Raw genomic sequence first — 54,878 nt, forward strand, 5'->3', positions numbered from 1 at the left:
TCGCCCCGAAGTAAGCCCGGCGCCCGCCCGGTTTCCGAACCCCCGCAGCCGCAAGCCTGCGGGGGTTTGTTTTTGCCTGTTTTGCGTTGACAGGAGGCCGGCCGCGGCCATCGTAAACGCCTGTGCCGGGGAACCATGATGGCGGATGACGACAAGCCGGGCCTGCTCGGCCAGATCAAGGCGAAGCTGGTCGGTTCCAAGGAGAAATGGGCCCGCGAGGGCCGTCTCCTGACCGGCGTGGCCGCCGCGCGCAGCCAGCGCCTGCCGCCCGGGCAGCGCCTGGTCAAGGATTGGCCGGTGCTCGATCTCGGCGTGCAGCCCAGCGTCCCGGCCGATGTCTGGCGTCTCGTGGTCGATGGCGCCGTGCTCAATCCCCTGTCCTGGTCCTTTGCCGATTTTCTGGCCGAACCCCAGGTCGACGATGTCTCGGACATTCACTGCGTCACCGCCTGGTCGCGCTACGACAACCGCTGGACCGGGGTTTCGGCGCAGCATCTTCTCGCCCTCGTGCAGCCGAAGCCGGCGGTGCGCCATGTCATCCTGCATGGCTACGACGGCTATACCACCAATGTGACCCTGGAGAATTTCGCCGCGCCCGACGTCGTCATCGCCCATGCCTGGGAGGGCCGGCCGCTGACGCGGGAGCACGGCGGGCCGGTGCGCCTGATCGTGCCCCGGTATTACTTCTGGAAATCGGCCAAATGGCTGAAGCGGATCGAATTCCGCGCCGACGACAAGCCCGGCTTCTGGGAAGTGCGCGGCTACCACAACCAGGGCGACCCCTGGACCGAGGAACGCTATAGCTGACCGCGCTGCCTGTGCTGCGAAAATGCAGCGTCGCTGCGTTTTTGCCTGCCCGGACACCCTGTTTCGCTTCAATCAAATTCTGAAAAGGGCCGGAATCCGGCCTTGTCCCCAGTTGGCACGCTTTATGCTGTTCAATTTCTAAGCGGCAAGCGTGCAGCGCATAATATTTGTGCAAATGCAGCAAGGGGGCAGGCGTGGCAAGCGACGGCGACATCGGGCATCTGCGGGCATTGCTGACGGAGCGCGGCACGTCCACCGTGCACCTGGTCTTGCAGGACCTGGACGGCGGCCTGCGCGAGCGGCGCATCCGCCTGGCCGATCTCGAACGCACCATCGGCAAGGGCACCGGTTTCTGCGACGTCCTCTACCAATGGGATGTCGGCGACAGCGTCTTCACCCCCGGGCCTTTCGTGGGCGAGGCGATCGCGGCCGATCCCGCCAGTCTGCGCGGCTATCCGTTCGAACCCCATGCCGCCTGGGTGGTTGCCGATTTCACCGGACCCTCGGCCGCGGTCAGCCCGCGCCGCCTGTTGCAGGCGCAGGTCGAGCGGGCGGCGGCCCTCGGCCTGACCGTGACGGCCGGCTTCGAATTCGAATGGCTGCTCTACCGCGAGACGGCAGAGAGTCTCCGCGCCAAAGCCTGGGGCCCGATGGTCCCCTTCGCCCCCGACAACCGCTGCTGGGATGCGATCAGCGCCGCGATCAATGCCGACCTGATCGCGGAACATCATGCGATCCTCGACGGCGCCGACATTCCCCTGGTCGGCCTCGGCATGGAACTGGGCGCGGGCTGCCTGGAAGCCAGCCTGGGCGCGACCGGGCCGATGGCGGCGGCGGACAATGCCGCCTTCTTCAAGGCCGCGACCAAGGCCTTCTACCGCCGGAAGGGGCTGTCCGCCTGCTTCATGGCCCAGCCCGACCTGGGCGCGCCCGGCCTCTCCGGCCATATCCACCTGTCCCTGACCGACAGCGCGGGACGCGAATTGTTCCGCGGCCCCTCGGCAACCGAGCCGACCGGGCCGGCGCGGCATTTCATCGGCGGCACCCTGGCCCTGCTGCCGGAACTCGCCGCCCTGCCGCTGCATACGGTCAATGCCTGGCGCCGCCTGTCGCCCGGCAATTGGGCGCCGCGCACCGCGACCTGGAGCGTGCAGAATTATTCGACCGGCATCCGTGCCGTGCTGGGCGACCACCCGGGCGCGCGGCTGGAATTCCGCATCCCGGGCGCCGACGTCCACCCCCATCTGGGTCTTGCCATGTTCCTCGCGGCGGGGCTGACCGGCCTCGAACAGGGGATCGAGGCGCCGCCCCCGGTGACCGGCGACGGCCGGCTGGAACCGCCCCCGGGCACGCCGCCCCTGCCGCGCGACCTTCATGCGGCGGCGGAAGCCCTGGCGGCCAGCGCCACGGCGCGGCGCCTGTTCGGCGATGCCTTCGTCGATCGTTTCGCCGCCTCGCGGTTCCATGAATTCGACAGCCTGCGCCGCGCGGTTTCCGCCGCGGAACGCGCCCGTTACTTCGAAGCGGTCTGAGGGAGGACGTCCGATGAACCAGCACAGCCCCATCGACACGCCCAATACCGAACTGGCGAAATATGTCGCCGACGAGGCCCGCCGGGCTCTGGTCGCCCGGGTGGGGGAGAAGATCCGGAAACTGGGCATCGAGCATGTCTATTTCCAGTTCGTCTCGGTCACCGGCCGGGTGATGGGCAAATCGGTGCCGGCCGCCCATTGGGCCGCCATCGCCAACAAGGGCGTGCAGCTCTGGTACGGCGCGATCGCCGACGTCTGCGCCGACCGCCGGGGCAATTACATCGGTTACGGCTCGAACGCGGCCGAACTGGTCGCCCTGCCCGATCCCGAGACCTTCTGCCAACTGCCCTGGAACCCGCGCATCGGCCGGGTCTTCTGCACCGTCTTCCGCCACCGCGAGGAAGAGGTGAACCCCGGCGGCTTCCTGACCTCGGACGCCCGCGGCAACCTGCGCCGCATCCACGACAAGTTCAAGCGGGACCACGGCGGCCTGCACCTGCGGATCGGCTGCGAGCCCGAGATGATGTGGCTGAAGCGCGGCCCCGACGGCAAGTTCGCCGGCGGCACCACCAAGCCCTTCGCCTATCACATCGACCAGTTCGAGCAATTGTCCCATGTAATCCTCAAGGTCAACGACTATGCCCGGGCCATGGGCCTCGACATGATCCAGTCGGACCACGAGGATGCGCCGGGGCAGGTGGAGCTGAACATCACCTTCGACGATCCCTTGCGGAACGCCGACCGTCTCACCACCTATCGCCAGATCTGCGCCCAGGTGGCGCGCGAGAACAACCTGATCGCCACCTTCATGACCAAGCCCTTCATGGGCATGTCGGCGAACGGCTGCCATCATAATGTCTCGCTGTGGACCGGGGGCGAGGATATCCTCAACCCCCTCGGCCATGACGGCGAACTGCCGGGCATGGAGGAATTGTTCACCTACCGGAAGGGCGGAAAGAACGAATTCCTGCGCGACGACGGCCATTGGATGCCGCCGGAAACCGGGCTGCACGCGATCGGCGGCATGCTGCGCCACCTGCCCGCGCTCACCTGCATCGGGGCGTCCACGGTCAATTCCTATCGCCGGCTGGCCGATCTCGGCTTCTGGGCGCCGGTCTATGCCGACTGGGGCTTCCAGAACCGCACCGTGGCGGTGCGCGTCTCGGCGCCGGGACGCCTGGAGTATCGCGCGGTCGACAGCCTGGTGAACCCCTATCTGATGGCGGGCGCCCTGCTCGTCGCCTTCGACGACGGCCTCGTCGGCCGGATCGACCCGGGCACCCCCGAACAGCGCAACATCTATGAGGCGATGGAGGCGGGCAAGATCGTCCACCGCATCCCGTCCGACCTGCGCGAGGCGCTGGATGCGCTGGAAAAGGACCGGGTGATCGCGGACGGCGCCCTGCCGGACGAGATGATGCGCTGCTTCATGCACCTGAAGCGCGACGAATGGGAGCGCTTCATCGCCACCGTCACCGAATGGGATTTCGATCGTTACCTGGAATTCCTGCCGTAAGGGGAGGGGGATCATGCTGAAGTTCACGTCCGAACAGATCGCGCAATACCGCCGCGACGGCTTCCTGATCGTCGACCGCATCATTTCCGACGAGATGGTGGCGGCGATCAAGGCGCGCTTCGAACCCTTGTTCGTCGACGGCCGCTACGAGACCGGCATCCGGCCGGACGAGGTCAACCTGCCCGAGGGCGATCCCCCCTATACCAAGCAGATCTGCAACGGCTGGCGTGCCGACCTGACGGTGGCGAGGACGGCCTTCGACCCCGCGATCGGGGAAGCCTGCGCGACGCTCGCCGGCTGGCCCGGCGCCCGCCTCCAGATCGACAACCTGCTGTGGAAGCCGCCGGCCGGCCGGCCCATCGGCTTTCACCAGGACAGCGCCTATCTGCACTGGCTGGACAAGCCGGACATGACCACCTGCTGGATCGCCCTCGACGACACCACCGCCGAGGGCGGGCCGATCATGTATCTGCGCGGGTCGCAGAAATGGGGCATCTCGCAGCCGATCGCCCGTTTCCACGGCCCCGAGGACGACATGCTGGAAGCTCGCGAATGGGCCGAGAAGAACGGCTTCGAGATCGACCTCGTGCCGATCGTGGTGCCGGCCGGCGGCGGCGCCTTCCACGACGGCTGGACCTGGCACGGGTCGCGCGTCAACCGGATGCCGGTGCCCCGGCGCAGCATTTCGATCCATATGCTGAACGCCGAGGCGCGCTACAACCCCGACAAGCTGACCATCGGCACGGGGCCCGTCTACAGCCGCTTCATGAAGTTCGGCACCAACGAATTGGACGACAATTTCTTCCCCGTCACCTGGCACGAGAGCGGCTATCGCACCCCCGGCCTCGACGACTACGTCCGCCACGGCCGCAAGGTGGCGGCATGACCAAAGTCCCGCCCATACCCCCTTGGCGAAAGCCGCGCCGGCCTGACACACTGGTGCCGCAGGCCATGGTGACGGCAGGAGGGCAGCCCTTTTGATCAGACCGAAGGTCACCCCCGACGCGGATATGATCCTGGTCGACGTCATCGGCCCGGACGGGCGCTTTGCCTGGGTCAACCCGGCGCAATGCGCGGCGCTCGGCTATGCGCCGGAAGCCCTGGTCGGCATGCCGGCGGAGGCGGTCTATGACGACCGCTCGGCCGCGGTGCTGCGCGCCCTGATCAACGATCCGCCGGCGGACGGCATCGTCGATGCGGTCGAACTGGTCCTGGTGCGGCGGGCCGGGCGCCTGCTGCGCACCCTGGCCACCGGGCGGGTGCGGGCGGCCGGGCGCGGCGTCGAGGTGCAATTGTCGAAGATCGACCTCGGCCCCATCGGCCGGCGGCTGGAAAAGCTGGAAACCGACAACCGGGTGCTGCGCGCCATCGTCCATGACGCGACCGAAGCCCATTGGTGCATCGAATTCACCGAGCCGGTCGACGTCACCCAGCCGACCGAGACGGTGGTGGCCCAGGTGTTCGAGAACCAGTCCTATTGGCGCATGTGCAACCGGGCCATGGCGGCACTTTACGAACTGCCGGAAGACCTGGACTTCAACGAGCAGAATGTCCGCCTCTACTGGCCGCGCAGCCCGGCGAACGAATCCTTCGTCCGCCAGTTCGCCGAGGCGGGTTTCGACATCAAGGGCGCGATCTCGGTCGACCGCCGCCACGACGGTTTGAATTTCGTCATCGAGAACGACATGCGGGGCGAAATCCGCGACGGCTTCCTGCACCGGATCTGGGGCAACTGCCGCCACGTCAGCCGGGACGGCACGGCGGCGATCCCGGCGGAACGGCGCTTGCAGGCGCTGCGTCAGGTGTTCGATGCGGTGCCCGATGCGGTCGCCGTCATCGATGCGGACGGCCGCACCCTGTGGACCAATGCCGCCTTCGGCCGCGCCTTCGGCGACGATGCCGCCGCCAACGACAGCATCCAGGCGCTGGCCGCCGGCGGTGCGCCCTTCAACCAGTGGCACGCCGCCCTGGTGCGGCGCCGCGACGGCACGACCGCCTGTAACATCCATTGCGACAAGGTCGCGGGCGACGACGGACGGCCCTGTACGGTCGCCGTCATCCGCCTGGATGCGGGGGCCGAGCGTGCGCCGGTCGCCCGGCGGGGGCGGCGCTGATGGTGAAGCCGGCCCAGATCTCGCCTTTCCGGTTCGGCGTGCTCGAAACCGCGGCGGCATCCTGGGCCGAGTTGCAGGGCCTCCTGGGCAGCGAGGCATTCCAGGCTTTCGCCGACGTCCTGCCCGACGGCATCATCGTGATCGATGCCGAGGACCGGGTGCGCTGCCTGAACCGGGCGGCGGAACGGGCGACCGGGACCGAGCGGCGCGAGATCGAGGGCCGCAGCCTGGAACGGCTGCTGCGCCAGTCGAGCCTGGATTTCGAGGATTTCCTGGCCGCCTGCGACCGCGGCCAGGCCCAGGGCGTGCTGCGCGGGCGGACCGACGGCCGCAGCTATCTGGCCACCCGCCGCCTCGTCATCTGCCGGGACAGCGAGGAACGCCTGGCGGTCCTCCTGTTCCGCGATGCCGAGGCGCTGGAGCGGCCGCGCCGCGGCGGGGCGGAGGGGCGCCTGCCCGGCCAGGGCGGCGATCCCGGCACGGGCGAGGACCTGTTCCTCGGCGGTGCCATGGCCGAACTGGTCGCCCGCGGGGTCAAGGCCTATGGCCGGCGGGCGCGCATCCTGCTGCTGGGCGAATCCGGGGTCGGCAAGACCGCGATCGCGCGCCACCTGCATCTTTCGGCCGGCGGGCGCAGCCGGCCCTTCGTCCATGTCAACTGCGGCTCGATCCCCGAGACCCTGTTCGAATCCGAAATGTTCGGCTACGAGCGCGGCGCCTTCACCGGCGCGCTTCAGACCGGCAAGCGCGGCTATATCGAAAGTGCTGCCGGCGGCACCCTGTTCCTCGACGAGATCGGCGAGATCCCGCTGGTCGCCCAGGCGAAACTGCTGAAGTTCCTGGAAGACGGCACGATCCAGCCGGTCGGGGCCGCGGTCGGCAAAAGGGTGGAGACCCGGATCATCGCCGCCACCAACCGCGACCTCGAGGCCATGATGGCGGCGGGCAGCTTCCGCCGCGACCTGTTCTACCGGATCAGCACCTTCACCATCCGCATCCCCTCGCTCCGCGAACGGGCGGACCGGGAGGGGTTGCTGGACCTGCTGCTGGCCCGGGTCAATGCCGAGCCGGGCACGGCCCTGGTGCTTAGCCCCGAATGCCGGGCGGCCCTGCTTGCCCATGACTACCCGGGCAATGTGCGCGAATTGATGAACCTTCTCGAACATCTGGCCATCGTCGCCGAGGGGCCGGCGATGCCCGCCGACCTGCCGGCGGGCCTGTCCCGGCCGGTGCCGGTCGCCGCCGCCGGCGAGGCCAGCCTGAAGGCACAGGTCCGCGCCTTCGAGGAGGCGGTGATCCGCGATGCCGTCAACCGCTTCGGCAGCAAGCGGGAAGCGGCCCGTCACCTCGGTGTCGATATCGCCACCCTGGTGCGCAAGACCAAGAAGGACGAGGGAGGTCAGGGTTTCGTCGAGGATGCCGAATAGGCAGGGATACCGTTAAGAAGGGGAGCACTGAAATGAGCCGTCTCAACCGCCTTTGTACCCGTTCGCTCGGCGCGCTGATGATCGCCGCCACCGCCGCCTCGGCCAGCGCCTCGGCCGCGGAATTGTCCCTGCTGACCTGGGAAGGCTATGCCGACGCCAGTTTCATCAAGGATTTCGAGACTGAATCGAGCTGCAAGGTGAGCGCCACCTATGTCGGCTCGAACGACGATTTCGCCCCCAAGCTGGCGGCCGGCGGCGGCGTCTACGACATCATCGTGCCGTCGATCGATACCATCGGCCTGATGCGCCTGGCCGGCTTCGTCGATCCCGTCGATCCCGCCAAGGTGCCGGCGCTGAAGGAGACTTACGAGCGCTTCAACACCGCGACCGATGTCACCTTCGAGGGCACGCAATGGTCGGTGCCGCTGGTCTGGGGCTCGATCTCGCTGATGTACCGGACGGACAAGGTGAGCCCGGCGCCGGATTCGATCGCCGTGATGTTCGATCCGAAATACAAGGGCAAGATCGCCTTCTGGGACGACAAGTCGACCCTCTACTGGGCGGCCCGCTATCTCGGCATCACCAATATCTACGACATGACCGACGAGGAACTGGAAAAGGTCAAGGCCAAGCTGATCGAGCAGAAGCCGCTGGTCCGCAAGTACTGGGCCACCGCCGGCGAATTGACCGATCTCTACGCCAACCAGGAAGTCTGGGTCTCGAATACCTGGACCGGGCTTCAGTCCGGCATGATCCGGGCCCTGAACAAGGGCTTCGACGTCACCGAATTCCTGCCCAAGGAAAAGGGCGAGGGCTGGATGGACAGCATGATGCTGGTGAAGGGCAGCGCCAATACGGATTGCGCCTATAAGTTCATCAACTACATGCTGTCGCCCAAGGGCCAGTGCGGCATCATCGGCGTTACCGGCTATTTCCCGGTCAGCCCCAAGGCGGTCGAGGGCTGCCTGGACGAGGCGGCGAAGAAGGCGAACCATGTGAACGACCTCGGCTTCATCGACGGCCTCGTGATGTGGCAGATGCCGGCCCGGCTCGACAAATACCTGGAAACCTGGAATGCCGTGAAGGCGGCCCAGTAACCCCTTGCGATCCCGCCGCCACGGTCCCGCCGTGGCGGCCCGGCTCTTTTGTTGGCCCGGCCTTTTGTTGACTTGTGTGGGGACAGGATGAACGACATCGTCCGGCTCGAAGGCGTTTCCAAGGTCTATGGTTCGTTCACGGCCGTCGACAATATCGACCTCGCCATCCGCGAGGGCGAATTCGTCACCCTGCTCGGCCCGTCCGGCTGCGGCAAGACGACGACCTTGCGCATGATCGCGGGCTTCGAGACGGCGGACCGCGGCCGCATCTTCCTCGGCACCGACGACGTTACCGACCGGCCGCCCTACCGGCGCCCGGTGAACACGGTCTTCCAGGATTACGCCCTGTTCCCCCACATGACGGTGGCGCGGAATGTCGCCTATGGCCTCGACATCGCCCGCGGCCGCTCGCGGAAGGAAATCGAGACCATCGTCTTCGACTGCCTGAACCTGGTCGGTCTCGCCGACAAGGCGGGGGCACGGCCCGGGCAATTGTCCGGCGGCCAGCGCCAGCGCGTCGCCATGGCCCGGGCGCTGGCCTGCAAGCCCAAGGTCCTGCTGCTGGACGAGCCCCTGTCCGCCCTCGACGTCAAGCTGCGCGAGGCGATGCAGGTCGAATTGAAGCACCTGCATGAGAAACTGGGCATTACCTTCCTGATGGTCACCCACGACCAGCAGGAGGCGCTGGTCATGTCCGACCGGGTGGTGGTCATGCGCAATGGCCGGATCGAACAGTCGGGCACGCCCTTCGACCTCTACGACCGGCCGAATTCGCCCTATGTCGCCGATTTCATCGGCGCCTCCAACCTTCTGGCCGGCACGGTGACGGTGGTCGCCGGGCGCGAGGTCGCGGTCGATATCGGCGGCCAGGCGATCCGCGGCCGGCTGGCGGAAACCGCCCCCGTGCCCGCGCCCGGCCAGGCGGCGACCGTCGGTCTGCGGCCGGAGCGCCTGCGCATCGGTGCGGCTCCCGAGGGCGACGAGAGCGGCCTCGCGGTCGAGATCACCGGCCACCTGTTCCACGGCGGCGCCTTCCGGCTGGAGGCGCGGGTGGCCGGCGGCAAGGCGGCCCTGACCATCGACCTCCAGCGCCGCTCGCTGGCGACGGCGGAGGTGATCCCGGCGGTCGGCACCCTCGTGCAGGCCCATGTCCGGGCGGCGGATGCGGTGATCTTTCCGGAAGGGGCGCTGTGATGCGGGCGGGGCAGCGCCGGCTGGCCGCCTTCGGCCTCACCTTTTCCGGGCCCTTTCTCTGGACCCTGGTGTTTCTCATCGTGCCTTATGCGGTGCTGCTCGCGGTCAGTTTCTGGACGCGGAAATTCCCGGTCTTCGTGCCCGATTTCCAGTTCGGCAACTATGCCCAGATCTTCGCCGACCCGCAGTATTACACCGTCATCCTGCGCACCCTGAAGATCGCGGCCCTGGTCACCCTGGCGTCGATCGTGCTCGGCTATCCGCTCGCCTATTTCCTGGTCTTCACCGTGCGTTCGGCGAAGTGGCGGAACATCCTCTACATGGCGGTGATCGTGCCCTTATGGGTGTCCTACCTGCTGCGCGCCTATACCTGGAAGATCATCCTCGGCACCGACGGCGTGCTGAATTCCTTCCTGGTCTGGAGCGGCATCCTGAGCGAGCCGACCGACCTCTTCCTCTACAACCAGTTCTCCATGGTCCTGACCCTGACCTATATCTTCATTCCCTTCATGGTCATGCCGATCTTCACCGCCCTGGACAAGATCCCGCGGCGCCTGATCGAAGCCTCCGAGGACCTGGGCGTCGGCCCGTTCCGCACCTTCCTGCGCATCATCCTGCCGCTGTCGGTCGGGGGCGTGGTGGCGGGGGCGACCATGACCTTCTGCCTCGCCTTCGGCGATTTCGTGGCGCCGGCCCTGGTCGGCGGGCCGACCGGCACCATGCTGGCCAATATCCTGCAAACCCAGTTCGGGGCGGCGCTGAACTGGCCGCTCGGCTCCGCGCTCGCCATGATCGTGCTGATCATCGTGCTGGCCCTGATGGGCCTGTCGAACCGGATCGAGCGCGCCGGCCGGCTGGACATGGCGTGAGGGAGGCGGCGATGCGATTTCTCTGGTGGCAGAAGGGCTTGATCGGCGGCGCCGTCGCGACCCTGTTGTTCCTTTACCTGCCGATCGTCGTGCTGGCGCTGTTTTCCTTCAACGACAGCCCGGTGACGACCTTCCCGCTGTCGGGCTTCACCCTCGGATGGTACGAGAAATTCCTCGCCAACGACGCGATCCAGCGCGCGATCCTGAACAGCCTGATCGTGGCCACGTCGGCGACCGCGCTGACCGTGGTGCTGGGCGTGCCGGCGGCGCTGGCCCTCGACCGCTTCCATTTCCCGGGCAAGGGCCTGTTCCAGAACACGATCCTGTTGCCGCTCAGCCTGCCGGGCATCGTCACCGGCATCGCCATGCTGAATTTCTACAAGCAGATCGGCCTGCCGCAGAGCCTGACCGCCGTCATCATCGGCCATGCCACCGCCCTGATGGGCATCGTCGTGTCCCAGGTGATGGCGCGCCTGGCCAAGGTCAACCGCCGCCTGGAAGAAGCCTCGGCCGATCTCGGGGCGACGCCCTGGCAGACCTTCACCCGGGTCACCTTGCCGTCGATCCGAACCTCGATCATGGGCTCGGCCCTGCTGTCCTTCACCCTGTCGTTCGACGAGATCCCGGTCACCTATTTCCTGACCGGGCGGGAGAATACCCTGCCGATGTATATCTATTCGACGCTCCGGCGCGGCATCACGCCCGAGATCAATGCGGTCGGCACGGTGATCGTGGTGCTGTCGCTGGTCCTGATCGTCGCCTCCGTCTCCCTGCTGCGCGACGGGGGCCGGGAATGACCCGGCTGCTCTTCATCTCGCAACTGGGCGAGCCGGGCCGCTCCTACGATCCCGCCATCTGGTGCCGGGCGCCGGGCGGCGACGACGAGACCCGCTGGTTCGAAGCCTGCCTGGAGGCGACGGGCCTGCGCCACCGCATCGCCTATACCGGCCTGCATGCCTGCCGGGGCGAAGCCCTGCCCGAGGATGTGGCGGCGATCGACGCCGTCGTCATTGGCGGCAGTTTCGCTTCCGTCGCCGACCGCCATCCCTGGCAGCGGGCGATCGCGGCCTGGCTGCCGCGCTGGCGCGCCACCGGCCGGCCCCTGTTCGGCATCTGCGGCGGCCACCAGCTGGTTTCGGACACTTACGGCGGCGCGGTCGGGCGCATTGCGGCAGGGCCGGAGATCGGCACCCTGCCGCTGACCCTGACCGCGGCCGGGCGCGGCCACTACCTGATGCAGGGGTTCGAGGACGGCGACCGCTTCCACTTCGGCAATTTCGACCAGGTGGAGCGGGCCCCGGCCGGGGCGACCGTGCTGGCCGTGCGGCCGACCATGGCCCATGCCGCCCTCGATCACGGCGGCGGCTGGATCACCACCCAGTTCCACCCGGAATCGACCGCCGACATCATGGCCAGCGGCTGGCTGCAGACGAGGCCGGACTGGATGCCGCGCTATCACCCGCTCGCCCGCTGCCACCTGATGATCCGGAATTTCCTCACCGGCTCGGGCGCGGTCGCGGCTTGATCGCGTCTTCAGATCCCCTCGGCCAGGGCCCGGTCGGCGACGAAGGGATTGCTGCGCCGCTCCTCCCCGAAGGTGGAGACCGGGCCGTGGCCGGGGATGAAGGTGACGTCGGCGCCCAAGGGCCAGAGTTCCCGGGTGATCGAGCGGATCAGGGTCGCATGGTCGCCGCGAGGGAAATCGGTGCGCCCGATCGAGCCCTTGAACAGCACGTCGCCGACGATGGCGAGCTTGCTGCCGCCATGGAAGAAGACGACATGGCCCGGGGTATGGCCGGGGCAATGCTTCACCTCCAGCACTTCCTCGCCCACCGTCACCGTGTCGCCGCCCTGTAGCCAGCGGCTCGGCTTGAACGCGGGGTAGAGCGGGAAGCCATAGGCCTCGCCCTGCTGGCGGAGGCTATGGATCAGGAATTCGTCTTCCTCATGCGGGCCTTCGATGGGCACGCCCGCCTCGGCCGCCAATTCGCCGGCGGCCGAGGCATGGTCGAGATGGCCATGGGTCAGCAGCACTTTTTCCAGCGTGATGCCGACCTGCTCGATCGCGCCCCGGATGCGGTCGAGATCGCCGCCGGGATCGACCGCGGCGCCCTTCATGGTCCGGTCGCACCAGACGAGGGAACAGTTCTGGGCAAAGGGCGTTACCGGAACGATGCCGACTTTCAGCATGACGGATGATCCTGTTCCGTCCGACCGACGGCAGTTGGGAATTCGCCTTCCCTCTAGCATAATGATTGCCGATTGGCCAAGCCGGCCAGGATTGTAGCCGCTTTCGAAGCCGGGAATGCCGACGCGATGGAACGTATACGCCGCAATATCGTCACCGGGCTGCTGGCCAGCCTGCCGCTGCTGCTGACCGCCTGGATCGTCAAGATCGTGTTCGATTTCCTGGTCGCCGCCGGGCGGCCGGTGGTGCTCGGCTTTGCCGCCGGCCTGACCGACCGGGCGCCCGAGGTGGCCGACCTGCTGCGCCAGGACTGGTTCCAGAGCCTGCTGGCGGCGATCGTCACCCTCTTCGCCCTCTATCTGCTCGGCGCGCTGACCACGGCCATGGTCGGGCGGCGGCTGTGGCACCTGTTCGACCGGCTGATGGCGCGCATCCCCTTCGTCGAAGCGGTCTACGGCGCGGTGCGGAAGCTGATCACCTCGTTCCAGCAGGCGCCGGCCGGCCAGCAGCGGGTGGTGCTGATCGAGTTTCCCAGCCCCGACATGAAGACCATCGGCTTTGTCACCAAGGTCTTCACCACCTCGGACACCGGGCGCGAGGTGGCGGCGGTCTATGTCCCGACCGCGCCCAACCCGACCTCCGGCTATATGGAACTGGTGCCGGTCGAGAAACTGGTGTGGCTCGACTGGACCGCGAACGAGGCGATGCAGTTCATCCTGTCCGGCGGCACGGCGGCGCCCGACCGTCTCACCTTCGGCTCTTGACCTTCCCGGCGCCGCCCCCGATCCTGCTGCTCCAAAAAATAACAGCGAGGGGGAGGGGGCGATGGACGAAGTCCTGCGCATTGCAACCTATGACGACGTCCTGGCGATCGAGGCGGTGCCCCTGCGGGACCGGCTGCACGGCCTGACCGATACCTATGGTGTGATCGAGCGGGCGGCCCGGCTGTGGCCCGACGAATGGGCGCTGCGCTTCCTGCTGATCGGCGATCCGGAACTGCCGTCCCACGACGTCAGCTATCGCGATCTTCTCGCCCGGGTGACCGCTGCCGCCAACCTGTTCCAGCGGCTGGGCATCGGGCCGGGGCGGGCGGTCGGCCTGCTGCTGCCCAATGCGCCCGAGACCCATTATGCGCTTTGGGGCGCCCAAGCGGCGGGGATCGCCAGCCCGGTCAATCCCCTGCTGGAACCGGGCAAGATCGCCGATATCCTGCGCAATGCCGGCGCCACCGTGCTCGTCACCCTCGCCCCCTTCCCGCAGTCCGACCTCTGGGACAAGGCGGTGGAGGTGATCGATCAGGTGCCGGGCCTGACCACCGTGCTCCGGGTCGATCTCTCGCCCTATGTGCCCGAGGCCATGCGCCCCATGCTGGCGGCCCTGACCCCGCCCGACCGGTGGCCGGCACGGGCGGATGTCGATATTCTCGATTTCGGCGCCGCCCTGGCGGGCGAGGCCGGGGACCGGCTCGTCTCCGGCCGGGTGATCGGGGAAGGCGAGGTCGCCGCCTATTTCCATACCGGCGGCACCACGGGCACGCCCAAGCTGGCCCGCCAGACCCACGCCAACCAGGTGTTCGAGGCCTGTATCCTCGGCAGTCTCATGGGGGCGCGGGAAGACCGGGTGCTGCTCTGCGGCCTGCCGCTGTTCCATGTCAACGGCACCATGGTCACCGGCCTTGCCGCCTTCGCCAGCGGGCGCACCGTCGTGCTGCTCACGCCCCAGGGCTATCGCGGCCAGGGCGTGGTGGCCAATTTCTGGGCCCTGGTCGAACGCTTCCGGGGCAATTCCTTCTCGGGCGTGCCCACGCTTTATGCCGCGCTGCTCGACGTGCCGATCGCCGGGCGCGACGTCTCCTCGCTGCGCTCGGCGATCTGCGGCGCGGCGCCCATGCCGGCGGACCTGATCCGCCGCTTCGAACAGGCGACGGGGGTGAAGATCCTCGAAGGTTACGGCATGACCGAGGGCACCTGCGCCAGCGCCATGAACCCGCGCTGGGGCGAGCGGCGCACCGGCTCCGTCGGCTTCCGCCTGCCCTATGTCGAGTTGCAGCCCATGGTTCTGGACGAGCGGGGCCGGCCGTCGCACGCATGCGCCGTGGGCGAGGTCGGGGCGCTGTGCATGAAGGGGCCGCAGCTTTTCGCCGGCTATGCCGGCCAGCCGGCACCGGACGGCTGGTTCGACACCGGCGACCTTGCCCGTTACGACGGGGATCATTACCTGTGGCTGGTCGGGCGTTCCAAGGACCTGATCATTCGCGGCGGCCATAATATCGATCCCCAGATGATCGAGGATGTCCTCGCCGCCCATCCCGCCGTCGCCCTGGCCGCCGCCATCGGCCAGCCCGACGCCTATGCCGGCGAACTGCCCGCGGCCTATGTCGCGCTGCGCCCCGGCGCCGCCGCCTCGGCGGAGGACCTGATCACCTATGCCCGCGCCCATGTGCCGGAACGGGCGGCGGCCCCGGTCCATCTGGAAATCCTGCCGGAACTGCCGGTGACGGCGGTCGGCAAGATCCACAAGCCGCCGCTGCGCCAGCGCGCCGCCGCCCGGGTGCTGGGCGACGCGCTGCGTGCCGCCGGCGTCGCCGCCACGGTGGAGACGCGGGAGGATGCGACGCGCGGCCTGCTCGCCGTCATTACCCCGGTACCGGGGACGACGGCGGATGAGATCCGCGAGGTGGTGGGCGGCTTCGCCGTCGCCACGGAAATCGCCGAAAGCCGCGCTGCCGCAACGTAAATTGACTCGCCATATGGGATTTCGGCCGGTACCTTCCCCGCTGACAAAAATGTACAGGAGGGTCCGACCATGTCCGATCATGACACCGAAGCCCAAACCGCCGCTGTACAATATCAGGTCGTTGCTGTCGGCGGGGCCGCCCAGATCATCGCTTTTCCGATGAAACCCAAGGCTATCCCCCCGCAGGAACCCGAAACCGCAGCGGATGACGCCGCCGAGAACTGAGGCGGTCTCATCCGGACAGAACAAGGGACGCCCGTCGCGTCGCTGACGAACCCCGCCGAAGTTTCGGCGGGGTTTTGTTTTGGGGGAGCGGCCGTTTCCGGTTGCGCCCGGCGCGTTGCGTGTTAAAGCGTCCATATGTCGAGAAATATGGACGAATCAACCGCGATCGAAGCCCTGGGGGCGCTGGCCCAGCCCACCCGCATGGCAGCCTTCCGCTTCCTGGTCGCCGCCCTGCCCGAAGGGGTGCCGGCGGGCGATATCGCGGCGGCGCTTGTCGTGCCCCACAACACGCTGTCCTCGCATCTGGCGATCCTGGCCCGGGCCGGCCTCGTCCGGTCGGTCCGGGCGGGGCGGACCGTGTCCTATCGCGCCGATCTCGACGGCTTCCAGGCCCTGGTCGCCTTCATGACCGAGGATTGCTGCCAGGGCCGGCCGGACCGCTGCCGGCTGCCGGGCGGCGGCAACGAGGGGGGATGCCTTGCCTGACACGGATGTCGTCATCTATCACAACCCGGATTGCGGCACGTCGCGCAATACGCTCGCCCTGATCCGCCATGCCGGGATCGAACCCCATGTCGTCCCCTATCTGGCGCTGCCGCCCGCGGCGGCGCTGCTGACCCGCCTGGCGCGCCGTGCCGGGGTGCCCCTGCGCGCCCTGCTGCGGGAGAAGGGCACGCCTTACCGCGACCTCGGCCTCGACGATCCGTCGCTGCCGGATGCGGCGCTGCTGGCCGCGGTCGGGCACCACCCGATCCTGCTCAACCGGCCGCTGGTGGTGACGCCGCTGGGGGTCCGCCTGTGCCGCCCGTCGGAGGCGGTGCTCGACCTTCTGCCGCCGGGGCCCTACGGCTTCTTCGCCAAGGAGGATGGCGAGGTCGTCATCGATCATGCCGGCCGGCGGGTGGCGGGGGGCTGATCGTGCCGTTTTTCGAACGCTACCTGTCGCTTTTCGTATTGCTGTGCATCGGCGTCGGGATCGGCCTCGGCGAAAGCGTGCCGGGCCTGTTCCGGTCGCTGGCGGCGATGGAGGTGGCGACCATCAACCTGCCGGTCGCCGCGCTGGTCTGGGCCATGATCGTGCCCATGCTGCTGCGGGTGGATTTCCGCTCGGTCGGGGGGGTCTTCACCCATTGGCGCGGCATGGCGGTGACGCTTTTCGTCAATTGGGCGGTGAAGCCCTTTTCCATGGCGCTGTTCGGGGCCTTGTTCCTCGGCTGGCTGTTCCGGCCCCTGCTGCCGGCGGATCAGATCGATTCCTATCTCGCCGGGCTGATCCTGCTGGCGGCGGCCCCGTGCACGGCCATGGTCTTCGTCTGGTCCGGCCTCACCCGGGGCGAGCCGACCTTCACCCTGGTGCAGGTGGCGGTGAACGACCTCTTGATGATCCTGGCCTTCGGGCCCCTGGTCGGCCTGCTGCTGGGGGTGGCGGCGATCAGCGTGCCCTGGCAGACATTGTTCTATGCCGTCGGCCTTTATATCGTCGGGCCGCTGGTCCTGGCCCAGGGCCTGCGTGGGCTGGCGCTGCGCCTGGCGGGGCCGGCGGGGGTGGAACGCCTGCTGGGCGGCCTGCGGCCCCTGTCGCTGGGGGCGCTGATGGCCACGCTGGTGCTGCTGTTCGGCTATCAGGGCGGGCGCATCGTCGCCGAGCCGCTGATCATCCTGCTGCTGGCCGTGCCGATCCTGGTCCAGGTCTATGTCAATGCGGCGCTTGCCTATGGTCTCAACCGCTGGCTCGGGGAACGGCATTGCGTGGCCGGGCCGTCGGCCCTGATCGGCGCCAGCAATTTCTTCGAACTGGCGGTGGCGACGGCGATCAGCCTTTTCGGGCTCGAGTCCGGCGCCGCCCTGGCGACGGTGGTCGGGGTCCTGGTCGAGGTGCCGGTGATGCTGACGGTGGTCAGGCTGGTGAACCGCAGCCGCGGCTGGTACGAGCGGGGCCGGGGTTGACGCGATCCGTTTCCCTAGTCGTGGCCGGTCTCGGCGTCGGGCAGATCCTGGCCTGGGGCTCGTCCTTCTACCTGCCGGCGGTGCTGGCGGCGCCGGTGGCGGCGGACACCGGCTGGCCGCTGACGGCGGTGGTGGCGGGCCTTTCCGTCGCGCTGGTGGTGGGCGGGCTGGCCTCGCCCCGGCTGGGCCGGGCGATCCAGCGCCGGGGCGGGCGCCCGGTGCTGGCCGCGGGCAGCGCCGGCATCGCCGCGGGCCTCGTCATCCTGGCCGCGGCGCCCAACCTCCCCGTCTTTCTCGCCGGCTGGGTGGTGATCGGCCTCGGCATGGCGGCCGGGCTCTATGATGCCGCCTTCGCCTGTCTCGGCCGGCTTTACGGGGCACGGGCGCGGACCGCGATCACCGCGCTGACCCTGTTCGGCGGCTTTGCCAGCACCCTGTGCTGGCCGCTGGCCGCCTGGGCCGAGGCAAGGCTCGGCTGGCGCGGCACCTGCCTGGCCTTCGCCGCCGCCCAGGTCCTGATCGTCGTCCCGCTCTATCTTCTCGTCGTGCCCCCGGTGCCGGCGGAGGCCCCGGCCGGGGCGGGGGCCGCCGGCGCCGCGCCGGTGCCGGACCGGCGCCTGCTGCTGCTGACCGGCGGCGCGGTCACCCTGACCGGGGCGGTGACGGCGGTGGTGTCCGTTCATTTCATCGCCCTTCTCGGTCCGCGCGAGGGCGGGTTGGCGGCAGCGGTCGCGCTCGGCGCCCTGATCGGGCCGGCCCAGGTCGCGGCCCGGGTGGTCGAGCTTGGCCTTGGCCGGCACCGCCACCCGATCTGGACCATGGCCGCCGCCGCCGGCCTGATCCTGGCCGGCCTGGCGGGCCTGATGTCCGGCTTCGTGACGGCGGCGGCGGCCCTGATCCTTTACGGCGGCGGGGTGGGCATTTTCTCGATCGCGCGCGGCACCGTGCCGCTGGCCCTGTTCGGGCCCGGGTCCTATGCGTCGGTCATGGGCGGCCTGGCCCGGCCCATGATGCTGGCCGGCGCCCTGGCCCCGACCGTGGCGGCGGCGGGATTGGAGATCCTCGGGCCCCGGCCGATCCTGTGGGGATTGGCGGCCGCGGCCGCGGCGACTGTCATCTTCGTGGCGATTCTGGCCCGCGAGGTGGCCCGCGGGCGCACAGGCGGAGCCGTCCGGACTTGAGCGGACGGCCGCCCCCGTGATCCGGAATTCGCCCGGATGCCCTTGGGGCGGGCGGTTTTCGGCGGCAAACCGGCGTCCGCCCGGCGGGAGAGCCGATCTAGATGTCCTGCCTCATAGATCTGTGTCATTGAATTGTAACATATATGCAATATTAACGTCCCGCGGGCTGGCTAAGGTGCCGGTCGCAACGGTGCCTGCCCGCTGGGGTGCGGCGCCGGAGGCGGCTTTTCCGCCGTCACGCGACCATCTGATCGAAACAGACCGAGGACAAGACCATGGCCCTCAAGACCAGCTTCGCCGCCCTTGGCGTTGCCGCCGTTCTGGCGACCGCCGTTGCCGGCGCCGCCGAAGCCCGCGACCAGATCCGCATCGTCGGCTCGTCCACCGTGTTTCCCTTCACCACCGCGGCTGCCGAGGCGTTCGGCAAGCTCGGCGCCTTCAAGACCCCGATCGTCGAGTCGACCGGCACCGGCGGCGGTCTGAAGCTGTTCTGCGGCGGCGTCGGTGTCGACAGCCCGGACATCACCGGCGCCTCGCGCCGCATCAAGAAGTCGGAAGTCGAGACCTGCGCCGCCAACGGCATCACCGAGATCGTCGAAGTGACGATCGGCTTCGACGGCATCGTCTTCGCCAATGCGAAGCCGGGCCCGGCCTTCGACGTCGACAAGGCGATCCTGTGGAAGGCCCTGGCCGCCAAGGTGGTGGTCGACGGCAAGCTGGTCGACAATCCCTACAAGACCTGGAACGAGATCGACGCCAAGCTGCCGGCGAACAAGATCGAAGTGCTGGGCCCGCCCCCGACCTCGGGCACCCGTGACGCCTTCAACGAGCTGGTGATGGAAAAGGGCTGCGAGGAAGCGCATGCCGCCGACGCCATCATCGCCTCGGGCGTCGACAAGAAGGACGTCGGCAAGGCCTGCATGAAGATCCGTGAAGACGGCATCTATGTCGAAGCCGGCGAGAACGACAACCTGATCGTGCAGAAGCTGGTCGCCAACCCGAACGCCTTCGGCATCTTCGGCTACAGCTTCCTCGAAGAAAACGCCGACAAGATCAAGGGCGCCACGATCGAAGGCGTGAAGCCGGAATACGAGGACATCTCCTCGGGCAAGTACGGCGTGTCGCGCTCGCTCTTCATCTACGTGAAGAAGGCCCATGTCGGCACCGTGCCGGGCATCCAGGAATTCCTCACCGAATACACCTCCGAAAAGGCGATGGGCGAGAACGGCTACCTTGCCGACAAGGGCCTGATCGCCCTGCCGGCCCCGGAAGCCGCCAAGGTCCGCGACATCGTCGCCAAGCTGACGCCGCTCGACACCGCCTCGGTGAAGTAAGGCGCCACGACGCGTAACGGGGGCGGTCCGTCCGGGCCGCCCCTTTCCCGTCCGGCCTCGCGTCCTCAAATCTGGGGCTTACGAAAGACGCAACGATGCCGAGTTACATTCTGATCGCGACGATCCTCGTGCTGTCGGTGATCGGCTACTACATGGGCCGTTCCACCGCGCTGGCGCGGAACGGCGGCAAGGTGAAGGGCCTGCATTCGTTGCCGGGCTACTACGGCTACTACATGGCGCTCTGGTGCGCCGTGCCGGCCCTCCTCGTCGCCGCCCTCTGGCTCATCTTCGAGAACAGCATCATCGACGGCCTGATCCTGGCCGACCTGCCGGCCGGCGTGCCGGCCGACCGTGCTTCGCTGTTCATGACCGACGTGCGCAACTTCTCGCAGAACGGCGCCATCGCCGGCGAGGTGACGGATGCGCTGCGCGAAGTCTCGGCGCGTTACGTCGCGCTGCATGACTATTCCGGCATCGCGCTCGCCATCGGCGCGCTCGCCGTCGGCGTGCTCGGTCTCGCCTTCGGCCAGGCCCGGATCCGCGCCAGCCTGCGGGCCCGCCCCAAGGTCGAACGGGCGATGATGATCGCCCTGATGGCGGCCTCGACCATCGCCGTGCTGACCACGGTCGGCATCATCATGTCGCTGCTGTTCGAATCGGCGATGTTCTTCGAGAAGGTCTCGGTCACCGAGTTCCTCTTCGGCCTGCAGTGGAGCCCGCAGACGGCCATGCGCGCCGACCAGGTGGGCTCGACCGGTTCCTTCGGCGCCGTGCCGCTCTTCGCCGGCACCCTGCTGATCACCGTGATCGCCATGGTCGTCGCCGTGCCCATCGGCCTGATGGCGGCGATCTATATGTCGGAATATGCCAACCGCAAGGTGCGCGCCGTGCTGAAGCCGGTGCTCGAAGTGCTGGCGGGCATTCCGACCGTCGTCTACGGCTTCTTCGCCGCCCTGACCGTCGCCCCCTTCGTGCGCATGGTCGGCCAGTCGATCGGGCTTGACGTCGCTTCCGAATCCGCGCTCGCCGCCGGCATCGTCATGGGCATCATGATCGTGCCCTTCGTCTCCTCGCTGTCGGACGACGTGATGACCGCCGTGCCCCAGGCGATGCGCGACGGTTCCTACGGCCTCGGCGCCACCAAGTCCGAGACGATCAAGCGCGTGATCCTGCCCGCCGCCCTGCCGGGCGTCGTCGGCGCCGTCATGCTGGCGATCTCGCGCGCCATCGGCGAAACCATGATCGTGGTCATGGCCGCCGGCCTCTCGGCCAACCTGACCGCCAATCCCTTCGAGGCGGTGACCACCGTGACGGTGCAGATCGCGACCCTGCTGGTCGGCGACCAGGAGTTCGACAGCCCGAAGACGCTGGCGACCTTCGCCCTCGGCCTCGTGCTGTTCATCGTCACCCTCTGCCTGAACATCGTGGCGCTGCGGATCGTCCGCAAGTATCGGGAGCAGTACGAATGACCGACGTCGCGAACAAATACACCGTCGAGCCGTTCTCGGCCTCGGTCGAGAAACGCGAGAGGTTCAACCGGCTGCTGAAGAAGCGCTATGCCGCCGAGGCGCGCTTCAAGATGTGGGGCATCGCGGCGATCTCCGTCGCCGTGGTCTTCCTCGTCCTTCTGCTCGGATCGATCATCATGCAGGGCTCCTCGGCCTTCGTGACCACGCGGGTGACGCTGGACGTCCATCTCGACCCCGCGGTGATCGATCCCCAGGGCACCAAGGATCCCAAGGTGCTGGCGGCGGCGGACTACAACGCCCTGCTGCGCAAGTCGATGCAGACCCTGTTCCCCGAGGTCGAGGGCCGCGGCCCGACCCGGGCGATGATGTCCATCCTCTCGTCCAGCGCGCCTTACGCGGTCGCCGATTTCGTGCGGGAAAACCCGGACCAGATCGGCCAGACGGTGAAGATCTCGGTCCTGACCGACGACATCATCGACATGCTGCGCAAGGGTTATATCGACCGCAACGTGCCCGAGTCCGACCGCAAGGTCGACGACTTCCAGCTCGGCATCTACGACAAGCTGGTCTCGACCGGGGCGATCGCCGCCGCGCTCAACACCGACCTGCTGACCACGGGCGACAGCCGCGAGCCGGAAAACGCCGGTCTCTGGGGCGCCGTCGTCGGCTCGTTCCTCACCCTCATCGTGACGATCGGGATCTCCTTCCCGCTCGGCGTGATGGCGGCGATCTATCTCGAGGAATTCGCCCCGAAGAACCGCTGGACCGACATGATCGAGGTGAACATCAACAACCTCGCCGCGGTGCCGTCCATCGTCTTCGGCCTGCTCGGCCTTGCCGTGTTCCTGAATTTCTTCGGGATGCCGCGCTCGGCACCGCTGGTCGGCGGTCTCGTGCTGGCGTTGCAGGCGCTGCCGATCATCATCATCGCGTCCCGCGCCGCGATCAAGGCGGTGCCGCCCTCGATCCGGGAAGCGGCCCTCGGCATGGGTGCCTCGCCGCTCCAGACCGTGGTGCACCATACCCTGCCGCTGTCGATGCCGGGCATGCTGACCGGCGCGATCCTGGGCATGGCCCATGCGCTCGGCGAAACCGCGCCGCTGCTCATGATCGGCATGGTCGCCTTCATCGTCGACATCCCGTCGGGCTTCACCTCGCCCGCCACGGTGCTGCCGGTGCAGATCTACCTCTGGGCGGACAGCCCGGAACGCGCCTTCGTCGAAAAGACCTCGGCCGCGATCATGGTCCTGCTGGTGTTCCTGGTCTTCATGAACGCCGCCGCGATCTACCTCCGCAAGAAATTCGAACGTAAGTGGTGAGCGCCATGACTGCCCTCGACTTTACCACCCACACCGTTCCCCTGGACGGCAAGGCCAAGATCTCGGCCAAGAGCGTCAACCTCTGGTATGGCGAGAAACAGGCCCTCTACAACATCAACCTGGAGGTCGCCGAGAACCAGGTGACGGCGCTGATCGGCCCGTCGGGCTGCGGCAAGTCCACGTTCCTGCGGTGCCTGAACCGCATGAACGACACGATCTCGATCTGCCGCGTGCAGGGCGACATCCGCATCGACGGGGACGATATCTACGCCCCCGACCTCGACGTGGTGCACCTGCGCGCCCGGGTCGGCATGGTGTTCCAGAAGCCGAATCCCTTCCCGAAGTCGATCTTCGACAATGTCGCCTATGGCCCGCGCCTGCACGGCCTGGCGGAATCGAAGGACCATCTCGATCACATCGTGAAGTCCAGCCTCGAGCGTGCCGGCCTCTGGAAGGAAGTGTCGGACCGCCTCCCGTCGCCGGGCACCGGCCTTTCGGGCGGTCAGCAGCAGCGCCTGTGCATCGCCCGGGCGATCGCGGTCTCGCCGGAAGTGATCCTGATGGACGAGCCCTGCTCGGCCCTCGACCCGATCGCCACCGCGAAGATCGAGGAACTGATCGACGAACTGCGCGAGAATTTCACCATCGCCATCGTCACCCACTCGATGCAGCAGGCGGCGCGCGTCTCCCAGCGCACGGCCTTCTTCCATCTGGGCGTGCTGGTCGAGAACGGCCCGACCGAGGGGATCTTCACCTCGCCGGTCGACAAGCGCACCCAGGACTATGTCACCGGCCGCTTCGGCTGATCTGCTTAAGGAGCGACACCATGGCCGAACATATCGTCTCCGCCTTCGACAACGAACTGAATGCGCTGAAGACCAAGGTCCTGCGCATGGGCGGCATCGCGGAGGCCAATGTCGCCGCCGCGGTGCAGGCGACCGTGCGCCGCGACCGTTCGCTGGCGGAACGCACCATCTCGTCCGACCAGCGGATCGACGTCTTCGACGGCGAGATCGCTGAACTCGTCACCCGGCTGCTCGCCCTGCGCCAGCCGATGGCGGTGGACCTGCGTCTCATCGTCGGCACCCTGAAGATCGCGACCGATCTCGAGCGCATCGGCGACTACGCCAAGAATATCGCCAAGCGTTCCACCGCGCTCGGCACCGCCATCCCGGCCCAGCCGCTGCATGCCATTCCGCGCATGGGCGAACTGGTGCTCGGCATGATCAAGGACGTGCTCGACGCGCTCTCGAACGAGCAGGTCGACAAGGCCGTCGCGGTGCGCGATCGCGATCCGGTGCTCGACGAGATCTACAACAGCGTCTTCCGCGAACTCCTCACCTATATGATGGAAGATCCGCGCACCATCACCGGCTGCACCCATCTTCTGTTCATCGCGAAGAACCTGGAGCGGATCGGCGACCATGCGACCAACATGGCCGAGACGGTCTATTACATCCTCACCGGCAAGCGCATGCATGCCGACCGTCCGAAAGCGGATGTGACGGCGGAAATCGCCGACCCGTCGCAGGTCGCCTGACGCGTCGGATATGATCAGGAACGGGACGGACATGAAGCCTTCCATCCTCATCGTCGAGGACGAGCCTGCCCTCGTCGACCTGCTGCGTTACAACCTCGAAGCCAACGGCTTCGAGGTGCGCGCCACCATGGACGGCGACGAAGCCTTGATGATGGTCGACGAACGCCTGCCCGACCTCATCTTGCTCGACTGGATGCTGCCTTCGGTTTCGGGGATCGAGATCTGCCGCCAGCTGCGCCGCAAGACCGCGACGCGGCAGGTCCCGATCATCCTGCTGACCGCCCGGACCGAGGAAAGCGACCGTATCCGCGGCCTCGAATCCGGCGCCGACGATTATGTCACCAAACCCTTCTCCCCTTCCGAGCTTCTGGCCCGGGTGCGGGCGGTGCTGCGCCGCTCCCGTCCCGCGCTGTCCGAGGAAGGGCTGTCCTATGCCGATGTGGTCATGGACCTGTCGGCCCACCGGGTGATGCGCAGCGGCACGGAGATCCACCTGGGTCCGACCGAGTTCCGCCTGCTGCGCCATTTCCTGGAAAACCCGGGCCGGGTGTTCAGCCGCGAACAGATCCTGGACGCGGTCTGGGGCCGGGATATCTATATCGAGCAGCGGACGGTGGACGTTCACATCCGCCGCCTGCGCAAGGCGCTGAACGCCAACGGCGGCAAGGACATGATCCGCACCGTCCGCTCGGCGGGCTATGCCATCGATCAGGGCGCGGGGCGCAGCATCGCTCACTGATGGCGCTTGCGGGCGAAGCGGCCGGGGCTGTCCCCGGTCCAGCGCCTGAAGGCATGGGTGAAACTGGCGGTTTCGGCGTAGCCCAGCCGTTCCGCCACCGCCTCGACCCCGAGGCCGGTCTCGCGCAGCATGGCGCAGGCCAGATCCTGGCGCAGCCGGGCCACCAGATCGCGATAGCCGATGCCGCTGTCCTCCAGCCGGCGGCGCAGGCTGCGCGACGACAGGCCGAGCTGCGCCGCCACCTCCTCCATCCCCGGAAAATGGCCGGGCCGGGCCAGGATCGCCGCGGTCACCGTCTCGATGAAGGCATCTTCGCCGCGCAGGCTGCGCAGGCGCTGGTGGCACGCCTCGACATGCAGGGCGGCCAGCACCGGGTTCGCCTGCGGCAGCGGCCGGTCGAGCACGCCGGCGGCATAATAGACCGCATTGACCGGCGCCCCGAAGTGCAGCGGGCAGCCGAAGGCGCGCTCGTAAGGCCGGGGATCGGCGGGGGCGGGAAAGCGGAAGCTGACCGCCCGGCAATCGGCGCTCTGATCCCAGAGATCGGCCGAGATGCGCAGCGCCGCGGTCAGGTCCCGTTCCACCATGAAGCGCTGCAAGGCCGGCGGGGCGGCGGCATCGTCGAACACCAGGGCGTCGTCGCCCCCGGCAGAGACGAAGGAAATCGGCATGATCGAGAAGGTGAGATCCTGATACTCGAGGCCGAGGGTCAGGGCGCTTCTCATGGTCGGGCTGGCCAGCAGGGCGAAGCCCCAGACGCCATAGGCCGCCAGCCGGTAGCGCGGCCCGACCTCGAGGCCGAAGCCCTCGCCGAGGCCGGGCAGGCGCAGGCAGGCGGCGATCACCGCGAGTTCGGCCGTCGCCGCGACCTCGCCCCCCGGCTGGTCCAGCAGGGCGGGCTCGATGCCGGCGGCGATCAGGAAGGGCTCGATATCGATCGCGCGGGCCCGCAGCGCATCGCGCAGCACGCCAAGGCTGTTCACCGGCCAGCGCCGGCGGTTGATCGGGTTCAGCATGGCGGCATGGTGGCTGCTTTGGCCGGAACTATCAAGAAAATGTCCGAAGCGGACATGGATCGCCGCCCGCCGCTTTTCTATTCTGCCTCCAGGACGGCGGGAGACCGGCCAAAGCGGAGGAGAATTTCATGACGCCCGTGAAGGTTTGCGTGATCGGCACCGGTTTCGCCGGTCTTTGCATGGCGATCCAGTTGAAGCGGGCGGGGATCGAGGATTTCGTCATCCTCGACAAGGCCGACAAGGTGGGCGGCACCTGGCGGGAGAATTCCTACCCGGGGGCGGGCTGCGACGTGCCCTGCCATCTCTATTCCTATTCCTTCGAGCAGAACCCGGACTGGTCGCGCCGCTTTGCCAAGCAGCCGGAAATCATCGCCTATATCGAGCATTGCGCGCGGAAATACGATCTCCACCGCCATATCCGCTTCGGCACCGAGGTGACCGAGGCGACGTTCGACGAAGCCCGCGGGCTGTGGACCGTGCGGACCGCGGCGGGCGAGGCGATCGAGGCGCAATTCGTCGTCTCCGGCCTCGGCCAATTGTCGCGGCCGCAATTCCCGCGCATCCGGGGCATGGACGCCTTCAAGGGCAAGGCCTTTCATTCGGCCTATTGGGATCACGGCTATGACTTGCGGGGCAAGCGCGTCGCGGTGATCGGCACCGGGGCCAGCGCGGTGCAATTCGTGCCCGAGGTGCAGAAGGCGGCGCAGAAACTCTCCCTGTTCCAGCGCAGCCCGGCCTGGATGATCTCGAAGGACGACCGGGTCTTCTCGCCGCTGTGGCAGGCGCTGTGCCGTTACCTGCCGGGTTTCCAGCGCGCCTATCGGAACTATACCTACCTGCTGCTGGAATCCCGCTTCGTCAGCTTCCGGCGCTCGACCGGGTTCTTCGCCCGGTTGGCGACCCGGCAGTGCCAGTCCTTTCTCGACAAAAGCGTGAAGGACCCGGCGCTGAAGGCGAAGCTGCAACCGGATTTCCCGGTCGGCTGCAAGCGCATCCTGATCTCCAACGACTGGTATCCGGCCCTGTCGCAGCCCAATGTCGACGTGGTGACGGCGGGGGTGCGGGAAATCGTGGAAACGGGCGTGGTGACCGACGACGGCCGCCTGCACGAGGTCGACTGCATCATCTACGGCACCGGTTTCGAGACCCAGAGCTTCATCGCGCCGATGAAGGTCTGGGGCCGCCAGGGCGCCGAATTGAACGAGCGCTGGCGCAACGGGGCGGAGGCGCATAAGGGCGTCGCCATCGCCGGCTTCCCCAATTTCTTCGTGCTCTACGGGCCGAACACCAACCTCGGGCATAATTCGATCATCTTCATGATCGAGCGCCAGGTGGGTTACATCCTGAAATGCCTGCGCGAGGTCGAACGGCGGAATGCCGCCGCCCTCGACGTGACGCCGAACGCCATGTCCGACTATAACGCCCGCCTCCAGCAGGATTTCGACGGCACGGTCTGGACCGCCGATTGCAGTTCCTGGTACCGGAACGCGGCGGGCCGGATCACCAACAATTGGCCGGGCTTCACCGTCGGCTATTGGTGGCTGATGCGCGAGCCGGATTTCAACGACTTCCGCTTCGACCCCAAGGCGCGCTAGCTGGATTCCATCGTCAGGGTCGCGGCCTGCCAGCGGCCGGCCTTGAGGTCGGCCGGGCTGATCCAGAATTGCCATTGGCCGCCCAGTTCGAGGTTCATCACCCTGTCCTCGGCCAGATGCAGCAGCAGGATGTCGCCCCGGTGATCGAGGTCGATCTCGCCCTGGATGGTCGCGGGCGGGCCGAACATCTGGTGCCACTGGCGCCAGGTGCCGGCCGGGCGCAGGTATCGCGCCTCGACGACGGCGCGGACCGCGGGGGGCAGGGCGGCCGCCTGGGCCCCCGCCCCGGTTCCCGCGACGAGAAGGGCGCGAAGGGCCCGCGACGTCAATTCTTCGGGAAAGAGGGCACGGCCCCGGTGCTTGAGGGGACGCTGGCGATCGCATAGTTCCCGAAACCGGGCGGTCTCGTCCGGGGTCAGCGCCTGCCACAGCGGCTTGCCGGCGGCCATCTGCCTGACGGCCGCGCCATAGTCCAGGATCGCCGCCGTCTCTTCCGCCGTCAGGTCGTTCAGCGAGAGGCCGGCCAGATGATGGGCGAAATCATGGACGCAGTACCACCAGACGTCCGGCGTGCCGAGGCCCGCCGCCGCATAGACGGCGTCGGCATCGAAACGGGCCGGGCGCCGGCCATCGCGCTTTTCGACGGCGGCGTGGAACCCCTGCTTGATGTCCTTCAGCGATACCGCTGCCGGGACCAGGCGGATCGGCCAGCGCGGGAACAGGCGCGGGTCGGAATCCGGCAGGATTTGTTCTTCGTTGGTAAAATACTGGCGGGCGGGGGGCGCATCGTCCGGAACGGCGGTTTCAGCCGGCAGGCGGTCCCCGGCCACCGGGACGACGGCACCCTGGGGCGGGCCCTTGCCGTTGTAGCCGATGAAGAAGGCCAGCCAGCCGCCGCCTTGCGGCAGGGCGCCGGCGCCGGCGTCGGCCACCGCCCGCAGGCTGATCTGGGTGACGAAAAACAGGGGCTCGCCCGATTGGCTGTGGCGTGGCCAATCGGCGCCGCCCAGGCGAGGCCTGCCGCCGAACCAGCTTTCCGACGGGTTCCCGGGGGGTGGGCCCCAGGGTCGCGGGGCTTTTTCGACGAACAATGCGGGCAGGCTGTCGGCAAAGCGGATCTCGGGGATCAGGTTCTGCTCGGCAAAGGGGCCGGCACCGGAATCGCCGATGGCCCAGGCGATGGTCGCCAAAGTCTGGATCAACGGGGACTGGTCGGTCTTGCCCAGGTCTTCCCGCTTCAGCGGGGTCGGCGGCGGGGCATGTAGGAGGCGAGTGAAGCTGGGGGTGGCGGGATCGCTGCCGTCCAGGCCCCAATGGCGCAGGTTCAGGCGGTGCAGGTCGTTCATCGCCATATAGAGGGGATGGAACAGGACCGATTCCATCAGCCGATCCAGATCCCCCCGCGTGCCCGAAAGGCAAAGATGCACGGCGTCGACCGCGGCCTTCTCGACCGGGTTCAGGGTGGCATGGGGCTGTATCGCCTGAGTGGCCGCGCGCCCCTGCCGCAGGCCGGCGTATTTGGCCGCCAGGGGCAACAGGAAGCAGAGGCCCGCCGGTGCCGAGCCCAGCGCTTCCGCCTCGGCGAGATCGATGGCGCCAAGCGCATAGGCATCGGCCGCCGTCCCGCTCGCCCGGTAACGGGCGCCGGCCGCCGCCGCGGCGGTCTGTCGAGCGTCAGGCACTATCACCCTCCTTGGCGATCCGGCATTGCGATGTGCCTTCCCGATCGGGAAAACGCCCGATTCAGGGTCGCGGATTCGGATGCAATTGGAAGGGGAATTTATTCCCGGCGTGCGAGCGATGGTCTTGATCTGGGGCTATTCACGCCAGCTTGATCATGACCGCACCCGCCGCCACCACGCAGGCGGCGGCCACCCGCCGGGCGCCCACCTTCTCGTGCAGCAGGACGGCGGCGAAGCCGGTGGCGAACAGCATGGAGGTTTCGCGCAGCGCCGCGACCAGGGCGACCGGGGCCAGGGTCATGGCGGTCAGCACCAGCCCGTAGGAACCGACCGAGGCGCAGGCCCCGGCAATGCCGAGGCCGAGGTCGCGCGGCCGGGCCAGCGGGGCCAGGAAGCCCCGGCCCTCGGTCAGCGCGAGAAGGCCGAGATTGCCGAAGGCGCCCAGGGCAAAGACCCAGATCGTATAGGCGAGCGGCGCGCCCGAGGCCCGCGCCCCCAGCCCGTCGAGCAGGGAATAGGCGCCGATCACCAGGGCATTGGCGGCAATGACGGTCAGGCCTCGGGTACCGAAGGCCCGCCGCCCGGCGGTGGCGGCCAGGGCCGCAAGGGCCAGCACGACCACCGCCACCCCGCCGAGGCCGAGCGCCGGCAGGCTGTCGGCAAAGACCAGGGGCGAGACCAGGGTGGTCACCATCACCCCGCCGCCACGCATCATCGGATAGGCGATGGAAAGGTCGACCCGGGCATAGGCCGCGGCGGTCAGGGCGAAATAGACGACATGGACCACGGTCGAGCCGGCAAGGAACGGCCAGGCGGCGGCGGCCGGCAGCGGCAGGAAGGGCAGGGCGACGACCGCGATCACGATCCCGCCAAGGCACAGCCGCGCGGTGGCCAGGGCGGGGGTCCCCGCCGCCTTCACGCCGGTGTTCCAGGCGGCATGAAGGGCGGCGGCGGCAAGGATCAGAAACAAGACGCTCCACGACATGGGCGGGCCCCTCAAAGCCATCGAGGCCGGCATCATGCGCCTTCCGTTTCACTTCCGTGAAGATGGATCGTGGTCCGGAAAGGTGTAGATGTCTAAAGCGCAACCCTCAGCGGTCGAGCACCGCGCCGGTGACGCCGGCAACCGTGCGCGTGCCGGTCAGGGCCAGGGACACATCGAGTTCCCTGGCGAGGATCTCCAGCGTCTTCGTCACCCCCGCCTCGCCCATAGCGGCCAGGCCGTAGAGGAAGGCCTTGCCGATCAGGCAGCCCCGGGCGCCCAGGGCCAGGGCCTTGAGAATGTCCTGGCCCGACTGCACGCCGCCGTCGAACAGGATTTCGGTCTGGTGGCCGATGGCGTCGACGATGCGGGGCAGGGCGCGGATCGAGGAGACGGCGCCGTCGAGCTGGCGGCCGCCGTGGTTGGAGACGACGACCGCATTGGCGCCGGTGGCGGCGGCCAGTTTCGCATCCTCGACATCGAGGATGCCCTTGAGGATCAGCTTGCCCGGCCAGATCTTGCGCACCCAGGCGATATCGGCCCAGGACAGCGAGGGATCGAACTGCGAGCCGATCCATTGCGACAGGGTCGAAAGCGTGCCGGCATCCTTCACCTGGCCGGCCAGATTGCCGAAGCTGCGCCGCTTGCCGAACAGGACGCGCAGCGCCCAGGCCGGCTTGGTCGCGATGTCGAGGGCATTGCCGAAGGTCAGGCGCGGCGGCACGCTGAGGCCGTTCTTGAGGTCGCGGTGGCGCTGGCCCTGGATCTGCAGGTCCAGGGTCAGCACCAGGGCCGAGCACCGCGCGGCGATGGCGCGTTCGACCAGGGCGCGGGAAAAGCCCCGGTCGCGCATGACGTAGAGCTGGAACCAGAACGGTTTCGTGGTCGCCGCCGCGACATCCTCGATCGAGCAGATCGACATGGTCGAAAGGGTGAAGGGCACGCCGAAGGCTTCCGCCGCGCGGGCGCCGTGGATCTCGCCATTGCCGTGGAAGAGGCCGGTCAGGCCGGTCGGCGCGATGGCGACCGGGATCGCCGCCCGCTTCCCGGCCAGGGTGGTGCCCAGGTCGCGGGACGAGACGTCGATCATCACCCGCTGGCGCAGGTTCAGGGCGGCGAGGTCGGCCCGGTTGGCGGCGATCGTCCGCTCGTCATAGGAACCGCGATCGGCGTAATCGAAAATCGCCCGCGGAATCCGCTTCTGCGCCAGCGCCCGCAGATCCTGGATATTGGTGATCGTGGGCATGACGGGGCTTTCCGGGGCGTGGAGGCGGCACCGTCAGGCGACGGCGGCGGCATCCTTGGCGGCGAAGGCGGCGTCGACCTGCTGGCGCAGGAGGTCGGCTTTCCGCTGGCGCACGGAATCGGATTTCAGCTGGCCGCAGGCGGCCATGATGTCCTCGCCGCGCGGGGTGCGCACCGGGCTGGCATAGCCGGCATCGAAGACGATCTGGGAGAAAGTCTTGATCGCCTCGGCCGTCGAGCGCTCGAAGGGGGCGCCGGGCCAGGGGTTGAAGGGGATCAGGTTGACCTTGGCCGGGATGCCCTTGATCAGCTGGACCAGGGCGCGGGCATCGGCCGGGCTGTCGTTGACGTCGCGCAGCATCACATACTCGAAGGTGATGCGCCGGGCATTGTTCAGGCCCGGATAGTCGCGGCAGGCCTGCATCAGGTCCCGGATCGGATATTTCTTGTTCAGGGGCACGATGCGGTCGCGGATCTCGTCGTTCACCGCATGCAGGGAAACCGCGAGGTTGACGCCCAGTTCCTCGCCCGCGCGCTTCATCATGGGGACGACGCCGGCGGTCGAGAGCGTGATCCGCCGCCGCGACAGCGAGATCCCCTCGTTGTCCATGACGATCTTCAGGCCGGCGGCGACATTGTCGAAATTATAGAGCGGCTCGCCCATGCCCATCATGACGATGTTGGACAGCAGCCGGCCGTCGCTGGGCGAGGGCCATTCGCCGAGGGCGTCGCGGGCGATCATCACCTGCTGGACGATCTCGGCCGGGCCGAGGTTGCGCACCAGGGTCTGGGTGCCGGTGTGGCAGAAGCGGCAGGTCAGGGTGCAGCCGACCTGGGAGGAGACGCACAGCGTGCCCCGGTCGTCGTCGGGGATGAAGACGCTTTCGACCTCCTGGCCGTCGGGCCATTTGACCAGCCACTTGCGGGTGCCGTCGACCGAGAGGAGGGACTTGGTCACCGCCGCCCGTTCGACCGTCGTGCGTTCCACCAGGGCGGCGCGCAGGTCCTTGGAGATCGAGGTCATCTCGTCGAAGGACTTGGCGCCGCGGTTGTAGAGCCAGTGCCAGAGCTGCTGGATGCGCATGCGGCGCGGCTTGCCGCCCTGGCCGAGCTCGTCGAGCACGCGGCCCAGGCCCTCGCGGTCGAGGCCGATCAGATTCAGCTTCGCGCCGTCGGCGGGCAGGATCGGGGCGGGCGTGTCGGTGGTCATGGCGCCTTCCTCAGACCTTGCAGGCTTTCATCACCGCATCCAGGGCGGCGGAAATGCCTTTCAGGCTGTAGGTGTCGGTGGTCTTGGTGCCGCGCTGCGATTCGCCGGTGACGACCGCGCTCGAGCCCTTGCGCAGCGCCGCGACGATGTCGTTGTCGGCCTCGGTGGTGCGGGCCCAGGCATTCTCGCCGTCGGTGAAGAGGTCGAACTTCTTGCCGCCGATGGCGATCTGCGCGGTCGAGCCGGTCTTGAACGGATAGCCGACCGGGATCTGGACCTGATTCTTCACGCTGCCGTCCTGGAAGAAGGAGATCAGGATGAAGATCTCGCCGCGCTTGGCGCCGGCGGGTTCCGATTTCGTCGGCTTCGACGAGACGAAGCAGACGTCCTTGCCGCCCTGCTTGGTCTTGAAGGCCTGCCAGGCACCGAAGTCGCCGATCAGCGGGGTATCCTCCGCCTGGGCCGGTGCGGCCGCCATGCCGACGGCGGTCATTGACAGAAACATGCCGAACGCGGCGAATAGGAAGCGTTTCATGGCGCCTGTTCACAATCCTGATCGAGAGGGGTCAAGATAGCGAGCCGGGCCTCTCATTTCCACCCCGCCCGTGCTTTTGCCCGTGCCCGTGCCCGCCCTCGCGCGAGAACCCGACCGGGACCCGTTGTTGAATGGATAGTTCGGACCTCGATCGCGAAGCCCTGGCCGACCTTGTCGAGGCCGTCGCCCAAAGGGGCGACAAGGCAGCATTCGCGCGGCTTTTCGCCTATCTGGCGCCCCGGCTCAAGGCTTTTCTGCTCCGCCTCGGCACGACCAATGCGGCGGCGGAGGAATTGGTGCAGGAGGTCATGCTGACAGTCTGGCGCAAGGCCGCCAGTTTCGACCGGCGCCAGTCCTCGGCCACGACCTGGACCTTCACCATCGCCCGCAACCGCCGAATCGATCTGATCCGGCGCGAGTCGAAGCCCGGTCTCGATGCCGGGGACCCGGCCCTGGTGCCGGCGGCGCCGGTCCCGGCCGATGTCGCCGTCGACGAAAACCGGCGCGACGAGACCCTGCGCACGGCCATCGCCGGACTGCCGCCGGAACAGGCCGACCTGCTGAAGCTCGCATTCTACGAGGGAAAATCACATGCCGAGATCGCGGCGGTACGCAATCTCCCCCTCGGTACCGTAAAGTCTAGGCTGAGATTGGCCTTCAACCGGCTCCGCAGCGTCATGGAGCCTTACCTGTGAGCCCGGAACGCATCGTGGTCATCCCGTCCCATCATGTGCCGTTCGACTGGCTGGTGGAGCGTGCCGCCGGCACGCTGGCGCCGGCCGCGGCCCTGGTCGTCGATGCCCATCTCGCCTTCTGCCCGGCCTGCCGCGCGGCCTTGGCCCTGTGCGAACAGGTGGGGGGCGCCCTGCTCGATGCGGTGCCGCCGGCGCCGGTGGCGGCCGATGCCTTCGACCGCCTGATGGCGCGGATCGAGCGCGAGCCCGCCCGGTCGCCGGGGCCGGATGCACCGCCCCCGGCGGCATTCGGCGATCCCGTGCTCGACCGCATGCCGGGTCTCCTGCACCCGCTCGGGGCGAAGGCGCTGGCGGGGCGCGGCTGGCGCAGCCTGGTGCCGGGGGTGAAGGTGCTCCATCTCGATGTCCCGGTCGTGCCCGGCGGCTCGGCCCAGCTGATCCGCGTCGCCGGCGGCCGGGGCGTGCCGCGCCACACCCACCGGGGCAATGAATATACCCTCGTCCTGGCCGGGGCCTTCAACGATGCCGGCGGCCGTTTCGCGGCCGGCGACGTCCAGGTCACCACCCCCAGCGTGAAGCACAAGCCGATCGCGGAACCGGGCGAGATCTGCATGGTGCTGGCGGTGACCGATGCGCCGCTGCGCCTGACCGGCGTGCTGGGCATGATCCAGCGCGGCCTCGGCTATTGAGCCCCTGAAACGCGAACGGCGGCCGGTTGCCCGGCCGCCGTCGTCCTGGCCGGTGCCGTCCGGTCAGCCGTTCATGCCGCGGCGGGCGAGCAGCTTCAGGCGCAGCGCGTTCAGCTTGATGAAGCCTTCGGCGTCGTGCTGGTCGTAGACCGCGTCTTCCTCGAAGGTGACGTGGCTGAGGCTGTAGAGCGTGTTCGGGCTCTTGCGGCCGACGACGCGGACCGAACCCTTGTAGAGCTTCAGCCGCACCGTGCCCGAGACATGGTCCTGGCTCTTGTCGATCAGGGCCTGGAGCATTTCGCGCTCGGGCGAGAACCAGAAGCCGTTGTAGATCAGCTCGGCATAGCGCGGCATCAGCTCGTCCTTCAGGTGGGACGCGCCGCGGTCGAGGGTGATCGATTCGATGCCGCGGTGGGCGGCATGCAGGATGGTGCCGCCCGGGGTCTCGTAGACGCCGCGCGACTTCATGCCGACGAAACGGTTCTCGACCAGGTCGAGGCGGCCGATGCCGTTGGCGCCGCCGAGGTCGTTCAGGCGGGCGAGCAGGGCGGCCGGCGACAGTTTCTCGCCATCGATGGCGGTGGCGTCACCCTTCTCGAACTCGATCTCGATATAGGTCGGCTTGTCGGGCGCGGCCTCGGGCGAGAGGGTGCGGGAATAGACGAATTCCTCGGGCTCGGTCCAGGGATCCTCCAGCGCCTTGCCCTCGGACGAGGTGTGCAGCAGGTTGGCGTCGACCGAGAAGGGCGCTTCGCCGCGCTTGTCCCGGGCGATCGGAATCTGGTGCTTCTCGGCGAAATCGATCAGCCGGGTGCGCGAGGTCAGGTCCCATTCGCGCCAGGGCGCGATCACCCGGATGCCGGGTTCGAGCGCATAGTAGGACAGTTCGAAGCGGACCTGGTCGTTGCCCTTGCCGGTCGCGCCATGGGCCACCGCATCGGCGCCCACCTGTTTGGCGATCTCGATCTGGCGCTTGGCGATCAGCGGCCGGGCGATCGAGGTGCCGAGCAGGTAGACCCCCTCGTAAAGGGCATTGGCGCGGAACATCGGGAAGACGTAGTCGCGCACGAATTCCTCGCGCAGGTCCTCGATGAAGATTTCCTTCACGCCGAACATTTCGGCCTTCTTGCGCGCCGGTTCCAGCTCCTCGCCCTGGCCGAGGTCGGCGGTGAAGGTCACCACTTCGCAGCCATAGGTTTCCTGCAACCACTTGAGAATAACCGAGGTGTCGAGCCCGCCAGAATAGGCGAGCACGACCTTCTTCACGTCGCGCGCCATCATATCCATCCTTGGATCCGCCCGTCGTCGGGCGGGCGCAGTATAGGCATTTGCGCGGGCGTCTCAAGCCGTGGGGGCGGATTTCTGCCTTTCAGGGAAGGGAAGCAGGATCACCGGCAGCACGGCATGGCCGAGATCGCCCGCCTCGTCCGAGATCGCGCCCTGGGCAAGGCCGAAGCCGCCGGCATTCCACCGGCTGCTGGGGGTGAGGCCGATCCACTCCCCGACCGGGCGGCGCCACAGGTTGATGGTGATGGCGGAATTGGGAAAGCCCATGACCTTGGGCCGGCTCCAGCCGTCGGGGCGGGAAATGCCGGCGGCCCAATCGGCGGTGGCGATGATCCGCGGCAGGATATGGCCCGGGGGCCCCAGCTCGACGCGCGGCCGCATCCACACCGTGGTGCCGTCGCTGCGCCATTCCAGCGCATCCTTGAACCAGGGATCGGGCGGCATCAGCGGCGGCACGATTTCGGGCAGGTGATCGGGATGGATCAGCGCCGGGGCGGGGGCCTGTTCCACCGGCACCGGTGCCGGCAGGTCGCGGGCGAAGGTGAAGCGGGCTTCGGCGCGCAGGCCGTCGTCCGCCTCGATGAAGGCATCGACGAGGTTCAGGCGCCGGCCGGGCACGGCGATCTCAGCCGTCGCGGTCAGGCGGTGCTCGGCCTTGATCGGGCGCAGGAACTGGATATGGGCGGCGATCGGCGTGCCGAGGCCGTGCTCGGCCGCCAGCGCCTCCGCCTTGTTGGCCAGCAGGCCGCCGATCACGCCGCCGTGCAGGCTGTCGAACGGGCCCTGGGCCAGGGGCTGGGGCCGGTGGCCGCCGTCCTCGTCGACGATGAACAGGCGGCGCTCCTCGACGGCGGGGCGGGGCGGCGCCGCCTCGACCAGCAGGGCCTTGCTGGGCGGAAACAATTTCTCGAGCTTCAGGTCGTGGAAGGGCGATGCGGACATGGCGGCGGTCCTCTCCCGCGAGGGGGCTTCGGCGTGTTAGGCCTATTGGGCGCCGTCCGGTTTTTCTTTGCAACTCCCTTTTCGGTCATCGAAGCCTTGCGCCGGTGAATGGTTGCAAAAAGAAACTGACAATGCTAAAGGATCGGGATCATGACCAGCCGCCCGGACCATCGGCAGGATCCCCTGTCCCGCAATTGCTCGCTCGCCCGCGCGCTCGATATCGTCGGCGAGTGGTGGAGCCTGCTGGTGGTGCGCGAAACCTTCTTCGGCGCCCATCGCTTCCAGGATTATGTCGATCAGCTTGGGATCGCGCGGAACATCCTGTCGGCGCGGCTGAAGCGGTTGACCGGGGCCGGCGTGCTGTCGCGCACCGAGGGCGAGGGCGGCTCGGTCGAATACCGGCTGACGGCGAAGGGCGAGGCGCTGATGCCGGTGCTGGTCGCCCTGCTGCAATGGGGCGATGCCCATGCCAACCCGGATCTGCCGCCGGTGGTGCTGGTCGACCGCCTGAAAGGCCAGCCGATCGCGCCCCTGACGCTCAGGGCGGCCGACGGCCGGGACCTGGGGCCCCGGGACATCCGCGCCCTGCCGGGGCCGGGCGCGGACGAGCGCCTGCGCGAACGGCTGGCCCCGCGCCGGATGACGCGGGTCGCCGACGGCGCCTGATCTTAGAGCCTGTTTGGAAACCCCGGACGGGTCGATCCGGCGGATCTTTTCGCGCCCCGCGGCGTCAGCAATCGTGGCCGTATCACAGGATATCGGCTGCGATCGCTTCCTGGCGGGACACGAAAATCTCTCGCCGGCTCTCAGCCGCCGGAATTCCAAACAGGCTCTTACATGGTGACGACGGTCTTGCCGGTGACCTTGCGCTCCATCATGTCGCGGATCGCCTGGCCGCCCTCGGCCAGGGGATAGGTCTTGCTGACCAGCGGGCGGATCTTGCCCGCCTCGTAAAGCCCGACCAGTTCGGCGACATTGGCGCGGTGCAGGTCCGGTTCGCGCGCGGTGAAGGCGCCCCAGAACACGCCGACGATCTCGCAGCCCTTGAGCAGGGCGAGATTGAGCGGGATCGACGGGATCGGGCCGGAGGCGAAGCCGACCACCAGGAAGCGGCCCTTCCAGGCGATCGAGCGCAGCGCCTGTTCGGAATAATCGCCGCCGACCGGGTCGTAGACGACGTCGACGCCCTGGGGCGCCAATGCCTTCAGCCGGTCGCGGATGCCCTCGCGGCTGTAGACGATGACCTCGTCGGCGCCGTGCGCGCGGGCCAGGGCCGCCTTCTCGTCGGTCGAGACGCCGGCGATCACCCGCGCGCCCATGGCCTTGCCCAGTTCGACCGCGGCCAGGCCGACGCCGCCGGCGGCGCCCAGCACCAGCAGGCTCTCGCCCGGCTGCAGGCGGGCGCGCTGCTTCAGGGCATGATGCGAGGTGGCATAGGTCATGAGGAAGGCCGCGCCCTCCTCGAAGGGCATCGACGGCGGCAGGGGGGCGAGGCGGTCCGGCGTCACCACCAGTTCCTCGGCGAAGGCGCCCCAGCCGGTCATGACGATGACCTTGTCGCCGGGCTTGAAGCCCTCGACCCGCTCGCCGACCTCGGTCACCACGCCGGCCGCCTCGCCGCCGGGGGCGAAGGGCATCTCCGGCTTGAACTGGTATTTGCCCTGGATGATCAGGACATCGGGGAAATTGACCCCGGCGGCATGCAGGCGCACCCGCACCTCGCCCCGGCCGAGGGCGGCCGGCGCCACGTCCTCCAGCACCAGGGCTTCGGGCGGGCCATAGGCCTTGCAGTGCAGAACCTTCACCACGGCGGGCTCTCCTCGACTTGTTCTCGTTCTGAACCTGGGGTCGCCCGTTCTGAAAGCAGGGTCAAGTCCAATCGGGCGCGATGCGGATCTCGCCGACCGGGGTGCCGCCCCAATTGGCCAGCGGCGTGGTCAGGAGGTCGGCGACCGTCGCCCGGGCGTCGTCGCGGATCAGGCCGAAGCGGTCGAGCAGGCGGGCGATCAGCACCTCCGCCGCCCGGGTGCCGCCGTCGTCGATCTTCAGGGCGAAGCCGAGGCCCGGGTCGGGGGCGATGGCGATGAAGACCCCTTCCGCCCCCACTTTCACCACGGTGCCGGGCCGGGCGGCCTGCATCAGGCGGGTGCAGGCGCGCCCGCTGCCCGCGACCAGGAACGGATGCGCGGCCATGGCCTGGCGCAGCCTTGTGACGGCGGCGGCGCGGCCGGGGGCAAGGCCGGCCGGCGCCGCGATCCGCGCCATGGCCAGGGCAAGGCCGTGCAGCGGCAGGGCGGGATTGGGCGCGGCGCAGCCGTCGATGCCATAGGGCAGATCGGCCGCCTGGCCGGCGAGGCCGGCGACCGCCTCGAACACCGCCTGCTGCACCGGGTGGCGGCGCTGCTCGTAGCCGGCGACGGGGGCGCCCAGGTGGCGGGCCACGGTCAGGAAGCCCGCATGCTTGCCCGAGCAATTGTTGTGCAGCCGGCAGGGCGCCTCGCCCCGGGCGGCCAGCGCCTTTGCCGCCGGGCCATGGCTCGGGGCATGGGCGCCGCAGGCGAGGTCGCCCTCGCCGAGGCCGAGGCGGGCCAGCAGGCCGGCGGCGGTCGCGACATGGGCCTCCTCGCCGTTGTGACTGGCGCAGGCGAGCGCGAGTTCGGCCGCGGTGCAGGCGAAACGGTCGGCGGCGCCACTCTCGACCAGGGGCACGGCCTGGAGGATCTTCATCGACGAGCGGGGGAACACCGGGCGCTCGATGTCGCCCGCGGCGGCGGCCAGCCGGCCGTCCCCGTCGACGACCGCATAGGCGCCGCGATGCCGGCTTTCGACGATGCCGCCGCGCAGCACCTCGACCAGGACGGGGTTGGCGGCGCTCACGGGCGTCAGTCCAGCACTTCGTCCGGATAGACGCCCCACAGCCAGTCGCGCATCAGCCAGCCGCGCTTGCCCTCGACCGTCGCCCGGCACCAGGCGCCCTTGCAGCGCTCCAGCCGGACCAGGACGCCGGGTTCGAGGCGCAGCACCGGCCGGCTGTCGTCGGCGGCATCGGCATAGAGGACGCGGATCGCGCCCTCGACCGAGGCGAAGCGCTTGCCCGACAGCAGGCTCTTGTGCACCCAGCCGACCGAGCCGTCGTGATCGCGGATCTTCCGCCAATATTCGAACTCGGCGACGATCTCGACCGGCAGGCCGGAACGGACATATTTCCAGGTGATCGGATACTGCGAGCCCGGCCCGGTGCGCACGTTGATCTCGCTCGAGCCGAGCGAGGCGAAGCGCGGCAGGCGGCGGCCGGCCTCGCCCTCGGTGCCGGCGCCGTCGGGCGGCAGTTCGGCCGCCGGGGCGGCGGTGCCGTCCTGGGCCCGTACCCCCCCGGGCAGGGGCGCCAGGGCAAGGCAGATCAGGCCGGACAGGGCGAGCAGGCGGGCGAGGGGCATCGAAGCGCTGAAACTTGTCGAATGAGAAAACGAATCGTCGAACCGCCACTCTCGTTCGAGGTGGGGCCGGGGTCAAGGCAGGGCTGGCGGCGCCTTGCCCGCTGCGGTGAAATGATACGGAACGCCAGCTTTGAACCTGCGCGCAAGTCTGCTAGGAAGGGCCGTGTTCTGCCGCGGATGTCGCCGTCCGCAGCCCCCGGGGAGAGGATGATGCCAGTCAAGAAGCCGCTCGTGATCGTCACGCGTAAGCTGCCTGAAGCGATCGAGACGCGGATGATGGAACTGTTCAACACCCGGCTCAGCACGGACGACCATCCGATGAGCCAGGCCGAACTGATCGAGGCGGTGAAGGCCGCCGATGTCCTGGTCCCGACCGTGACCGACCGGATCGACGGTCGCATTCTCGCCCATGCCAATCCCAATCTCCGCCTGATCGCCAATTTCGGCACCGGCGTCGACCATATCGACCTCGCCGCCGCCCGCCAGCGCGGCATCACCGTGACCAATACCCCGGGCGTCCTGACCGAAGACACGGCGGACATGACCATCGCCCTGATCCTCGCCACCTCGCGCCGCCTGGCCGAGGGCGAGCGGGTGATCCGCACCAGCGAATGGGGCGGCTGGTCGCCGACCTGGATGCTGGGGCGGCGGATCTGGGGCAAGCGCCTCGGCATCATCGGCATGGGCCGCATCGGCACGGCGGTGGCGCGCCGGGCGCGGGCCTTCGGCATGTCCATCCACTACCACAACCGCAACCGGGTGGCGGAGGAACTGGAGACGGAACTCGAGGCGACCTATTGGGAAAGCCTGGACCAGATGCTGGCCCGCATGGACATCATCTCGGTCAACTGCCCCCATACGCCCGCGACCTATCACCTGCTCTCGGCCCGGCGGCTCAAGCTGCTGCAGAAGCAGTCGATCCTGGTCAATACCGCCCGCGGCGAAGTGATCGACGAGAATGCGCTGACCCGCATGCTGGTCGCCGGCGAGATCGCCGGCGCCGGCCTCGACGTCTTTGAGCACGAACCGGCGGTGAACCCCAAGCTGGTCGCCCTCGACAATGTCGTGCTGCTGCCGCACATGGGCTCCGCCACCATCGAGGGCCGCCTCGACATGGGCGAGAAGGTGATCATCAACATCAAGACCTTCGCCGACGGCCACCGGCCGCCGGACCGCGTGATCGAAGGCCTGCTCTGAGCCGAGCCTGAGGGGCCCCTGCCGCGAGGCGGGGGCCTGCGTCGTCCCATGGTCCGCCTTTTCGTCGCCCTGCCCCTGCCCTTGGCCCAGCGCCGGATCCTGGCGCTGGCCGCCGGCGGCGTGCCGGGCGCACGCTGGACGCCCCTCGAGAATTACCACGTCACCCTTCGCTTCATCGGCGAGGTCGACGAGCGCCGGGCGGACGATATCGTCTCCGCCCTCGACACCGTCCATGCCGATGCCTTCACCCTCGGCATCGGCGGGGTCGGCACCTTCGACAGCCGGCGCGACGCCCGCCTGCTCTATGCCCGGGTCCTGCCGGTGCCCGCCCTGCTCGACCTCGAGGGGCGGATCGGCGCGGCGCTGGCCCGGGTGCCGGGCCTCGACCTCGAGCCGCGGCGCTTCGTCCCCCATGTCACGCTGGCCCGGCTGAGGCAGGTCGACATGGGCCGGCTCGGCGCCTTCATCGAGGGCAACGGCCTGCTGGCGACGCCCGACTGGCGGGTCGATCACTTCGCCCTTTATTCCAGCGACACCGGCGGCGACCATTCGGTCTATACGCTGGAGGAACGCTTCGACCTCGACGACGATGCCGGCGGGGATGACCACGACGGCTGGGCCGACGACGGCGGGGAGGATTGAGCGCCATGGGCTTCAGGCGGCTGGTGATCCTGACCGGGGCGGGGATTTCCGCCGAATCCGGCCTCGGCACCTTCAGGGACAAGGACGGTCTCTGGACCCGCTATAACCTTGAGGATGTGGCGACGCCCCAGGGTTTCGCCCGCGATCCCGCCTTCGTCCATGAATTCTACAATGCCCGGCGCCGGGGCTTGCGGGAGGCGCAGCCCCATGCGGCGCATCAGGCGCTGGCCCGGCTGGAAGCCGCCGCCCCCACGGGGTCGGTCCTGCTCGTCACCCAGAACGTCGACGACCTGCACGAGCGGGCGGGCAGCCGGAACCTCATCCACATGCATGGCGAATTGACCAAGGTGCGCTGCGATGCCTGCGAGACCGTGGCCGAGCACCGCGACGACCTCTCGACCGGCTCCGTCTGCGGCCATTGCGGCGGCGCCGGTTTCATGCGCCCCCATATCGTCTGGTTCGGGGAAATGCCCATGATGATGGACGAGATCTACGCGGCGCTCGATGCCTGCGATCTCTTCGTCTCGATCGGCACCTCGGGCACGGTCTATCCGGCGGCGGGCTTCGTCGAGCACGTCCGGCGCCGGCGCCGGGCCCATACGGTCGAACTGAACCTCGACCCGTCCGAGGGCCATTCGCTGTTCGCCGAACGGCGCTATGGCGCCGCCAGCGCCATCGTGCCTGAATTCGTCGACCGCTTGCTGGCCGAAGGCATCTGACCATGCGCCCCTTCCATCTCGCCTTTCCGGTCGGCGACCTCGACGCCGCCAAAGCCTTCTACGGCACGGCGCTGGGCTGCACCGCCGGCCGCAGCACCGCGGCCTGGGCCGATTTCGACCTCTACGGCCACCAGCTCAGCGCCCATCTCCGCCCCGGCTGGCAAGGTGCCGGAGAGGGGACCGGCGGCGTCGACGGCGATGCGGTGCCGATCCCGCATTTCGGCGTCGTCCTGACCATGCCGCAATGGCAGGCCCTGCGCGCCCGGCTGGAAGCGCGGGACGATATCCGCTGGATCCTGACGCCCAAGGTCCGCTTCGTCGGCCAGCCGGGGGAGCAGGCGACGCTGTTCATCCTCGATCCGTCCGGCAATGCCCTGGAATTCAAGGGTTTCGCCAGCGACGAAGGGATTTTCGCGCCGCAATGAGCATCGCCTATCTCTGCCGCTACGATGCCGCCACCGCCGCCGAGGAACTGGAGATCCTGCGCGCGGTGATCGGCGAGCCGATCGTGATGGGCCCGCCCCACGGCGACCTGGACGAGGCGGCCTTGGCCGCGGTCGAGATCGCCGTCGTCGCCAATCCGGCCCCGGGCATCCTGGCCCGCATGCCCGGCCTCGGCCTGATCCAGAGCCTTTGGGCCGGCGTCGACGGCCTGCTGGCCGACCGCACCATCCCGCCCGCCGTGCCGCTGGCCCGCCTGGTCGATCCCCTGCTGGCGACCGCCATGGCGGAAGCGGTGGTCGCCCATGTCATGGCCCTGCACCGGCAATTGCCGGCCTATCGCGAACAGCAGGCGGTGCGGCGCTGGCAGCGCCTGGCCCAGCCCTTCGCCGCGGAATGCCCGGTCGGCATTCTCGGGCTCGGCGAAATGGGGCGGGCGGCGATCGACCTGCTGCGCCCCCTCGGCTTTCCCATCCTGGGGTGGAGCCGGTCGGCGGGGGCGGACGCCTTGGCGCGGCTTCAGGCGGAGGCGCGGATCGTCGTCAACCTGCTGCCCCTGACGGCGGAAACCTGCCATATCCTGGCGGCGCCCTTCTTGTCGCGCCTGCGCGCCGGGGCGGCCCTGATCAATTTCGGCCGGGGCGGCCATCAGGTGGTGCCCGACATTCTCGCCGCCCTCGATGCCGGCCGATTGTCCCATGCCGTGCTCGACGTCTTCGAGACCGAGCCCCTGCCGGACGACAGTCCCCTGTGGCGGCACCCCAAGGTGACCGTAACGCCCCATGTGGCGGCGGAAACCGATGCCGTCTCGGCGGCGCGCTGCACCGCCGCCAATATCGCCGCCTTCAGGGCCGGCCGCCCGGTCGCCGGCCTAGTCGACCGGGCCAAGGGGTATTGACGCTCACTTCAGGCGGAAAGCCTGGACCTGGGCGCTGCCCCGCTCGCCCAGCATATAGGGGACGCCGGGCAATGGGCCGAGCCGGTCCTGGCCGATCTTCTCGTCGGTCCAGGTGATGGCGACCCGGTTGCCGCCCGGCTCGACCTCCAGGGCGCCGGTGCGGCCGCCCTCGCTGACCGGGGTCAGGGCGGCCGGCGCCGTGGGGAAGGCGCGGGCGACGCCCTTCTCGGGCACGAAGACGAATTCCCGCGCCGCGCCGATCTCGAAGCGCCACCAGCCGATCATCCATTTCGGCGCCTTCACCGCGATCCGGGCCAGCACCTCGATGTCGACCCAGCCTTCCAGCGTGCTGGGGTCCCAGGTCTGGTGCTTGCGCTTCACGATGTCGAAGCCCTGGGTATAGTCCTGCCCGGGGCCGCCCTGGCCGCCCTCGGCGGTGTTCCAGACGTCGCCGGTGAAATCGATCGACACGCCGACATGGAATTTCTTCATCTTGAAGACGTCGCCGCAGCCGGGCTTCTTGCCGCTGGTCGCGGGGATCCAGGCATCCGAGACGCCCTGCTTCTTCAATTCGGCCGCCAGATCGAAGCGCCCGAGATAGATCGGCGCATTGACCGCATTGCTGAGCTTGCCGGTGAAGCCGTTGCACGACGTCGTGGTGGCGAGGCCGGCCGTGCTCTCGCCTTTCTTGCGCCGTTCGGCCTTGGGAATATCCTCGGTCGCCCAGGTCTTTTGCAGGCCCTCGTGGCTCATCCCGGTCAGGGTGGTGAACAGGGCGCCGTAAGTGCCGTTCGACGTGACGTTCACATTGTCCGGCAACTGGTCGAGAAATTTCTTCGCTTTGTCGCGAACGCTATCCATTCGACTTCCCCCCGGTTGTCGCTGGCTTTCGCAGCCGGGGCATCATAGCACGGGGTCAGTCCAGCGCGTCCATGTCGTCGTCGGAGAAGCCGAAATGGTGCCCGATCTCGTGGATCAGGACTTCCCGCACCAGGCCGCCGAGGGTGGCCCCGGTCTCGCACCATTCGTCGAGGATGGGCCGGCGGTAGAGGAAGATCATGTCCGGGATCGCCCCCGAATCGCCGACCGACTTGTCGCGCAAGGGCACGCCGCGATAGAGGCCGGTCAGGGTGAAGGGATCCTCGATCCCCATCTGTTCCAGCGTCTCTTCGTCGGCGAATTCGTCGACCCGAATCACGATGCCGCGCACCCGGTCCCGCAGGGCGGGCGGGATTTCCGCAAGGGCCTGGGCCGCCAGGGCCTCGATGTCTTCGAGGCTGGGGGCGAGCAGCCGGTCGAGAAACTTCGCGTGAGTCATCGGCGGTGACGTTAGCGGCTTGTGGCGCGCTGTCCAGTCTCGTACCACTTCGGAACGGAGCAATTTGCACGCAAGGGGGGCGCGATGCGCCAGAAACTGTCCGACGAAGCCAAGGCGCTGGCCCTCGCCACCCTGCCGAACTGGCACCTGTCGGCGGAGCGCGACGCCATCGAGCGCCGGCTGGTGCTCAAGGATTTCAGCCAGGCTTTCGCCTTCATGACCCGGGTCGCCATCGCCGCCGAGCAGTTGGACCACCACCCGGAATGGTTCAACGTCTACCGGACCGTCGACATATTGCTTTCGACCCATGACGTCGACGGCCTGTCCGACCTCGACATCGCGCTCGCCCGCCGGATCGACGCCTTCGCGGCCGATTTCGGCCTCTGAGCCCCTGTCAGCGGCCCTTGCCGGGGGCGCCGCCGAGGGCCAGGAAGGCCGCCATTTCCGCCGGCATGGGGCCCGATTCCTCAAGCCGGGAGCCCATTTCCGAGCCGCCGAGCAATTTGGTGAGCTGGGCGCGGGCACGCGAGACCCGGCTCTTGATCGTGCCGACGGCGCAGCCGCAGATCTCCGCCGCCTCCTCGTAGGAGACGCCGCTGGCGCCGACCAGGATCAGCACTTCGCGCTGTTCCTCGGTCAGGCGCCAGAAGGCGCGGCGGAAATCGTCGAACTCCAGGCCGGCCTCCTGGGTCGGGCCCGCCGAATGCTGGTGCTCGTGGATTTCCTCGAGCGTGTCCATCTTCACCCGCGACTTCCGCCCCTCGTTGTAGAAGAGGTTGCGCAGGATGGTGAACATCCAGGCCTTGAAATTGGTCCCCGGCTGGAACTGATGGGCCGCGGTCAGGGCGCGCACCACCGCATCCTGCACCAGGTCGTCGGCGCGTTCGCGGTGGCCGGTCAGGAAGCGGGCGAAGGCGCGCAGGTGCGGCATGACCGCGATCACCTCGGCCCGGATGTCGAAACCCGCCGGCTTGGCCGGGGTATCGTGCTTGGCCGGGGCGTCGGGCTTGCCGGTCACGGCTTGCCCCCGCCGCTCAGCTTGTCGGGATCGATCTCGTTGAGAAGGTCGAGCAGGTCCTGGGGCAGGGGCTCGGCCGCGACATCGTCATAGAGCTTGCGCAGGCCGTCGTCGACCCAGGCGTTGCCGCCACCACCGGGATTGGCGCCGCCGGGATTGGCGCCGCCCGCCTTGGGGTCGCCTTTGGGTTTGGTCCGTTTGCTCTTTTCGGGCATGACTCGTTCCACGCTGCCGGTCCAAGCTACCGGCCTTGGAACCAACGGGGAAGGCCCCGCATTGGTTCCGGACGACATTTGTGGCACGGTCCGCCCGCGGCATGCCCCTGGGGAATCAGTATCCATGACCGATTTGAAGTTTGGTATCGCGCAGCACCTGCCCTATCTCCGCCGTTATGCCCGGGCACTGACCGGCAACCAGGGGGTGGGCGACGGCCTGATCCGCGCCGCCCTGCAATCGCTGGCCTCGGGCAAGGCCGCGATCGATCCCGACCGCGACCTGAAGCCCCAGCTTTACAGCCTCGTCCATGCCGCCGCCGATGCCGCCCCGGCGACCGCGGGCGCCGCCGCCGGCGGCGGGCGTGATGCCAAGGTCCAGGCGAAGCTCGGCCTGCTGCCCTCGGCGGAGCGGCGCGCGCTCTTGCTGACCTCGCTCGAAGCCATGACCCGGGCCGAGGTGGCGTCGGTGCTCGGCCGGCCGGTCGAGGAGGTTTCCGCCCTGCTCGACCATGCCCGGGACGAATTGGCGCGCCAGGACCCGGCCCGCGTCCTCGTCATCGAGGACGAGCCGATCATCGCCCTTCATATCGCCGAAATCGTGCGCGAGGCGGGCCACGAGGTGGTCGGCATCGCGACCCGGAAGAGCGAGGCGGTGGCGCTGGCCGCCGAGCACCGGCCGGGCCTGGTGCTGGCCGACATCCAGCTGGACGACGGTTCGACCGGGATCGAGGCGGCGCAGGAAATCCTGCAATCGCTGGACGTTCCCGTCATCTTCGTCACCGCCTTCCCCGAACGGCTGCTGACCGGCGAGCGCATGGAGCCGACCTTTCTGGTCTCGAAACCCTTCGACCCGGAAACCCTGGTCGTCACCATCGGCCAGGCCCTGTTCCATCACCCGGGCCGCTGACGCGTGACGGGCCTGTTCCGCCTGTTCGACCCCTTACGCGCGCGGCTCGCCGCCCTCATGCTGGTGGTGCTGGCGGCGCCGGCGGCGGGCGGCGCCATCGTCGCCATGCGCGCCTATGACGAACAGACGCGGCGGGCGGAAACCCAGGTCCATCAATTCGCGGCGCTGGCCGCGGCCCACGAGCGGGATTTCTTTTCCGATACCTGGCGCCTGCTGGTCGGGCTGGCCGCCGATCTCACCCTGCCGTCGGCGGGGACGCGCTGCCCGCGCATCTTCAGCGCCTTTCCCGACATTTACCCCGAATACGGCAGCCTCGCCCTGATCGCGCCCGACGGCCGCCAAGTCTGCTCCACCGACCGCAGCGCCAAAGGCCCGGTCAATCACGCCGAGGCGGACTGGTTCCAGCGGGTGATGCAATTGCGCGATTTCACCCTGTCCGACCAGGTGCTGGACCCGGCGGCGGCCAACCCGACCCTGGTCGCGGCCATGCCGATCATCGGCGAGACCGATACGGTCGCCGGCATCATCGCGGTCTGGATCAAGCTGGACCGGCTGGAACGGGTGGCGCGCGACGCCGGCCTGCCGGACGACGGCGTCGTCTATGTCCTCGATCGCAAGGGCGACGTGCTGACCCGGCGCACCGGCGCCGTTCTCGGCGACGGCGGCCTGCCCCAGCCCGACCTGATCGCCCAGGTGGTGAACGACGAGGTGCTGGAATTCCGCGCCGACAGCCTGGACGGGCGCGAACGGGCCTATTCGGTGGTGGTGCTGCAGGGCGGGGCGATCCATGTCCTGTTCGGCCTGCCCGTCGCCTCGACCTTCGCCTGGATCGACCGCGACCTGAATTCGCGCCTGATCCTGCTCGGGGTCACCGTGCTGGCGGCGCTGGCCGCCGCCGTGGTCGGCGGTCATTTCCTGGTGACGCGCTGGGTGCGCAACCTGCGCGGCCTTGCCGCCGATTACACCGCCGGGCGCCTGGACCAGCAGGTGGACCTGACCGGCGCGCCGGCGGAACTGCGCGAGCTGGGCCAGGGCTTCGTCACCATGGGGCGGCGCGTGGCGCTGCGCGAGGCGGACCTGAAGCGCACCATCGCGGAAAAGGACGTGCTGATCCGCGAAATCCACCACCGGGTGAAGAACAACCTGCAAACCGTGCTGTCCATGCTGTCGCTGCGCCTGCGGGCCCTGCGCGAGCCGGGGGCGAAGGCGGCGCTCGGCGATGTCGAGATGCGGGTGAAGGCGCTGGCCCTGGTCCAGCGCCATCTCTATCTCGACGATGCGGCCAGCCTCGTCGATGTCGCCGCCCTGCTCGGCGAACTGGCGGCCAGCCTGACGGCGGCGCGCGGCGACATCCGGCTGGAGGTGGATCTGCCCGCCCTGGCCGTCGACCAGGACCGGGCGACGCCGCTGGCCCTGGCGGTCACCGAATTGCTGACCAATGCCCTGACCCATGGCCTGCCGCCCGGCACCGGCGGCACCATCCGCCTGCGCGCCGAGGCGGCGGCGGACGGCACGATCGCCCTGACCCTGGCCGACGATGGCAAGGGCTTCACCCCGGGGGCGGGCGGCGGCCTCGGCCTGCTGCTGATGCCGGGGCTGGCGAAGCAGATGGGCGGCGAGGCCAAGGTCGAGAGCGCGCCCGGCAAGGGCACGGCCTGGACCCTGGTCATTCCCCCGAAGGCATGAGGAAGTAAAGCCGGCCCTGTTCCAGGCGGAAGCTCAGGGGCGGCTCGAAATGCATCAGTTCGCCGTCGACCGCGACCCGCAGGCGGCGCCGGGACGAGGCCACGGTGAGCGAGCGGCAGGCGGCGAAGTGAATGCCGGGCGCGCTTTCCCAGCGCCCGGCGGCAACCGCGGCGGCGAGGCGCAGCAGCGAAAGCGGGCCCGTGGTCTCGGCGACATAGACCGCCAGTTCGCCATCGGCCAGGCTGGCGCGGGTCGGCACCGGCCCCGCCCCGTCGACGAAACGGTTGTTGGCGACGACGAGAAGGGGCGTGCGCAATTGCACCCGGTCGCCGGCATCGGTGCCGAGATCGACGTCGATCTCCAGTTCGTGGCGGCGGAACAGGGCGCGCCAGCCGGCCCGGATCATCGCCGGCCATTTGCTGAGGCCCCGGCGGCGCCGGGCGCGGTCGCGGTCCAGTACCATCCAGGGATAGAAGCCGAGCACGGCGGCATGCAGGAAGCGGGTGCCGTTCAGATTGGCGACATCGACCGGCGCGATGGTGCCCCGGGCCATGGCCTTGGCGGCATCGACCGGGTCCGGCGGCAGGCCGATATCCCGGGCGGTCAGGTTCATCGTGCCGAGGGGCAGCACGCCGAGGGCGATCGGCGCCCGGCCCAGCATGTTGAGGGCGCCGTTCAGGCTGCCGTCGCCGCCGCCGACGACCAGGACATCGGGCTTGGTCGTGATCGACCGCTGCACGGCCGACTGCATGTCGCGCGGCTTCACCGCGGCGACATTGACCGTATGGCCGGCATGGGCAAAGGCGTTGCGCACCCCGGTGGCGATGGCATGGCCGTCGCCCTGCGCCAGGGTGCCCGCCTTTTCATTCATCACCACCGTGATCCGCATGCGCTATCCTCGACGTTGCACACCTATGGTCGGCAAGGGAGGCCGCGATGGCAAGCTGGGACCCGGGGCAATATGCACGTTTCGCCGATCATCGCCTGCGTCCCGCTGCCGATCTGGTCGCCCGCCTGCCCGAGGGCGGCTTTCGCGCCGGAATCGACCTTGGCTGCGGCGGCGGCCAGCTGACCGCCCTGCTGCGCGCCCGTTTTCCCGCCCTGCCGCTGGCCGGCATCGACAATTCCCCCGCCATGCTGGACGTGGCGCGCCGCCACCTGGCGGACGCGGACTTCAGACTGGGGGATATTTGTGACCCTGGCGTGGCGGCAGGCTGCGACCTGATCGCTTCCAACGCCGCCTTCCAATGGCTGCCGGACCATCGGCCGGTGCTGGCGGCGCTGGTCGGGGGCCTTGCGCCCGGCGGCGTCCTTGCCGTGCAGATGCCGCGCAACCATGCCGCCCCGTCCCATGTCCTGCTGGCGGAAACGGCGGCGGCGGGGCGCTTCGCCGCCGCCCTCGACGGGGTGGCGGGAATCAGGGCGGTGGACGACGCCCCGGATTACGCCGCCCTGCTGCTGGCGGCCGGCGCCGGCGCGGTCGATGCCTGGGCCACCACCTATGTCCATATCCTGGCGCCGGCCGCGGGCAGCCATCCGGTGTTCGAATGGGTGAAGGGCACGGCGCTTCGCCCCTATCTCGATGCCCTGCCGCCCGGCCTTGCAGCCGACTTCGCCGCCGCCTATCGCGGGCGGCTGGCGGCGGCCTATCCGCCGCTGCCCGACGGCAGGGTCCTGTTCCCCTTCCGCCGGGTCTTCTTCGTTGCGGTGAAATAGCTCAGCGGGCGGCGACGAGGCCGGGCAGGCGGGCGATCACCGCCTCCGCCTCGGCCACCGTGCGGCGCAGGATCTCGCCCGCCGGCAGGATCTCGCGGATGGCGCCGGCGCCCTGGCCGGCGGCAAGGCAGACGCGGGCGGGGTCGATATCCTCGGTGACCCCCTGAAGGGTGCGGTTGGCGCCGTTCTGGCCCGAGACCATGGCCTGGATCGGGAAGGGCTGGATCTCCGCCTGCCGGCCCTCCCATTCGGCGGTATAGTCGTTCTTGATCGCGCGCAGCGTCTTGCCGGTGAAGCAGCGGGTGATCAGCGTGTCCTCGTCGCCGGCATCGAGGATCGCCTGCTTGTAACCGGGGGCGGCATTGGCTTCGGCCGAGGCGATGAAGCGCGTGCCCATCCAGACCCCGACCGCGCCGAACGAAAGCGCGGCGGCGAGGCCGCGGCCGTCGACGATGGAACCGGCGGCGACCACCGGGATCGACAGGGCGTCGACCATCTGCGGGATCAGGGCCATGCCCGCCACCCGGCCGGTATGGCCGCCGCCCTCGGTGCCTTGCGCGATCACGGCGTCGCAGCCCGCGGCCTGCGCCTTCAGGCCGTGGTTCACCGTGCCGCAGACCGCCATCACCTTGAGGCCGGCCGCCTTCAGCCTGGCCATGATCGGGGCCGGCACGCCGAGGCCGGCGACGAAGGCGCTCGCCCCCTCGTCGATGATGATGTCGACGGCATTGACCAGGGTCTCGGGCAGGGCGGTGAGCAGGTCGACGGCGAAGGGCTTGCCGGTCAGGCGGCGGACCTTGCGCATTTCCTCGCGGATCTTCTCCGGCGGCAGCGCGGCCATGCCCAGGCAGCCATAGCCGCCGGCCTCGGAAACGGCGGCGCAGACCTCGCCGAAGGCGACGCCGCCCATGCCGGCCAGCATCACCGGATGTTCGATACCGAGAAGATCACAAAGGGGCGTGTGCAGGGTCATGGGGGTCTCCTCCTTCTTCTTCGATCCGGGCTTCTTCGATCCGGGCCTTGTCGGCCCGTTGCAGTTCGATGGTGACATAATGGGCGACCATGCGCGCCAGGCCTTGCGCCAGCGCGTCATAGCCGAAGGGCGGATCCGGGTCCGAGAGATGCTTGAGGACGACGAAGATCCCGCCCTGGATGAAGATATGGTTCATCACCGCGAGGTCGGGCAGCCGGGTCAGCGCCGGGTGCTGCATGACGTATTGCAGCAGCAATTCGGTCAGGGCCGCCGAGACGGCGCCGAAATCCATCGCCTGGTGCGCGGCGATCGTGGCCCGCCCGTACTTCAGGTAACGCTCGTCGTTGCGCGTCAGGAAATCGCCGAAGGCCGCCGCCAGGGCGATGATCGCGGGTTCGATCTCCATCCGCACGAGGCGGGGGATCAGGGGCCGGATCACGCCGACGATGGCGGCGACGAAATGCCGGTTCATCGCCGCGTGGATCTCTTCCTTATTGGCGAAATATTCGTAGAGCGAGCCGACGCTGATGCCTGCGATCTCGGCGATATGGCGCGTCGTCGTTCCCGTCGGGCCGTGGCGGGCGAGGCTGATGAACCCCGCCTCGACGATGGCGTCGACGGTGGCGATGGCGCGGCTTTGCCTGGGTTTCCGGGGCATGGGCTATCCGAATTGAATCCGAACAAAACATCGGATTATCGTTTTGCAACAGGCCCCCGGCGTCAAGGGACGGCGCGGGGGGCAAGACGGAACGGGAGGCCGGATCATGTCAGCGGTTCCAACCAGTGCGAGCGTCGGCGTGCCGCCCCGCAACATGGTGTTCGACCACGAGGGGGCGGAGAAGCGCTATCCCTTCTATGACGGCAATGCGCTGGCCAGCCTGATGTTCGTGGTCTTCTCGGGGATTTTCCCGCCGGGCGAGCGCTTCTTCGTCGACAGCGTGCGCGCCTTCCGCGACCGGATCGAGGATCCGGTCCTCAAGGCCCAGGTCTCGGGCTTCATCGGCCAGGAGGCGCTGCACGGGCGCGAGCACGACCGGCTGAACCAGGCCTTCGCCGCGCGCGGCATCGCCGTCGAGGTGCCGGAGCGCTATGTCCGCTGGTCGCTGCGCCAGCTGAAGCGCCTGCCGCGCCGCCAGCAGCTGGCCTGCACCCTGTTCATGGAACATTTCACCGCCCATCTGGCCGAGCGCTGGCTGAAGGACGAGCGCTTCAAGGCGACTTCCGAGCCGGAAATGATGAAACTCTGGCTGTGGCACGCGCTCGAGGAACTGGAACACAAGGCCGTCGCCTATGACGTCTTCGAGGCGGTGGGCGGCACCTGGGGCGAGCGGGCGGCGGCGGGGGCGCTGGTGGTCGGCGTGCTGCTGCCCGGCGTCCTGGCCAGTTGGGGCGTGCTGCTGGCGAAGGAAGGGCAGGCCGGCGATCTTCGCGGCAACCTGCGCGGGCTCGGCCACCTGTTCGGGCGGCAGGGTTTCCTGACCGGGGTGATCCGCCGCATGCCGGATTTCTTCGGCCGCCGCTTCCATCCCCGCCGGCACGACACGGCGGCGCTCGAAGCCGAATGGCGCGAGATCCTGTTCGGCGCCGAGGGCAGGCTGAACGCCGAATTCCGCAACCGCGAGGCCCTGGCGGCGGCGGCGGCCTGAGTGCCGCCGCCTGTGCGGCATCAGTCGCCGGTCCAGCGGGGCTGGCGCTTCTCGGCGAAGGCGCGCGGGCCTTCGCGGAAATTCTTCGACATGAACATGCGGCCGATCTCGGGGTAATTGGCCAGCATGGCCGCCTCCAGGCTCGGCTGTTCGAGGCCGCGCAGCACGCTTTCCTTGGTCGCCCGGATCGAGGACGGCGCGCATTCGAGGATCAGCCCGGCCCAGCGCCGGGCCGCGGCCATAAGCTCCGCCGCCGGCACCACTTCGTTGACGAAGCCGAGCTGCCGGCCTTCCTCGGCCGGGACCCGGCGCCCGGTCAGCAGCATGCCCATGGCCGCCTTCATGCCGATCTGGCGCGGCAGGCGGTGCATGCCGCCGGCCAGCGCCGCCAGGCCGACGCGCGGCTCCGGCAGGGCGAAGACCGCCTTTTCGGAGGCGACGATCAGGTCGCAGGCAAGGGCGATCTCGAAGCCGCCGCCCATGGCATAGCCGTTCACGGCGGCGATCACCGGCTTCGTCAGGTCGAAGCGGCTGGTCAGGCCGCCGAAGCCGGTGGGCGGCACTTCGATCGCGCCGCCCCTGGCCTGGAACACCAGGTCGTTGCCGGTCGAAAAGGCGCGGTCGCCGGCGCCGGTGATGATCGCGACCCAAAGCTCGGGGTCGGCGGCGAAGGCGTTGAAGGCATCGTGCAGTTCGAAATTGGCCGCCGGATGCAGCGCATTCATGACTTCGGGCCGGTTGATCGTGACGATCAGCAGGTGGCCCTCGCGCTCGACGGTACTGAACTCTCCCATGGCTTGCTCCGCCCTTTCTTATGGTTCTGGGGGCGAAGCATGCATGGTTGACGCGCGCGTCACAATAGGCTGGCGCAGCCGGGCCCGGACGCGGCGTCAGATGTGGATGCGGCCTTCGAGGTAAAGCCGGCAGCGGCCGGAAATCGTCACTCGGCTGCC

General features: G+C 68.7%; 60 protein-coding genes (2 of these 60 running past the window's edge). 39 read left to right on the forward strand and 21 right to left on the reverse strand.

The features are described 5' to 3' along the window. From infC to DKG75_RS07985, 12 genes are all read left to right on the forward strand, one after another. Nucleotides 1-14, forward strand: the final stretch of a protein-coding gene (gene infC, locus DKG75_RS07930) for a translation initiation factor IF-3 (protein ID WP_243746482.1). Its footprint begins 499 nt before the window's first position; the window shows 14 of its 513 coding nt (coding positions 500-513); the start codon falls outside the window, past its left edge; the stop codon is at nt 12-14. A gap of 121 nt (nt 15-135) precedes the next feature. Beyond that, nucleotides 136-807, forward strand: a complete 672-nt coding sequence (locus DKG75_RS07935; RefSeq protein ID WP_425086475.1) for a sulfite oxidase-like oxidoreductase — start codon at nt 136-138, stop codon at nt 805-807. A gap of 194 nt (nt 808-1,001) precedes the next feature. After that, a complete protein-coding gene (locus DKG75_RS07940) occupies nt 1,002-2,339 on the forward strand; it encodes a type I glutamate--ammonia ligase (protein WP_166646414.1) in 1,338 nt (445 codons plus the stop codon). A gap of 13 nt (nt 2,340-2,352) precedes the next feature. Further along, entirely contained in the window at nt 2,353-3,855 is a 1,503-nt protein-coding gene (locus DKG75_RS07945; protein WP_109920549.1) for a glutamine synthetase family protein, read from the forward strand. A 13-nt stretch (nt 3,856-3,868) separates the two neighbouring features. Then, nucleotides 3,869-4,741 (forward strand): phytanoyl-CoA dioxygenase family protein, encoded by an 873-nt coding sequence (locus tag DKG75_RS07950; protein ID WP_109920550.1) that lies wholly within the window; start codon nt 3,869-3,871, stop codon nt 4,739-4,741. A gap of 91 nt (nt 4,742-4,832) precedes the next feature. Continuing rightward, entirely contained in the window at nt 4,833-5,969 is a 1,137-nt protein-coding gene (locus tag DKG75_RS07955; RefSeq protein WP_109920551.1) for a PAS domain-containing protein, read from the forward strand. Continuing rightward, the gene (locus tag DKG75_RS07960; protein ID WP_109920552.1) at nt 5,969-7,396 is read left to right on the forward strand and encodes a sigma-54 interaction domain-containing protein; all 1,428 of its coding nucleotides are present in this window, start codon (nt 5,969-5,971) and stop codon (nt 7,394-7,396) included. The genes DKG75_RS07955 and DKG75_RS07960 overlap by 1 nt, the downstream gene beginning before the upstream one ends. A gap of 32 nt (nt 7,397-7,428) precedes the next feature. Continuing rightward, nucleotides 7,429-8,493, forward strand: a complete 1,065-nt coding sequence (locus DKG75_RS07965; protein ID WP_208111989.1) for an ABC transporter substrate-binding protein — start codon at nt 7,429-7,431, stop codon at nt 8,491-8,493. Nucleotides 8,494-8,580: 87 nt separating this feature from the next. Beyond that, on the forward strand, nt 8,581-9,687 hold the full coding sequence (locus DKG75_RS07970) for an ABC transporter ATP-binding protein (RefSeq protein ID WP_133636850.1): 1,107 nt from the start codon (nt 8,581-8,583) through the stop codon (nt 9,685-9,687). Then, the gene (locus tag DKG75_RS07975) at nt 9,687-10,556 is read left to right on the forward strand and encodes an ABC transporter permease (protein ID WP_109920553.1); all 870 of its coding nucleotides are present in this window, start codon (nt 9,687-9,689) and stop codon (nt 10,554-10,556) included. The genes DKG75_RS07970 and DKG75_RS07975 overlap by 1 nt, the downstream gene beginning before the upstream one ends. An 11-nt stretch (nt 10,557-10,567) precedes the next feature. Then, nucleotides 10,568-11,353 (forward strand): ABC transporter permease, encoded by a 786-nt coding sequence (locus DKG75_RS07980; protein ID WP_109920554.1) that lies wholly within the window; start codon nt 10,568-10,570, stop codon nt 11,351-11,353. Beyond that, nucleotides 11,350-12,081, forward strand: coding sequence for a type 1 glutamine amidotransferase (locus tag DKG75_RS07985; protein ID WP_109920555.1), 732 nt, complete (start codon nt 11,350-11,352; stop codon nt 12,079-12,081). Before DKG75_RS07980 ends, DKG75_RS07985 begins: the two co-directional genes overlap by 4 nt. An 8-nt stretch (nt 12,082-12,089) precedes the next feature. Here the strand turns inward: DKG75_RS07985 and DKG75_RS07990 are convergent, their stop codons facing one another. Further along, nucleotides 12,090-12,746 carry an MBL fold metallo-hydrolase gene (locus DKG75_RS07990; protein WP_109920556.1) on the reverse strand — a complete coding sequence of 219 codons (657 nt, stop codon included), beginning with the start codon at nt 12,744-12,746 and terminating at the stop codon, nt 12,090-12,092. Between the two features lie 126 nt (nt 12,747-12,872). Between DKG75_RS07990 and DKG75_RS07995 the strand changes: the two genes are divergently transcribed. From DKG75_RS07995 to phoB, 13 genes are all read left to right on the forward strand, one after another. Continuing rightward, nucleotides 12,873-13,508: a DUF502 domain-containing protein gene (locus DKG75_RS07995; protein ID WP_109920557.1), complete on the forward strand. Its 636-nt coding sequence runs from the start codon at nt 12,873-12,875 to the stop codon at nt 13,506-13,508. A 61-nt stretch (nt 13,509-13,569) separates the two neighbouring features. Continuing rightward, the gene (locus tag DKG75_RS08000) at nt 13,570-15,480 is read left to right on the forward strand and encodes an acyl-CoA synthetase (protein WP_109920558.1); all 1,911 of its coding nucleotides are present in this window, start codon (nt 13,570-13,572) and stop codon (nt 15,478-15,480) included. A gap of 69 nt (nt 15,481-15,549) precedes the next feature. After that, the gene (locus tag DKG75_RS22960) at nt 15,550-15,705 is read left to right on the forward strand and encodes a hypothetical protein (RefSeq protein WP_166646413.1); all 156 of its coding nucleotides are present in this window, start codon (nt 15,550-15,552) and stop codon (nt 15,703-15,705) included. Nucleotides 15,706-15,852: 147 nt separating this feature from the next. After that, on the forward strand, nt 15,853-16,191 hold the full coding sequence (locus DKG75_RS08005; protein WP_109920559.1) for an ArsR/SmtB family transcription factor: 339 nt from the start codon (nt 15,853-15,855) through the stop codon (nt 16,189-16,191). Next, nucleotides 16,184-16,621, forward strand: coding sequence for an arsenate reductase (glutaredoxin) (gene arsC / locus DKG75_RS08010; RefSeq protein ID WP_109920560.1), 438 nt, complete (start codon nt 16,184-16,186; stop codon nt 16,619-16,621). Before DKG75_RS08005 ends, arsC begins: the two co-directional genes overlap by 8 nt. A gap of 2 nt (nt 16,622-16,623) precedes the next feature. Next, on the forward strand, nt 16,624-17,652 hold the full coding sequence (gene arsB / locus DKG75_RS08015; RefSeq protein ID WP_109920561.1) for an ACR3 family arsenite efflux transporter: 1,029 nt from the start codon (nt 16,624-16,626) through the stop codon (nt 17,650-17,652). A 20-nt stretch (nt 17,653-17,672) separates the two neighbouring features. Then, complete coding sequence (locus DKG75_RS08020; RefSeq protein ID WP_208111988.1) at nt 17,673-18,833, forward strand: MFS transporter; 1,161 nt, start codon at nt 17,673-17,675, stop codon at nt 18,831-18,833. A 275-nt stretch (nt 18,834-19,108) separates the two neighbouring features. Then, entirely contained in the window at nt 19,109-20,167 is a 1,059-nt protein-coding gene (locus DKG75_RS08025) for a PstS family phosphate ABC transporter substrate-binding protein (RefSeq protein WP_109920563.1), read from the forward strand. Nucleotides 20,168-20,262: 95 nt separating this feature from the next. Then, nucleotides 20,263-21,636, forward strand: coding sequence for a phosphate ABC transporter permease subunit PstC (gene pstC / locus DKG75_RS08030; protein WP_109920564.1), 1,374 nt, complete (start codon nt 20,263-20,265; stop codon nt 21,634-21,636). After that, the gene (gene pstA / locus DKG75_RS08035; protein ID WP_109920565.1) at nt 21,633-22,955 is read left to right on the forward strand and encodes a phosphate ABC transporter permease PstA; all 1,323 of its coding nucleotides are present in this window, start codon (nt 21,633-21,635) and stop codon (nt 22,953-22,955) included. The genes pstC and pstA overlap by 4 nt, the downstream gene beginning before the upstream one ends. A gap of 5 nt (nt 22,956-22,960) precedes the next feature. Then, entirely contained in the window at nt 22,961-23,761 is an 801-nt protein-coding gene (gene pstB, locus DKG75_RS08040; RefSeq protein ID WP_109920566.1) for a phosphate ABC transporter ATP-binding protein PstB, read from the forward strand. Nucleotides 23,762-23,781: 20 nt separating this feature from the next. Further along, nucleotides 23,782-24,495 (forward strand): phosphate signaling complex protein PhoU, encoded by a 714-nt coding sequence (phoU, locus tag DKG75_RS08045; RefSeq protein ID WP_109920567.1) that lies wholly within the window; start codon nt 23,782-23,784, stop codon nt 24,493-24,495. A gap of 31 nt (nt 24,496-24,526) precedes the next feature. After that, complete coding sequence (phoB, locus tag DKG75_RS08050; protein ID WP_109920568.1) at nt 24,527-25,234, forward strand: phosphate regulon transcriptional regulator PhoB; 708 nt, start codon at nt 24,527-24,529, stop codon at nt 25,232-25,234. Here phoB and DKG75_RS08055 read toward each other — a convergent pair. Continuing rightward, nucleotides 25,228-26,250: an AraC family transcriptional regulator gene (locus DKG75_RS08055; RefSeq protein ID WP_109920569.1), complete on the reverse strand. Its 1,023-nt coding sequence runs from the start codon at nt 26,248-26,250 to the stop codon at nt 25,228-25,230. The genes phoB and DKG75_RS08055 overlap by 7 nt on opposite strands. A 128-nt stretch (nt 26,251-26,378) precedes the next feature. On the opposite strand from DKG75_RS08055, the gene DKG75_RS08060 reads away from it, so the two are divergent. Further along, nucleotides 26,379-27,845, forward strand: coding sequence for a flavin-containing monooxygenase (locus DKG75_RS08060; RefSeq protein ID WP_109920570.1), 1,467 nt, complete (start codon nt 26,379-26,381; stop codon nt 27,843-27,845). Here DKG75_RS08060 and DKG75_RS08065 read toward each other — a convergent pair. The 5 genes from DKG75_RS08065 to DKG75_RS08085 form a co-directional block, all read right to left on the reverse strand. After that, complete coding sequence (locus DKG75_RS08065; RefSeq protein WP_109920571.1) at nt 27,842-29,527, reverse strand: YwqG family protein; 1,686 nt, start codon at nt 29,525-29,527, stop codon at nt 27,842-27,844. The two genes, DKG75_RS08060 and DKG75_RS08065, sit on opposite strands and share 4 nt — an antisense overlap. A gap of 139 nt (nt 29,528-29,666) precedes the next feature. Then, on the reverse strand, nt 29,667-30,512 hold the full coding sequence (locus DKG75_RS08070; RefSeq protein ID WP_166646412.1) for an EamA family transporter: 846 nt from the start codon (nt 30,510-30,512) through the stop codon (nt 29,667-29,669). 106 nt (nt 30,513-30,618) lie between these two features. Then, nucleotides 30,619-31,755: an alpha-hydroxy acid oxidase gene (locus DKG75_RS08075; RefSeq protein ID WP_109920573.1), complete on the reverse strand. Its 1,137-nt coding sequence runs from the start codon at nt 31,753-31,755 to the stop codon at nt 30,619-30,621. Between the two features lie 33 nt (nt 31,756-31,788). After that, nucleotides 31,789-32,964, reverse strand: a complete 1,176-nt coding sequence (rlmN, locus tag DKG75_RS08080) for a dual-specificity RNA methyltransferase RlmN (protein ID WP_109920574.1) — start codon at nt 32,962-32,964, stop codon at nt 31,789-31,791. A 10-nt stretch (nt 32,965-32,974) separates the two neighbouring features. Then, nucleotides 32,975-33,457 (reverse strand): invasion associated locus B family protein, encoded by a 483-nt coding sequence (locus DKG75_RS08085; protein ID WP_243746481.1) that lies wholly within the window; start codon nt 33,455-33,457, stop codon nt 32,975-32,977. 173 nt (nt 33,458-33,630) lie between these two features. Here DKG75_RS08085 and DKG75_RS08090 point away from each other — a divergent pair, with 173 nt between their 5' ends. Then, nucleotides 33,631-34,194: a sigma-70 family RNA polymerase sigma factor gene (locus tag DKG75_RS08090; RefSeq protein WP_109920576.1), complete on the forward strand. Its 564-nt coding sequence runs from the start codon at nt 33,631-33,633 to the stop codon at nt 34,192-34,194. Further along, nucleotides 34,191-34,883: a ChrR family anti-sigma-E factor gene (locus tag DKG75_RS08095; protein ID WP_166646411.1), complete on the forward strand. Its 693-nt coding sequence runs from the start codon at nt 34,191-34,193 to the stop codon at nt 34,881-34,883. Before DKG75_RS08090 ends, DKG75_RS08095 begins: the two co-directional genes overlap by 4 nt. A gap of 63 nt (nt 34,884-34,946) precedes the next feature. Here DKG75_RS08095 and DKG75_RS08100 read toward each other — a convergent pair whose 3' ends face one another. Next, entirely contained in the window at nt 34,947-36,161 is a 1,215-nt protein-coding gene (locus DKG75_RS08100) for an argininosuccinate synthase (RefSeq protein WP_109921066.1), read from the reverse strand. A 63-nt stretch (nt 36,162-36,224) separates the two neighbouring features. Beyond that, entirely contained in the window at nt 36,225-37,112 is an 888-nt protein-coding gene (locus tag DKG75_RS08105) for a thioesterase family protein (RefSeq protein ID WP_109920578.1), read from the reverse strand. 150 nt (nt 37,113-37,262) lie between these two features. On the opposite strand from DKG75_RS08105, the gene DKG75_RS08110 reads away from it, so the two are divergent. Continuing rightward, nucleotides 37,263-37,778, forward strand: a complete 516-nt coding sequence (locus tag DKG75_RS08110; protein ID WP_109920579.1) for a winged helix-turn-helix transcriptional regulator — start codon at nt 37,263-37,265, stop codon at nt 37,776-37,778. 167 nt (nt 37,779-37,945) lie between these two features. Here DKG75_RS08110 and DKG75_RS08115 read toward each other — a convergent pair whose 3' ends face one another. From DKG75_RS08115 to DKG75_RS08125, 3 genes are all read right to left on the reverse strand, one after another. Next, entirely contained in the window at nt 37,946-38,920 is a 975-nt protein-coding gene (locus DKG75_RS08115) for an NADPH:quinone oxidoreductase family protein (protein ID WP_243746480.1), read from the reverse strand. A 61-nt stretch (nt 38,921-38,981) separates the two neighbouring features. Continuing rightward, nucleotides 38,982-39,989, reverse strand: coding sequence for an asparaginase (locus DKG75_RS08120; protein WP_109920580.1), 1,008 nt, complete (start codon nt 39,987-39,989; stop codon nt 38,982-38,984). A gap of 5 nt (nt 39,990-39,994) precedes the next feature. Further along, entirely contained in the window at nt 39,995-40,549 is a 555-nt protein-coding gene (locus DKG75_RS08125; protein WP_109920581.1) for an SH3 domain-containing protein, read from the reverse strand. 210 nt (nt 40,550-40,759) lie between these two features. On the opposite strand from DKG75_RS08125, the gene DKG75_RS08130 reads away from it, so the two are divergent. Genes DKG75_RS08130 through DKG75_RS08150 form a run of 5 tightly spaced genes read left to right on the forward strand, consistent with a single transcriptional unit; the run spans nt 40,760 to nt 44,446 of the window. Continuing rightward, the gene (locus DKG75_RS08130) at nt 40,760-41,746 is read left to right on the forward strand and encodes a 2-hydroxyacid dehydrogenase (RefSeq protein ID WP_109920582.1); all 987 of its coding nucleotides are present in this window, start codon (nt 40,760-40,762) and stop codon (nt 41,744-41,746) included. Between the two features lie 48 nt (nt 41,747-41,794). Next, the gene (gene thpR / locus DKG75_RS08135) at nt 41,795-42,388 is read left to right on the forward strand and encodes an RNA 2',3'-cyclic phosphodiesterase (protein WP_109920583.1); all 594 of its coding nucleotides are present in this window, start codon (nt 41,795-41,797) and stop codon (nt 42,386-42,388) included. Nucleotides 42,389-42,393: 5 nt separating this feature from the next. Beyond that, nucleotides 42,394-43,107: a Sir2 family NAD+-dependent deacetylase gene (cobB, locus tag DKG75_RS08140; RefSeq protein WP_109920584.1), complete on the forward strand. Its 714-nt coding sequence runs from the start codon at nt 42,394-42,396 to the stop codon at nt 43,105-43,107. A 2-nt stretch (nt 43,108-43,109) separates the two neighbouring features. Beyond that, entirely contained in the window at nt 43,110-43,532 is a 423-nt protein-coding gene (locus DKG75_RS08145) for a VOC family protein (RefSeq protein ID WP_109920585.1), read from the forward strand. Continuing rightward, complete coding sequence (locus tag DKG75_RS08150; RefSeq protein ID WP_109920586.1) at nt 43,529-44,446, forward strand: 2-hydroxyacid dehydrogenase; 918 nt, start codon at nt 43,529-43,531, stop codon at nt 44,444-44,446. The genes DKG75_RS08145 and DKG75_RS08150 overlap by 4 nt, the downstream gene beginning before the upstream one ends. A 3-nt stretch (nt 44,447-44,449) precedes the next feature. Here the strand turns inward: DKG75_RS08150 and DKG75_RS08155 are convergent, their stop codons facing one another. Together DKG75_RS08155 and DKG75_RS08160 are read right to left on the reverse strand one after the other, a co-directional pair. Beyond that, on the reverse strand, nt 44,450-45,307 hold the full coding sequence (locus tag DKG75_RS08155) for a hypothetical protein (RefSeq protein WP_109920587.1): 858 nt from the start codon (nt 45,305-45,307) through the stop codon (nt 44,450-44,452). A 55-nt stretch (nt 45,308-45,362) separates the two neighbouring features. After that, on the reverse strand, nt 45,363-45,764 hold the full coding sequence (locus DKG75_RS08160; RefSeq protein WP_109920588.1) for a metallopeptidase family protein: 402 nt from the start codon (nt 45,762-45,764) through the stop codon (nt 45,363-45,365). Nucleotides 45,765-45,848: 84 nt separating this feature from the next. Here DKG75_RS08160 and DKG75_RS08165 point away from each other — a divergent pair, with 84 nt between their 5' ends. Next, nucleotides 45,849-46,151: a 4a-hydroxytetrahydrobiopterin dehydratase gene (locus tag DKG75_RS08165; protein WP_109920589.1), complete on the forward strand. Its 303-nt coding sequence runs from the start codon at nt 45,849-45,851 to the stop codon at nt 46,149-46,151. A gap of 7 nt (nt 46,152-46,158) precedes the next feature. Here the strand turns inward: DKG75_RS08165 and DKG75_RS08170 are convergent, their stop codons facing one another. Both DKG75_RS08170 and DKG75_RS08175 read right to left on the reverse strand, forming a co-directional pair. After that, nucleotides 46,159-46,782 (reverse strand): sigma-70 family RNA polymerase sigma factor, encoded by a 624-nt coding sequence (locus tag DKG75_RS08170; RefSeq protein ID WP_243746479.1) that lies wholly within the window; start codon nt 46,780-46,782, stop codon nt 46,159-46,161. Beyond that, complete coding sequence (locus DKG75_RS08175) at nt 46,779-46,997, reverse strand: NepR family anti-sigma factor (RefSeq protein WP_109920590.1); 219 nt, start codon at nt 46,995-46,997, stop codon at nt 46,779-46,781. Before DKG75_RS08175 ends, DKG75_RS08170 begins: the two co-directional genes overlap by 4 nt. Nucleotides 46,998-47,121: 124 nt before the next feature. Between DKG75_RS08175 and DKG75_RS08180 the strand changes: the two genes are divergently transcribed. Both DKG75_RS08180 and DKG75_RS08185 read left to right on the forward strand, forming a co-directional pair. Further along, complete coding sequence (locus DKG75_RS08180) at nt 47,122-47,904, forward strand: response regulator (RefSeq protein ID WP_109920591.1); 783 nt, start codon at nt 47,122-47,124, stop codon at nt 47,902-47,904. Nucleotides 47,905-47,907: 3 nt separating this feature from the next. After that, nucleotides 47,908-49,590 (forward strand): sensor histidine kinase, encoded by a 1,683-nt coding sequence (locus DKG75_RS08185; RefSeq protein WP_109920592.1) that lies wholly within the window; start codon nt 47,908-47,910, stop codon nt 49,588-49,590. Here DKG75_RS08185 and DKG75_RS08190 read toward each other — a convergent pair. After that, the gene (locus tag DKG75_RS08190) at nt 49,571-50,479 is read right to left on the reverse strand and encodes a diacylglycerol kinase family protein (RefSeq protein WP_109920593.1); all 909 of its coding nucleotides are present in this window, start codon (nt 50,477-50,479) and stop codon (nt 49,571-49,573) included. The genes DKG75_RS08185 and DKG75_RS08190 overlap by 20 nt on opposite strands. A 47-nt stretch (nt 50,480-50,526) precedes the next feature. On the opposite strand from DKG75_RS08190, the gene DKG75_RS08195 reads away from it, so the two are divergent. Beyond that, nucleotides 50,527-51,306 carry a methyltransferase domain-containing protein gene (locus DKG75_RS08195; protein WP_109920594.1) on the forward strand — a complete coding sequence of 260 codons (780 nt, stop codon included), beginning with the start codon at nt 50,527-50,529 and terminating at the stop codon, nt 51,304-51,306. 1 nt (nt 51,307) lies between these two features. Here DKG75_RS08195 and DKG75_RS08200 read toward each other — a convergent pair whose 3' ends face one another. Beyond that, on the reverse strand, nt 51,308-52,279 hold the full coding sequence (locus DKG75_RS08200) for an NAD(P)H-dependent flavin oxidoreductase (protein WP_109920595.1): 972 nt from the start codon (nt 52,277-52,279) through the stop codon (nt 51,308-51,310). Further along, nucleotides 52,254-52,937, reverse strand: coding sequence for a TetR/AcrR family transcriptional regulator (locus DKG75_RS08205; protein ID WP_109920596.1), 684 nt, complete (start codon nt 52,935-52,937; stop codon nt 52,254-52,256). Before DKG75_RS08205 ends, DKG75_RS08200 begins: the two co-directional genes overlap by 26 nt. Before the next feature lie 106 nt (nt 52,938-53,043). Between DKG75_RS08205 and DKG75_RS08210 the strand changes: the two genes are divergently transcribed. Further along, nucleotides 53,044-53,925 (forward strand): metal-dependent hydrolase, encoded by an 882-nt coding sequence (locus DKG75_RS08210; protein ID WP_109920597.1) that lies wholly within the window; start codon nt 53,044-53,046, stop codon nt 53,923-53,925. 20 nt (nt 53,926-53,945) lie between these two features. On the opposite strand, the gene DKG75_RS08215 is transcribed toward DKG75_RS08210, so the two are convergent. Continuing rightward, nucleotides 53,946-54,719, reverse strand: a complete 774-nt coding sequence (locus DKG75_RS08215; RefSeq protein WP_109920598.1) for an enoyl-CoA hydratase-related protein — start codon at nt 54,717-54,719, stop codon at nt 53,946-53,948. A 96-nt stretch (nt 54,720-54,815) separates the two neighbouring features. Then, nucleotides 54,816-54,878 carry the final stretch of a PhzF family phenazine biosynthesis protein gene (locus DKG75_RS08220; protein ID WP_109920599.1) on the reverse strand. Its footprint extends 741 nt past the window's final position, so 63 of the gene's 804 nt are visible here — the last part of the coding sequence; the start codon falls outside the window, past its right edge — the gene reads right to left on this strand; it ends in the stop codon at nt 54,816-54,818.

The sequence above is a fragment of the Zavarzinia compransoris genome (genome assembly GCF_003173055.1).
GTDB lineage: Bacteria > Pseudomonadota > Alphaproteobacteria > Zavarziniales > Zavarziniaceae > Zavarzinia > Zavarzinia compransoris.

Coding starts and splice junctions, on each gene's coding strand:
- DKG75_RS08000 (WP_109920558.1), top strand. CDS start 13,570: ATGGACGAAGTCCTGCGCATTGCAACCTATGACGACGTCCTGGCGATC.
- DKG75_RS07935 (WP_425086475.1), top strand. CDS start 136: ATGATGGCGGATGACGACAAGCCGGGCCTGCTCGGCCAGATCAAGGCG.
- rlmN (WP_109920574.1), bottom strand. CDS start 32,964: ATGACCACCGACACGCCCGCCCCGATCCTGCCCGCCGACGGCGCGAAG.
- pstB (WP_109920566.1), top strand. CDS start 22,961: ATGACTGCCCTCGACTTTACCACCCACACCGTTCCCCTGGACGGCAAG.
- DKG75_RS08145 (WP_109920585.1), top strand. CDS start 43,110: ATGCGCCCCTTCCATCTCGCCTTTCCGGTCGGCGACCTCGACGCCGCC.
- phoB (WP_109920568.1), top strand. CDS start 24,527: ATGAAGCCTTCCATCCTCATCGTCGAGGACGAGCCTGCCCTCGTCGAC.
- DKG75_RS07950 (WP_109920550.1), top strand. CDS start 3,869: ATGCTGAAGTTCACGTCCGAACAGATCGCGCAATACCGCCGCGACGGC.
- DKG75_RS08025 (WP_109920563.1), top strand. CDS start 19,109: ATGGCCCTCAAGACCAGCTTCGCCGCCCTTGGCGTTGCCGCCGTTCTG.
- DKG75_RS07990 (WP_109920556.1), bottom strand. CDS start 12,746: ATGCTGAAAGTCGGCATCGTTCCGGTAACGCCCTTTGCCCAGAACTGT.
- DKG75_RS08105 (WP_109920578.1), bottom strand. CDS start 37,112: ATGTCCGCATCGCCCTTCCACGACCTGAAGCTCGAGAAATTGTTTCCG.
- DKG75_RS08210 (WP_109920597.1), top strand. CDS start 53,044: ATGTCAGCGGTTCCAACCAGTGCGAGCGTCGGCGTGCCGCCCCGCAAC.
- DKG75_RS08205 (WP_109920596.1), bottom strand. CDS start 52,937: ATGCCCCGGAAACCCAGGCAAAGCCGCGCCATCGCCACCGTCGACGCC.
- DKG75_RS07970 (WP_133636850.1), top strand. CDS start 8,581: ATGAACGACATCGTCCGGCTCGAAGGCGTTTCCAAGGTCTATGGTTCG.
- DKG75_RS08090 (WP_109920576.1), top strand. CDS start 33,631: ATGGATAGTTCGGACCTCGATCGCGAAGCCCTGGCCGACCTTGTCGAG.
- DKG75_RS08155 (WP_109920587.1), bottom strand. CDS start 45,307: ATGGATAGCGTTCGCGACAAAGCGAAGAAATTTCTCGACCAGTTGCCG.
- DKG75_RS08215 (WP_109920598.1), bottom strand. CDS start 54,719: ATGGGAGAGTTCAGTACCGTCGAGCGCGAGGGCCACCTGCTGATCGTC.
- DKG75_RS07995 (WP_109920557.1), top strand. CDS start 12,873: ATGGAACGTATACGCCGCAATATCGTCACCGGGCTGCTGGCCAGCCTG.
- DKG75_RS08180 (WP_109920591.1), top strand. CDS start 47,122: ATGACCGATTTGAAGTTTGGTATCGCGCAGCACCTGCCCTATCTCCGC.
- DKG75_RS08005 (WP_109920559.1), top strand. CDS start 15,853: ATGGACGAATCAACCGCGATCGAAGCCCTGGGGGCGCTGGCCCAGCCC.
- DKG75_RS08160 (WP_109920588.1), bottom strand. CDS start 45,764: ATGACTCACGCGAAGTTTCTCGACCGGCTGCTCGCCCCCAGCCTCGAA.
- DKG75_RS08110 (WP_109920579.1), top strand. CDS start 37,263: ATGACCAGCCGCCCGGACCATCGGCAGGATCCCCTGTCCCGCAATTGC.
- DKG75_RS08165 (WP_109920589.1), top strand. CDS start 45,849: ATGCGCCAGAAACTGTCCGACGAAGCCAAGGCGCTGGCCCTCGCCACC.
- DKG75_RS08125 (WP_109920581.1), bottom strand. CDS start 40,549: ATGCCCCTCGCCCGCCTGCTCGCCCTGTCCGGCCTGATCTGCCTTGCC.
- DKG75_RS08070 (WP_166646412.1), bottom strand. CDS start 30,512: ATGTCGTGGAGCGTCTTGTTTCTGATCCTTGCCGCCGCCGCCCTTCAT.
- DKG75_RS07960 (WP_109920552.1), top strand. CDS start 5,969: ATGGTGAAGCCGGCCCAGATCTCGCCTTTCCGGTTCGGCGTGCTCGAA.
- DKG75_RS08100 (WP_109921066.1), bottom strand. CDS start 36,161: ATGGCGCGCGACGTGAAGAAGGTCGTGCTCGCCTATTCTGGCGGGCTC.
- DKG75_RS08085 (WP_243746481.1), bottom strand. CDS start 33,457: ATGACCGCCGTCGGCATGGCGGCCGCACCGGCCCAGGCGGAGGATACC.
- DKG75_RS07965 (WP_208111989.1), top strand. CDS start 7,429: ATGAGCCGTCTCAACCGCCTTTGTACCCGTTCGCTCGGCGCGCTGATG.
- DKG75_RS08190 (WP_109920593.1), bottom strand. CDS start 50,479: ATGCGGATCACGGTGGTGATGAATGAAAAGGCGGGCACCCTGGCGCAG.
- DKG75_RS08150 (WP_109920586.1), top strand. CDS start 43,529: ATGAGCATCGCCTATCTCTGCCGCTACGATGCCGCCACCGCCGCCGAG.
- DKG75_RS08130 (WP_109920582.1), top strand. CDS start 40,760: ATGCCAGTCAAGAAGCCGCTCGTGATCGTCACGCGTAAGCTGCCTGAA.
- DKG75_RS07985 (WP_109920555.1), top strand. CDS start 11,350: ATGACCCGGCTGCTCTTCATCTCGCAACTGGGCGAGCCGGGCCGCTCC.
- pstC (WP_109920564.1), top strand. CDS start 20,263: ATGCCGAGTTACATTCTGATCGCGACGATCCTCGTGCTGTCGGTGATC.
- DKG75_RS08075 (WP_109920573.1), bottom strand. CDS start 31,755: ATGCCCACGATCACCAATATCCAGGATCTGCGGGCGCTGGCGCAGAAG.
- DKG75_RS07945 (WP_109920549.1), top strand. CDS start 2,353: ATGAACCAGCACAGCCCCATCGACACGCCCAATACCGAACTGGCGAAA.
- DKG75_RS08200 (WP_109920595.1), bottom strand. CDS start 52,279: ATGACCCTGCACACGCCCCTTTGTGATCTTCTCGGTATCGAACATCCG.
- DKG75_RS08055 (WP_109920569.1), bottom strand. CDS start 26,250: ATGCTGAACCCGATCAACCGCCGGCGCTGGCCGGTGAACAGCCTTGGC.
- DKG75_RS22960 (WP_166646413.1), top strand. CDS start 15,550: ATGTCCGATCATGACACCGAAGCCCAAACCGCCGCTGTACAATATCAG.
- phoU (WP_109920567.1), top strand. CDS start 23,782: ATGGCCGAACATATCGTCTCCGCCTTCGACAACGAACTGAATGCGCTG.
- DKG75_RS07975 (WP_109920553.1), top strand. CDS start 9,687: ATGCGGGCGGGGCAGCGCCGGCTGGCCGCCTTCGGCCTCACCTTTTCC.
- pstA (WP_109920565.1), top strand. CDS start 21,633: ATGACCGACGTCGCGAACAAATACACCGTCGAGCCGTTCTCGGCCTCG.
- DKG75_RS08175 (WP_109920590.1), bottom strand. CDS start 46,997: ATGCCCGAAAAGAGCAAACGGACCAAACCCAAAGGCGACCCCAAGGCG.
- thpR (WP_109920583.1), top strand. CDS start 41,795: ATGGTCCGCCTTTTCGTCGCCCTGCCCCTGCCCTTGGCCCAGCGCCGG.
- DKG75_RS08195 (WP_109920594.1), top strand. CDS start 50,527: ATGGCAAGCTGGGACCCGGGGCAATATGCACGTTTCGCCGATCATCGC.
- DKG75_RS07980 (WP_109920554.1), top strand. CDS start 10,568: ATGCGATTTCTCTGGTGGCAGAAGGGCTTGATCGGCGGCGCCGTCGCG.
- DKG75_RS08060 (WP_109920570.1), top strand. CDS start 26,379: ATGACGCCCGTGAAGGTTTGCGTGATCGGCACCGGTTTCGCCGGTCTT.
- cobB (WP_109920584.1), top strand. CDS start 42,394: ATGGGCTTCAGGCGGCTGGTGATCCTGACCGGGGCGGGGATTTCCGCC.